The sequence below is a fragment of the Ottowia thiooxydans genome (assembly GCF_040548795.1).
In the GTDB taxonomy this organism is placed as follows: domain Bacteria; phylum Pseudomonadota; class Gammaproteobacteria; order Burkholderiales; family Burkholderiaceae_C; genus Ottowia; species Ottowia thiooxydans_A.
In genome coordinates this window covers 1-56382 of the sequence record NZ_JBEPSH010000009.1, presented here as the reverse complement: position 1 = coordinate 56382, position 56382 = coordinate 1, and the positions used below count along the sequence as shown (strand labels likewise).

The 56382-nt window shown below is 59.3% G+C and carries 52 protein-coding genes and 2 tRNA genes (1 of these 54 only partly in view); 28 read left to right on the top strand and 26 right to left on the bottom strand.

From position 1 onward, the window contains the following. The 10 genes from ABIE13_RS21515 to ABIE13_RS21470 form a co-directional block, all read right to left on the bottom strand. Positions 1–467, bottom strand: the 5' portion of a protein-coding gene (locus ABIE13_RS21515; protein ID WP_354447269.1) for a TRAP transporter substrate-binding protein. 463 nt of this gene lie to the left of the window's left edge; the window shows 467 of its 930 coding nt (coding positions 1–467); it begins with the start codon at positions 465–467; its stop codon lies beyond the left edge, outside the window. After that, positions 464–1423, bottom strand: coding sequence for an NAD(P)-dependent oxidoreductase (locus ABIE13_RS21510; RefSeq protein WP_354447267.1), 960 nt, complete (start codon positions 1421–1423; stop codon positions 464–466). Before ABIE13_RS21510 ends, ABIE13_RS21515 begins: the two co-directional genes overlap by 4 nt. After that, complete coding sequence (locus ABIE13_RS21505; protein WP_354447265.1) at positions 1420–2409, bottom strand: Bug family tripartite tricarboxylate transporter substrate binding protein; 990 nt, start codon at positions 2407–2409, stop codon at positions 1420–1422. Before ABIE13_RS21505 ends, ABIE13_RS21510 begins: the two co-directional genes overlap by 4 nt. Before the next feature lie 90 nt (positions 2410–2499). After that, positions 2500–3465 carry a Bug family tripartite tricarboxylate transporter substrate binding protein gene (locus tag ABIE13_RS21500; RefSeq protein WP_354447263.1) on the bottom strand — a complete coding sequence of 322 codons (966 nt, stop codon included), beginning with the start codon at positions 3463–3465 and terminating at the stop codon, positions 2500–2502. A 45-nt stretch (positions 3466–3510) separates the two neighbouring features. Further along, on the bottom strand, positions 3511–4275 hold the full coding sequence (locus ABIE13_RS21495) for an SDR family NAD(P)-dependent oxidoreductase (RefSeq protein WP_354447261.1): 765 nt from the start codon (positions 4273–4275) through the stop codon (positions 3511–3513). A 34-nt stretch (positions 4276–4309) separates the two neighbouring features. Further along, positions 4310–4864, bottom strand: coding sequence for a VOC family protein (locus tag ABIE13_RS21490; protein ID WP_354447259.1), 555 nt, complete (start codon positions 4862–4864; stop codon positions 4310–4312). 28 nt (positions 4865–4892) lie between these two features. Next, the gene (locus tag ABIE13_RS21485; RefSeq protein ID WP_354447257.1) at positions 4893–5324 is read right to left on the bottom strand and encodes a cupin domain-containing protein; all 432 of its coding nucleotides are present in this window, start codon (positions 5322–5324) and stop codon (positions 4893–4895) included. A 19-nt stretch (positions 5325–5343) separates the two neighbouring features. Continuing rightward, positions 5344–6720: an NAD-dependent succinate-semialdehyde dehydrogenase gene (locus ABIE13_RS21480; protein WP_354447255.1), complete on the bottom strand. Its 1377-nt coding sequence runs from the start codon at positions 6718–6720 to the stop codon at positions 5344–5346. Then, positions 6717–7784 (bottom strand): Ldh family oxidoreductase, encoded by a 1068-nt coding sequence (locus ABIE13_RS21475; protein WP_354447253.1) that lies wholly within the window; start codon positions 7782–7784, stop codon positions 6717–6719. The genes ABIE13_RS21480 and ABIE13_RS21475 overlap by 4 nt, the downstream gene beginning before the upstream one ends. Positions 7785–7833: 49 nt before the next feature. Then, positions 7834–8811: a Bug family tripartite tricarboxylate transporter substrate binding protein gene (locus tag ABIE13_RS21470; protein ID WP_354447251.1), complete on the bottom strand. Its 978-nt coding sequence runs from the start codon at positions 8809–8811 to the stop codon at positions 7834–7836. Between the two features lie 134 nt (positions 8812–8945). On the opposite strand from ABIE13_RS21470, the gene ABIE13_RS21465 reads away from it, so the two are divergent. Continuing rightward, positions 8946–9869 carry a LysR family transcriptional regulator gene (locus tag ABIE13_RS21465; RefSeq protein ID WP_354447249.1) on the top strand — a complete coding sequence of 308 codons (924 nt, stop codon included), beginning with the start codon at positions 8946–8948 and terminating at the stop codon, positions 9867–9869. A 158-nt stretch (positions 9870–10027) separates the two neighbouring features. Here the strand turns inward: ABIE13_RS21465 and ABIE13_RS21460 are convergent, their stop codons facing one another. The 5 genes from ABIE13_RS21460 to ABIE13_RS21440 all read right to left on the bottom strand — a co-directional run bounded on the left by ABIE13_RS21460 (position 10028) and on the right by ABIE13_RS21440 (position 17160). Further along, a complete protein-coding gene (locus ABIE13_RS21460) occupies positions 10028–10909 on the bottom strand; it encodes an SMP-30/gluconolactonase/LRE family protein (RefSeq protein WP_354447247.1) in 882 nt (293 codons plus the stop codon). Continuing rightward, positions 10906–12060: an NADH:flavin oxidoreductase/NADH oxidase gene (locus tag ABIE13_RS21455; RefSeq protein ID WP_354447245.1), complete on the bottom strand. Its 1155-nt coding sequence runs from the start codon at positions 12058–12060 to the stop codon at positions 10906–10908. Before ABIE13_RS21455 ends, ABIE13_RS21460 begins: the two co-directional genes overlap by 4 nt. An 82-nt stretch (positions 12061–12142) precedes the next feature. Beyond that, positions 12143–13129: a Bug family tripartite tricarboxylate transporter substrate binding protein gene (locus tag ABIE13_RS21450; protein WP_354447243.1), complete on the bottom strand. Its 987-nt coding sequence runs from the start codon at positions 13127–13129 to the stop codon at positions 12143–12145. 65 nt (positions 13130–13194) lie between these two features. Next, positions 13195–15534: an acyl-CoA dehydrogenase gene (locus ABIE13_RS21445; RefSeq protein ID WP_354447241.1), complete on the bottom strand. Its 2340-nt coding sequence runs from the start codon at positions 15532–15534 to the stop codon at positions 13195–13197. 627 nt (positions 15535–16161) lie between these two features. Next, positions 16162–17160 carry a bile acid:sodium symporter family protein gene (locus ABIE13_RS21440; RefSeq protein WP_354447239.1) on the bottom strand — a complete coding sequence of 333 codons (999 nt, stop codon included), beginning with the start codon at positions 17158–17160 and terminating at the stop codon, positions 16162–16164. Positions 17161–17229: 69 nt separating this feature from the next. Here ABIE13_RS21440 and ABIE13_RS21435 point away from each other — a divergent pair, with 69 nt between their 5' ends. Both ABIE13_RS21435 and ABIE13_RS21430 read left to right on the top strand, forming a co-directional pair. Beyond that, complete coding sequence (locus tag ABIE13_RS21435; RefSeq protein ID WP_354447237.1) at positions 17230–18129, top strand: LysR family transcriptional regulator; 900 nt, start codon at positions 17230–17232, stop codon at positions 18127–18129. A 139-nt stretch (positions 18130–18268) separates the two neighbouring features. Beyond that, a complete protein-coding gene (locus tag ABIE13_RS21430) occupies positions 18269–18967 on the top strand; it encodes a GntR family transcriptional regulator (RefSeq protein ID WP_354447235.1) in 699 nt (232 codons plus the stop codon). A 35-nt stretch (positions 18968–19002) separates the two neighbouring features. Here the strand turns inward: ABIE13_RS21430 and ABIE13_RS21425 are convergent, their stop codons facing one another. Beyond that, entirely contained in the window at positions 19003–20253 is a 1251-nt protein-coding gene (locus tag ABIE13_RS21425; protein WP_354447233.1) for a CaiB/BaiF CoA transferase family protein, read from the bottom strand. Between the two features lie 338 nt (positions 20254–20591). Between ABIE13_RS21425 and ABIE13_RS21420 the strand changes: the two genes are divergently transcribed. Both ABIE13_RS21420 and ABIE13_RS21415 read left to right on the top strand, forming a co-directional pair. Then, positions 20592–21572 carry a Bug family tripartite tricarboxylate transporter substrate binding protein gene (locus tag ABIE13_RS21420; protein ID WP_354447231.1) on the top strand — a complete coding sequence of 327 codons (981 nt, stop codon included), beginning with the start codon at positions 20592–20594 and terminating at the stop codon, positions 21570–21572. A gap of 62 nt (positions 21573–21634) precedes the next feature. Continuing rightward, complete coding sequence (locus ABIE13_RS21415; RefSeq protein WP_354447229.1) at positions 21635–23239, top strand: acyl-CoA carboxylase subunit beta; 1605 nt, start codon at positions 21635–21637, stop codon at positions 23237–23239. Between the two features lie 56 nt (positions 23240–23295). Here ABIE13_RS21415 and ABIE13_RS21410 read toward each other — a convergent pair whose 3' ends face one another. Together ABIE13_RS21410 and ABIE13_RS21405 are read right to left on the bottom strand one after the other, a co-directional pair. Next, the gene (locus tag ABIE13_RS21410; RefSeq protein ID WP_354447227.1) at positions 23296–24060 is read right to left on the bottom strand and encodes a GntR family transcriptional regulator; all 765 of its coding nucleotides are present in this window, start codon (positions 24058–24060) and stop codon (positions 23296–23298) included. 56 nt (positions 24061–24116) lie between these two features. Next, a complete protein-coding gene (locus tag ABIE13_RS21405) occupies positions 24117–24338 on the bottom strand; it encodes a biotin/lipoyl-binding carrier protein (RefSeq protein ID WP_354447225.1) in 222 nt (73 codons plus the stop codon). 93 nt (positions 24339–24431) lie between these two features. On the opposite strand from ABIE13_RS21405, the gene ABIE13_RS21400 reads away from it, so the two are divergent. From ABIE13_RS21400 to ABIE13_RS21340, 13 genes are all read left to right on the top strand, one after another. Beyond that, entirely contained in the window at positions 24432–25400 is a 969-nt protein-coding gene (locus tag ABIE13_RS21400) for a Bug family tripartite tricarboxylate transporter substrate binding protein (protein ID WP_354447223.1), read from the top strand. An 8-nt stretch (positions 25401–25408) separates the two neighbouring features. Further along, on the top strand, positions 25409–26860 hold the full coding sequence (gene accC / locus ABIE13_RS21395) for an acetyl-CoA carboxylase biotin carboxylase subunit (RefSeq protein ID WP_354447221.1): 1452 nt from the start codon (positions 25409–25411) through the stop codon (positions 26858–26860). Between the two features lie 77 nt (positions 26861–26937). Beyond that, positions 26938–28485, top strand: a complete 1548-nt coding sequence (locus ABIE13_RS21390; RefSeq protein ID WP_354447219.1) for an acyl-CoA carboxylase subunit beta — start codon at positions 26938–26940, stop codon at positions 28483–28485. A gap of 17 nt (positions 28486–28502) precedes the next feature. Beyond that, positions 28503–29249: a sulfite exporter TauE/SafE family protein gene (locus tag ABIE13_RS21385; protein ID WP_354447217.1), complete on the top strand. Its 747-nt coding sequence runs from the start codon at positions 28503–28505 to the stop codon at positions 29247–29249. 174 nt (positions 29250–29423) lie between these two features. Further along, the gene (locus ABIE13_RS21380; RefSeq protein ID WP_354447215.1) at positions 29424–30152 is read left to right on the top strand and encodes a GntR family transcriptional regulator; all 729 of its coding nucleotides are present in this window, start codon (positions 29424–29426) and stop codon (positions 30150–30152) included. 657 nt (positions 30153–30809) lie between these two features. Beyond that, complete coding sequence (locus ABIE13_RS21375) at positions 30810–32000, top strand: ABC transporter substrate-binding protein (RefSeq protein ID WP_354447595.1); 1191 nt, start codon at positions 30810–30812, stop codon at positions 31998–32000. An 8-nt stretch (positions 32001–32008) separates the two neighbouring features. Then, positions 32009–33952, top strand: coding sequence for an ABC transporter permease (locus tag ABIE13_RS21370; protein ID WP_354447213.1), 1944 nt, complete (start codon positions 32009–32011; stop codon positions 33950–33952). After that, the gene (locus tag ABIE13_RS21365; protein WP_354447211.1) at positions 33949–34728 is read left to right on the top strand and encodes an ABC transporter ATP-binding protein; all 780 of its coding nucleotides are present in this window, start codon (positions 33949–33951) and stop codon (positions 34726–34728) included. Before ABIE13_RS21370 ends, ABIE13_RS21365 begins: the two co-directional genes overlap by 4 nt. Further along, complete coding sequence (locus tag ABIE13_RS21360) at positions 34725–35441, top strand: ABC transporter ATP-binding protein (RefSeq protein ID WP_354447209.1); 717 nt, start codon at positions 34725–34727, stop codon at positions 35439–35441. Before ABIE13_RS21365 ends, ABIE13_RS21360 begins: the two co-directional genes overlap by 4 nt. A 5-nt stretch (positions 35442–35446) precedes the next feature. Continuing rightward, positions 35447–36634, top strand: a complete 1188-nt coding sequence (locus tag ABIE13_RS21355; protein ID WP_354447207.1) for an amidohydrolase family protein — start codon at positions 35447–35449, stop codon at positions 36632–36634. A 34-nt stretch (positions 36635–36668) separates the two neighbouring features. Next, positions 36669–37112, top strand: a complete 444-nt coding sequence (locus tag ABIE13_RS21350) for a cupin domain-containing protein (RefSeq protein WP_354447205.1) — start codon at positions 36669–36671, stop codon at positions 37110–37112. Between the two features lie 273 nt (positions 37113–37385). Continuing rightward, positions 37386–38348: a tripartite tricarboxylate transporter substrate binding protein gene (locus ABIE13_RS21345; RefSeq protein ID WP_354447203.1), complete on the top strand. Its 963-nt coding sequence runs from the start codon at positions 37386–37388 to the stop codon at positions 38346–38348. A gap of 97 nt (positions 38349–38445) precedes the next feature. Continuing rightward, the gene (locus ABIE13_RS21340) at positions 38446–40077 is read left to right on the top strand and encodes a multicopper oxidase family protein (protein ID WP_354447201.1); all 1632 of its coding nucleotides are present in this window, start codon (positions 38446–38448) and stop codon (positions 40075–40077) included. 119 nt (positions 40078–40196) lie between these two features. On the opposite strand, the gene msuE is transcribed toward ABIE13_RS21340, so the two are convergent. Further along, the gene (msuE, locus tag ABIE13_RS21335) at positions 40197–40763 is read right to left on the bottom strand and encodes an FMN reductase (protein ID WP_354447199.1); all 567 of its coding nucleotides are present in this window, start codon (positions 40761–40763) and stop codon (positions 40197–40199) included. A 268-nt stretch (positions 40764–41031) separates the two neighbouring features. Between msuE and ABIE13_RS21330 the strand changes: the two genes are divergently transcribed. Continuing rightward, positions 41032–41226 carry a hypothetical protein gene (locus ABIE13_RS21330; RefSeq protein ID WP_354447197.1) on the top strand — a complete coding sequence of 65 codons (195 nt, stop codon included), beginning with the start codon at positions 41032–41034 and terminating at the stop codon, positions 41224–41226. After that, complete coding sequence (locus tag ABIE13_RS21325) at positions 41204–41779, top strand: hypothetical protein (RefSeq protein WP_354447195.1); 576 nt, start codon at positions 41204–41206, stop codon at positions 41777–41779. Before ABIE13_RS21330 ends, ABIE13_RS21325 begins: the two co-directional genes overlap by 23 nt. A gap of 35 nt (positions 41780–41814) precedes the next feature. Here the strand turns inward: ABIE13_RS21325 and ABIE13_RS21320 are convergent, their stop codons facing one another. After that, positions 41815–43014, bottom strand: coding sequence for a CaiB/BaiF CoA transferase family protein (locus ABIE13_RS21320; RefSeq protein WP_354447193.1), 1200 nt, complete (start codon positions 43012–43014; stop codon positions 41815–41817). A gap of 188 nt (positions 43015–43202) precedes the next feature. Between ABIE13_RS21320 and ABIE13_RS21315 the strand changes: the two genes are divergently transcribed. Both ABIE13_RS21315 and ABIE13_RS21310 read left to right on the top strand, forming a co-directional pair. After that, on the top strand, positions 43203–43775 hold the full coding sequence (locus ABIE13_RS21315) for an NADPH-dependent FMN reductase (protein WP_354447191.1): 573 nt from the start codon (positions 43203–43205) through the stop codon (positions 43773–43775). A 47-nt stretch (positions 43776–43822) separates the two neighbouring features. Then, positions 43823–44917: an endonuclease/exonuclease/phosphatase family protein gene (locus tag ABIE13_RS21310; RefSeq protein WP_354447189.1), complete on the top strand. Its 1095-nt coding sequence runs from the start codon at positions 43823–43825 to the stop codon at positions 44915–44917. Between the two features lie 122 nt (positions 44918–45039). Here ABIE13_RS21310 and ABIE13_RS21305 read toward each other — a convergent pair. The 3 genes from ABIE13_RS21305 to ABIE13_RS21295 all read right to left on the bottom strand — a co-directional run bounded on the left by ABIE13_RS21305 (position 45040) and on the right by ABIE13_RS21295 (position 47184). Further along, a tRNA-Cys gene (locus ABIE13_RS21305) sits at positions 45040–45113 on the bottom strand. 474 nt (positions 45114–45587) lie between these two features. Further along, on the bottom strand, positions 45588–46214 hold the full coding sequence (locus tag ABIE13_RS21300) for a 2-hydroxychromene-2-carboxylate isomerase (protein WP_354447187.1): 627 nt from the start codon (positions 46212–46214) through the stop codon (positions 45588–45590). A 4-nt stretch (positions 46215–46218) separates the two neighbouring features. Further along, positions 46219–47184, bottom strand: coding sequence for a Bug family tripartite tricarboxylate transporter substrate binding protein (locus tag ABIE13_RS21295; RefSeq protein WP_354447185.1), 966 nt, complete (start codon positions 47182–47184; stop codon positions 46219–46221). Between the two features lie 262 nt (positions 47185–47446). Between ABIE13_RS21295 and ABIE13_RS21290 the strand changes: the two genes are divergently transcribed. Beyond that, a tRNA-Leu gene (locus ABIE13_RS21290) sits at positions 47447–47533 on the top strand. Positions 47534–47650: 117 nt separating this feature from the next. On the opposite strand, the gene ABIE13_RS21285 is transcribed toward ABIE13_RS21290, so the two are convergent. Beyond that, positions 47651–48400 carry a DUF333 domain-containing protein gene (locus ABIE13_RS21285; RefSeq protein ID WP_354447183.1) on the bottom strand — a complete coding sequence of 250 codons (750 nt, stop codon included), beginning with the start codon at positions 48398–48400 and terminating at the stop codon, positions 47651–47653. Between the two features lie 317 nt (positions 48401–48717). Here ABIE13_RS21285 and ABIE13_RS21280 point away from each other — a divergent pair, with 317 nt between their 5' ends. The 4 genes from ABIE13_RS21280 (at position 48718) to ABIE13_RS21265 (ending at position 52065) form a co-directional block, all read left to right on the top strand. Further along, positions 48718–49179, top strand: coding sequence for a hypothetical protein (locus ABIE13_RS21280; RefSeq protein ID WP_354447181.1), 462 nt, complete (start codon positions 48718–48720; stop codon positions 49177–49179). A gap of 159 nt (positions 49180–49338) precedes the next feature. Beyond that, positions 49339–49965, top strand: a complete 627-nt coding sequence (locus ABIE13_RS21275; protein ID WP_354447179.1) for a DUF6806 family protein — start codon at positions 49339–49341, stop codon at positions 49963–49965. Between the two features lie 130 nt (positions 49966–50095). After that, positions 50096–51406, top strand: a complete 1311-nt coding sequence (locus ABIE13_RS21270; RefSeq protein WP_354447177.1) for an MFS transporter — start codon at positions 50096–50098, stop codon at positions 51404–51406. Continuing rightward, the gene (locus ABIE13_RS21265) at positions 51403–52065 is read left to right on the top strand and encodes an NUDIX hydrolase (protein WP_354447175.1); all 663 of its coding nucleotides are present in this window, start codon (positions 51403–51405) and stop codon (positions 52063–52065) included. The genes ABIE13_RS21270 and ABIE13_RS21265 overlap by 4 nt, the downstream gene beginning before the upstream one ends. 66 nt (positions 52066–52131) lie before the next feature. Here ABIE13_RS21265 and murI read toward each other — a convergent pair whose 3' ends face one another. Both murI and ABIE13_RS21255 read right to left on the bottom strand, forming a co-directional pair. Further along, entirely contained in the window at positions 52132–52965 is an 834-nt protein-coding gene (murI, locus tag ABIE13_RS21260; protein WP_354447173.1) for a glutamate racemase, read from the bottom strand. 21 nt (positions 52966–52986) lie between these two features. Next, positions 52987–54537, bottom strand: coding sequence for a fumarate hydratase (locus ABIE13_RS21255; RefSeq protein ID WP_354447171.1), 1551 nt, complete (start codon positions 54535–54537; stop codon positions 52987–52989). A gap of 265 nt (positions 54538–54802) precedes the next feature. Here ABIE13_RS21255 and fumC point away from each other — a divergent pair, with 265 nt between their 5' ends. Then, positions 54803–56194: a class II fumarate hydratase gene (gene fumC / locus ABIE13_RS21250; RefSeq protein WP_354447169.1), complete on the top strand. Its 1392-nt coding sequence runs from the start codon at positions 54803–54805 to the stop codon at positions 56192–56194. The last annotated feature ends 188 nt before the right edge of the window (positions 56195–56382 follow it).

Here is a 56382-nt window from a genome sequence, read left to right as displayed (position 1 = left end):
CGGCGGTACAGGTCGCTGTCGAGCGTGCGGATCACCAGGCCTTGGCAGTCTTCGGGTGTCGCTATGGGGCGCACCGCGTTGGAAATGTGGCGAAACCCGTTGTCCCAGAATGCGAGCACATGAAACCCGCTTTGTTGCGCCACTGCGCGTCGCAGCAGGTTGCCAGCCTCCCCGTCGAGCGCGGCCAGGGCGGTTTGGCGGTCTTGAACCGAAAAGGGGAGATCGAGAACAGCCAGTTCGGGCACGCGCGCCGACAGGTAGCCTGAGGCCATGTAGCCGATATGACGCTCTCCGTTTTCGAGAGAGGCGAACAGCGAGGCGGCACTTTCTCCCAGGGCGGTCACGTCGGGTTGAAGGTGGGGCGTACCCACTAGGGAACCATCGAGCCGGCGCGCGAGCGTGGTGAGGGCTGCGGTGAGAATGGAGGCATTTCCTTGGTAGCCAGCCAGGTAGAAGGTGGATTTCATGCTGGATTCTCGGATGGACTGGTGGTACGGCAGCGGGCAATGGCTTCTACGATAAACGCATTATCCCGGGCTGATTCGCCCCGGGCGACACAGCCCTCGAGTAGCTCTGCATAGAGGCTAGAAAAAGGCAGGCCCTGCCCTCGGGCTGAGGCCTGTTCCAGGATAAGGCGGAAATCCTTGAGACTCTGGTCGAGCTTGCCCTGCAGTGGCTCGAACTTGCGCGTGGCCATCATCTTGCCCTTGACTTGCATGACTCTCGAATACGCAGCCGAGCCGATCAGCACGTCGAGAAAGCGCTCGGGGTCCAATCCCAGCTCGCTGGCGAAGACCAGACCTTCTGCCAGCGCACTCCGGTTCAGCCCGAGCACCAGGTTGACGGCAAGCTTGGCGCGGCTGCCATTGCCTGCACTGCCAAGGAAGTGTCTCGAAGGGCACAGTGCTTCCAGAACCGGCGCAGCGCGGCGCAGGTCGTCCTCGGCGCCGGCCACCAACCCGACGGCTTCGCCCCGCGCCAGCGTGCCGCTGGTACCTGAAATGGGCATTTCGCAAAAGGCCAGGTTGCTTGCGGCGCAACGCTGAGCCAAGGCAGCTATGCGGTCTGGATCGCACGTACTCACGCACAGTATGACCGGCTTGCTGCCGCTCTTGCGCGTGGCGTTCAACAGTCCGCCTTCGCCTTCTATCACCTGTTCGACCTGCGTGGTGTCGAACACCGCCAGCACGATCACGTCGCATGCGGTCAGATCAGTCAGTTCTGTAGCGGCGACGCGACCAGTGCCGACAAAGGCCGCTTTCCGCGCGGGATCGACGTCATAGCCAACCAGCTCCAGGCCAGCATCTCCGAGACGGGTAGCACAGGCGGCGCCCATCAGGCCCAGGCCAACGATGCCGACTCGCAGGGCGACGTCTGGCGTCTTCGCAGGCTCAGTCGATGAAGCGGGAGCGTTGTTCATCATTCGGCCTTGATACCTGCATCTCGGATCGCTTTGCCGATGCGGGCATGGCCTGAGCGAGTGAGTTCGTCCAGTTGCGCCGGTGTGGAAGACACTGGGTCCAGGCCCAGCCCGAGCAAACGATCACGCACACCAGGGTCTGTCAACGCACGTGCCACCTCGGCATTGAGCTTGTCGACAATGGCCTTGGGCGTTCCCTTGGGCGCATACAGGCCTAGCCAGGTCGAGAAGTTGAATGCAGGCATGCCGGCTTCAGTGAAGGTGGGGACGTCCGGCAGGAGGCTGGAGCGACGCTCCGCAGGTTGGGCCAGCGGGCGCAGCTTACCGTCCTTGATCAAGGGCAGCGCTACCGAAATTGCCGAAAACATCAACGGCACCTGCCCGCCAGCGACATCTACAGTGGCCTGGGTGGCGCCCTTATAGGGCACATGCGTCAGCTGCAATTTGTTGGCAGAGGAAAACAGCTCCATCGCGACGTGATGCGGGCTGCCATTGCCACCGGAGGCGTAGTCCAGCTTGCGCGGTTGTGCCTGCGCTTGGGCCACCAGTTCCGTCATGCTCTTGGCTGAGTTGTTGTTGGCCACCAGCACCCATCCGATGTTGGCCATGCGGGTGATCGGCTCGAAACCGTTCAGGGGGTCGAAGCTCGTCTTGGCGGCCAGGTTGACGGCGTAGTTCAGTACGCTGTCGGTGATGCCGCCCAGTACGTAGCCATCCGGCGCGGCGCGGGCCACGCGATCGGCACCGACCAGCCCGGATGCTCCGGGCTGATTTTCGATGGCGAAGCTGGCACCCATGTTTTCACCGACCTTGCCCAGGACGACGCGGGTGCCGACGTCAGCTGCGCTGCCGGCCTGTAATGGCACGATGACCTGGATAGGTTTGCTTGGGTAGCGGGCCTGAGCCAGGACTGCGGCTGGCGTGGCCAGTACCGCCAGCAGGGAAGCTATCAATGTTGCGCGGCGCGATGGAGCGAAAGGAATATGCATGTTTGTCTCTATGGAATAGTTTTATTGAATCGTTGGAGCGAAGGCTTTTTCAGGTGACCCAGCGGTTGGCCACTATCAAGCTCATAGGTGTCATTCCTTCATCCCCGCGTCCGCCACCACCTTGGCCATGCGGGCATGGTCTTTGGCCATGTAGTCACGCATTTGGGTGGGCGTCATCACGGACGGATCAATGCCGTTGTCGGCGAGGCGTTTGACCGTGTCGGGGTTGCGCAGCACTTTGGTCAGTTCACCGGCAATGCGGTTGACCACATCATCCGGCGTTGCGGCTGGCGCGACGAGGCCTATCCACGATGCATAGTCGTAGCCTGGCACGCCCTGCTCGGCCACGGTGGGGGTATCTGCCATCGCGGGCGTGCGCTGGGCGCCGGCCACTGCAATCGCGCGCAGCTTGCCTGCCTTGACCAGAGGCAGTACGGTGCCAATGGCGTTGAACATGACCTGCACCTCGCCTCCCGCCACACCGACGGCTGCCGGGCTGGCACCTTTGTAGGGCACGTGCAGCATCTTTGTGCCCGTGGCGACTTCGAGCATGCTCATGGCGATGTGCTGGGCGCTGCCGACGCCGCCACTGGCGTAGCTCACCTTGCCGGGGTTGGCCTTGACGTAGGCGATCAGTTCCTGCACGTTGTTCACGGGTAAAGAGGGGTTGACTACCAGTGCGGTAGGCAGCACCGCCACCATGCCGACCGGTTTGAAGCTTTTCGCCGGATCAAAGGGGACCTTTCGCAGATGGGGCAGCACACCCAGGATGGCGTTGTTGCAGCCGCACAGGGTGTTGCCGTCGGGCGTTGCGCGGGCCACCTTCTCTGCACCGATGGCGCCTGAGGCACCGGTCTGGTTGTCAATCACGATCGGCTGGCTCAGCGCGGCAGACAGCTTGTCGGTGACGATGCGCAGGGCGACATCGGAGCCGCTTCCGACGGCCAGTGGCGTGACGACCGTTACCGTCTCGCCCGCAGCCCACGCGGTGGACAAGGCGGCCACGGTAAAGCACAGGGTTGTAGCGCGCGCAATGCGCGTCAGCAAAGATGCCATGAAAATGTCTCCTTCATTTATTGTTGGGCGGGGCGTGAGGTCTTCTCAGAGCATCACGCGGCCACCATTCGTATCCAGGTTGACGCCGGTCACGAAGCCGGCGCCGTCGGATGCCAGGTACAGCATCGCGGCGACGTGGTCCCCTACCTCCGCCAGCCTGCGCAGAGGTACCTGGGAGGCGATTCGCTCGACGTCTTCTGCGGTGCGCAGCGCCGCCACACGCGGCGTCAGGGTGGTGAGCGGGGCGATGGTGTTGGCCGTCACCCCATGCGGGCCCAGCTCGTACGCGAGAAAGCGCGTCAGCTGGGTGACGCCCGCCTTGGCCGCACCGTACGCTGGTGAAGAGGCGGCATGCACTGTCCGGCCCGAGATAGAAGTCACGTTCACGATGCGCCCCGCCTTGGAGGCCTTCAGCGCCGGGATGGCAGCGCGGCAGCACAGGAACACGCTGCGCAGGTTGAGCGCCACAGTGGCGTCCCATTCGGCGATGTCCATCTGCTCGACAGTGAGCAACTTTTTGTAGCCACCGGCGCAGTTGACCAGCACGTCGAGGCCGTGGCCGGCTGCGGCAATCTCAGCGAATGCTGCGATGACCGCCGCCTCGTCCGTGATGTCCACTGCCAAGCCTGTGGCGCTGGCCCCATGCTGAAGCCCGGCAGCGATCTCCCGCACGCGCGCGCCGTCAATGTCCAGTAAAAAGACGTGCGCGCCTTGTGCCGCGAAGGCTTCTGCCGCAGCGGCACCGATCCCCCCGGCGGCGCCTGTGATCACGACGCTGCGGCCGGATAGTTCAGGGTAGTGCGGCATCATGCAGCCCGGGGTGCAGATGAGATGTCTGTGCAGTTCATCGGGGCACGGTGCTTGTAGTGTCCGACGGCTGTTGCGTGCTGCTGCCGGTCTCGGTTTCCTTGAACTCCGAATTGGCACCGGAATCAGTCCACTCGGGTACACGACCGATGCGCGCCGCTTCGTGCCAGGCGAAGTTGAGCTCGATCTTCAAGCCATTGATGGGCTCGCGCATGAAAAGCTGGTAGAGGTTGGAGTTGTGCGCTTTGCGTTCGCTGAAATCCACGCCATTACGAGTGAGGCGTTCGATGAACTCTTCTATACCGTCGCAGTTGAAGCAAAGGTGATCGATTCGGCCTGAGCCGAGCGCGCCCGCAGCGGAAAAGTCGCGGTCACCATCTGTGGGCGTTTTCAGGTACGTGTCCTGGTGCTCGGAATGGCGAGCCTTGCCGATGTGAACCACGTCCTGCTCGCCGATATAGAGCCAGTACACGGGAAAGCCGAACTCGGGGTGGTAGCCGTTGCGAAAACCGAGGTTCTCTACGAACCAGTCGCGGGTGGCCTCGGGGTCGTGCGTGAGAATGAGCGCGTGCTCCAGAAATCGAAGTCCCATGGCGATGTCTCCAGCTTGTGATGATTTTTTATTTGGCGTGCTCGGACGAGACCGGGTTCGTTACCCCGGTTTCGATCACAGTTCGCGTGGCGTTGACCGACGCATAGATCCAGAGGATCTTCATGGGCTCGGTCTCCGACATGTTTCGAAAGCGGTGCGGCACGTTCGGGGGAATGAAGGTCGTGTCCAGGGGTTTGAGTTCCTGTACATCTCCATCGATGTCGAGATAGGCGTGGCCACTTAACAGCATCACGCTTTCTTCGCAGTTGTGGCTGTGAAAGGGAATGGCGGTGCCGCCACTGAACTCGGTGATGCCGTTGATGAAGCTTGTGGCGCCGATGGACGGCAGCACAAGAGGCGTGGTGCGGGCGCCGCCGCCCCGGTCGTGGCTCTTGATCTGATCGGGGCGCAGTACAGCGTATTTGGTGAGGGAGGCGGTGGCAGGGGCGTTGGTGGTCATGGGATTGCTCGTGTTGTGGTCAGGTGCGTGCGGGTCCGGTCCACACGGTTTTGGTATTGGTGAACTCGTGCAAGCCCAGCTTGCCCAGTTCGCGGCCGTAACCGGATTCCTTGATGCCGCCAAATGGCAGGCGGGGGTCAGAGGCCACCAGTCCGTTGATGAACACGGCGCCGGCCTCGATGCGACGAGAGAGCTTTCTTGCGCGGTCCAGGTCGTTGGTCCAGAGCGCCGCGCCCAGACCGAAGTTGGTCGCGTTGGCGATCCGAACGGCCTCGTCGGCATCGCTCACTCGCAGTATCGCGGCCGCAGGCCCGAAGGTTTCCTCCTGCGCTGCCACCATGTCGGGCGTGACGTGGTCCAACACCGTAGGTTGGTAGAACGCGCCTGGGCGGTCTACTGGCGATCCTCCCAGCAGCAAACGTGCGCCTTGCTGAACGCTCGCCTGCACCTGCGCGTGCAATTCATCGCGCAGGTGGCGTTTGGCCATGGAACCCTGTGTGCTGTGCTCCTGCATGGGGTCATCGACGTGCAGTTTGCGCGCTCCCTCGCAGAAAGCATCTACAAAGCGATCGGCCGCAGCCTGTTCCACGATGAAGCGTTTGGCTGCAATGCAGCTTTGACCAGTGTTTTGAAAGCGGGCCTTCACTGCCACCGCAGCGGCCGCTTCAATGTCCGCGTCAGCCAGCACAATGAACGGGTCGGAACCACCCAACTCCAGCACTTGCTTTTTCAGCGCTGTGCCCGCCTGTGAGGCGATCTTGCGACCCGCAGGCGTCGAGCCGGTGAAGGTCACAGCAGAAATGCGCGGATCGGCGATAAGGCCTGCCACCTCGCCCGCACCTACCAGCAAGGTGGTGAAGAGTCCGGCAGGCGCGCCCGCGCGTTTGAAAATGTCCTCTAGCGCCAGCGCGCATTGCGGCACATTGCTCGCGTGCTTGAGCACCATGGCGTTGCCGCCTGCCAGCACAGGCGCCGCTGCGCGCATGACCTGCCAGTACGGATAGTTCCATGGCATGACGGCAAGCACGGTACCCAGTGGGTCATACGCAATTCGGCTGTCGGTCGCGTTGCTGCTCACCACCTCGTCTGCCAGGAAGCCGGGCGCGGCGTCCGCGTAGAAGTCGAAGTTCCAGGCGCATTTCTCTACTTCACCGACCGCTTCGCTGAGCGGCTTCCCCATCTCCAGGGTGGCCAGGGGGGCCAGGTCGGACTTTTGCGCGCGCAGCGTTTGTGCCACGCGGCGCAGCAGGTCCATGCGCTCGGCGATCGGAGTTCTCGCCCATTCGCGTTGCGCCTTCGACGTCTCCGATAGTTTGCGGTCAATGGTGGCCGCATCGTGTTCGTCGAATTGCGCCAGGACGCCGTCGGTGGCGGGATTGGTGGAATGGATGCTCATGCGAAGGCCGTTTCTTTCAAGGCTGGGATGCCGAGTTGGCTGGCCAGGGTGTGCAGCTCGCTCATGACTCCGGCTGAGACGGGAATGCCCCCGTCGCGGTACCGCGCGCGCTTTTCATGGCTTTGCTCGCCGGGCAACCAGATGCGCTCCACGCCAGGCAGGCGCGCGCTGTCGCGGATGTCGCGGACCAGTCGATCGACGTTGTGTTTGAATAGCTGGGGATCGCCGAACGCGGACAGATCGATCACGAGAATGGCCTGACCCGTGTTGGTGACCGTCTTGAAATCAGAGTTGAAGTCGATCACATCGCGACCCATGGCTGCGCCACCCAGCGTGCCTGCCAACAGACCGACGATGAGCGCGAGGCCATAGCCCTTGTGTGCGCCGATGGGCAGCAGAAAGCCTTCGTTCGAACGGTTGGGATCAAGCAAGGGTTTGCCTTCCCGATCGATCATCCAGCCTTCTGGCATGGGTTCGCCCCGTTTGGCCTTGGCCTTGACCTTGCCATACGCGGCCACGGTGGTGGCCATGTCCAGCACCACAGGGGGTTCTTCGTCCGTGGGGATGCCTGCGGCAATCGGGTTGGTGGACAGCAGCATGTCCATGCCGCCCCATGGTGGCAGGTGGTTGGCGTTGCCTACCGCAAAGTACAGGCCGAGCATGTCGTGCTCAAGCGGACGGCGCGCATAGAGCGAGGCAGGACCCGCGTGGTTGCTGTAGCGCGTACTCACCCAGGCTACGCCACAGGTGCGGGCTTTTTCAATGGCAATATCCACCGCTTTGCTGACCACCAGGTGGCCCATGCCGTTGTCGCCATCCACCACGGCCATGGCTGGGCGCTCTTCAACGATGCGGATGTCAGGTTGCTTGTTGATGCCGCCTGCTTGAATGCGCTTGATGTATTGGGGCAGCCGGATCACGCCATGGCCGTCGGAGCCTTGCAGGTCGGCTTCGGTCATGAGCCGTGCCACCTGCGCAGCGTCGGCGTCCGGCAGGCCTTGCTGGGCAAAGGCTGAGTGTATGAATTCCTGCAACGCTTGTGCAGTGACGATGGAGGGGGTCATGTGGACGGAGGTGTTGGGAAGAGGTTGAGAAGCGTGGGTATGTTGGTCATCAGTCCGCTGAGATGCCCTTGGCCTGAATCAGTTTTCGATACAGCTCGTACTGGGTTTTCGTGGCGGCACCGAAATCTGCGGCGCTGGTGCCGCGGGGTGTTACGCCTATGGCCAGCAGCTTGTCGCGGGTGACGGGGTCGTTCACCGCGGAGACCACTTCGCGGTTGAGCCGGTCGATGACCCCCGGGGGGGTACCCGCAGGCGCCACCATCGCAAACCATGAATTGAATGTGAAGTTCGCCATGCCCGCTTCATGGAAGGTGGGCACGTTGGGAAATTGGGGCAGGCGCTGTGGCGTGGACACCGCCAGCAACCTGAGCTTTCCGCCCTGAATCAGGGAGGCCACCGTGCCCAGGCCCTGCATGGATACATCCACTTCCCCAGCCGCGACGGCCACAGCTGCCGGCGTGGCGCCTTTGTAAGGCACGTGCATGAGGTTGATCTGTGCGCGATCCAGAACGAGTGCCATGCCGATATGCTGTGGGCTGCCGTTGCCGCCACTGCCGTAGTTCAGCTTGCCTGGCGCTGCCTTGGCGGCTGCGGTGAAATCTGCCAGGCTTCGGTAGGGCGAATCGGTTTTGACCACCAGGCCCCATTCGATGGTGCCCACCAGCGACACTGGTATGAAGTCAGTGAGCGCATTCCACGGCATCTTGGCCATCATGTGCGGCACCATGGTAAGGACACTGTCGTTGAAACCACCAATGGTGTAGCCGTCAGGTGTGGAACGCGCCAAGCGTTCTGCACCGATCACGCCGGAGGAGCCGGCGATGTTCTCAATCGCAAAACCCTGGCCCATGGATTCGCCCATCTTCTGCGTGACCACGCGTGCTGCGTTGTCCACTGCACTGCCGGCGGCCAGCGGAACGATCATGCGGATGGGTTTGTTCGGGTATGTGCTTTGGGCATGAATCGCCAGGGGCAGGGAAAGCAGGGCCGTGAGGGCGGTCAGAGCAATGGGGCCGAACAATTTCATGCGGTGTCTCCGTATCTTTGTAATGTGTCCAGTGCGTGGCTGGAGAGGAGCCTGCAGATTAGGGACCTCAGCCTCGCTTGTCTAATGCTGAATTTGTGTCCTGCCATATCATCTTGATATCGGAAGGCCTCAAGATGAACCTGAAAACCCTGCGTTATTTCGTCGCCGTGGCTGATAGCGGCAGCCTGACGGCCGCTGCGGCCGCCATACCGATCGCTCAACCCGCGCTCACAAGGCAGATGCGCGAGTTGGAGAGCGAAACGGGAGTTCAGTTGCTGCAGCGCCTGCCACGCGGGGTGCGGCTGACGCAAGCGGGCGTGACGCTGTACGAGTCTGCGCAGCGCATCCTGTCCGAGGCCGCACGATTGGACCGGCGCCTGGCGCAGAGCCAGCAGCGCGATCTGGTGCCCGTGGTGGTGGGGGCATCACCGACTCTGGCGCGTTTGCTGTTGCCTGGCTTGTTCGAAAAAAGCATGACAGCGATTTCCAACTTGGAACTTCGGGCGCGGGAGGCATTCACGCCCGAACTGATCGATTGGTTGGACCGTGGAATGATAGACCTCGCGGTGTTGACCAACCCCGAGCCAGGACACCCGCTGTCCTTTCAACCCTTGCTCGGTGAGCCATTTGCCTTGGTGTCTCACGCCAAGATGGGCATTGGCCCAGTGGTCTCGGCGAGTCAACTCACCCGCATACCGCTGTTGATGACAAGCTTGCACCGTGGGTTGGTGGACCGCCAGCTCGCGAGCCTGGGTAGGTCCTTGAAGGTGCAGGCAGAGATCGATTCGGTGGACTCGATCCGGGCCATGGTCCTGCGTGGACGCTGGGCAACCATCATGCCCGTGTCGGTGTTTCGCGAGCACCTGCATCAGGAGCCCGTGGTGATGTCCGAGGTTTCAGGCGTGCAACTCAATCGCCTGCTCGTGCTGGCTACGCGTATTGATCCGCGACCAAACCCATCCCTATCGGTGGTGCATGACTTCGTGATTGCGGAGTTTGCGCGCATGGAGCGCCAGGGCATCTTCAGCTTTGGCAGCGCACACGCGGGGCTAACCTGACAAAGGCCGTCCGGACCGAGGCAGCGGTCCCGCACGAGTAATCGTCTTTTAGGCAGCCCCTGACGTTTCGCCGCTTGAAGAGCGACACATCACACGCAGCTGGGAAATCCAGGAAGGGTGTGGACAGTCCCTCTGCATCCTGACCCAAGCTGAACCGCTTATGCCAGGCGACTGTCGTCAAAGAGCACCTCAGGCAGACCGCGCACACCCAGGCCATGGAAGGCGAAGACGGCGCCAGCATCAGGGTGTTCGCTGCGCAAGAGGTTGCCGCTGTTGCTGATGCTTGTGACGTAGAGCACGTCCAGGTTCTCGCCGCCAAAACACGGGCAGGTGGGGTAGGGCGTTGGTACATCCAGCAGTTGGACCAGGGTGCCATCGGGGCGGAAGCAACCCACCTTGCCTGCCTGTACCAGTGCGACCCACAAGTTGCCGTCAGCATCCACGGTGGTACCGTCAGGCGCTGAGCCGTGGGGGCGGGTATTGAACAATGCCCGGCGGGGCCCGACCGCGCCGGTGGCGGGATCGTAGTCCACGCAACTCACGGTGTCGCTGAAACTGTCGGCGTGATAGAGGGTGCGGCCGTCGGGGCTGAAGCAGGTGGCGTTGGCCAGGGCGATGCCATCGAAGAGTTTCGTGACGCTGCCGTCGGTGTCCAGGCGGTAGTACGCGCCATCCGTATCATGGCGGCCCATCACCAGGGAGCCTGCCACGAAGCGGCCTTGTCGATCGGTACGGCCATCGTTCATGCGCATGGAAGGGCCCTTGTGCTGAACTTCGGCCAGTTGACGAGTGCTGCCTGTGCCCAGATCGAGGAGGTGAAAACCATCTTCGAGGGAGAGTACCAGGCGACCACCCTGCGTCAATGCAATGGAGCCTACATCGCTGGGAGTGTTCCATTCGCGGTAGTCGCTGCCCTGCAGGCGGCGTACCAGGCGCGCTTTGGAGTCAATCCAGTACAGCGATTGGTCACGCACGTCCCAGAGAGGGCATTCACCCAGGCGGTCGCGGGTGGTGCCCACGATCTCAATTGTTGTCGTCATGCGTTGCTCCTGGAGGCGTTAGGACTGCGCAACGCATCGGCGGCTGCGGCTCGGCGGATGAGGTAGCTGCGATACTGCTGGGGCCAGGTGGCGTATTCCTTGTTGGCACCCAGGGACACTTCAGCGTGGACGGCCCAATTGGGGTTGTACAGGGCCTCGCGGCCCACACCGATCAGGTCGGCCTGCCCGGCTTGCAAATGGGCTTCTGCCTGCTGCGGTTCTATGATCAGGCCCACACCCATGACTTGCAGGCCGGTGGCAGCGCGCAACGTACCGGCCAGTTCAGCGCGGAACTGCAGGCTGTTGGACACGGAACGACCCTGTGTGGGGTAGCTGGCGATGCCGCCTCCCGAAGAGCAGTCGACTACGTCTACGCCACGCTCTTTGAGCGCGCGCAGCAGGCCCACCATTTCGTCGAAATCCAGGCCACCATCAATGACATCAGCGAGTGAGACGCGCCAGAAAAGGGGCCTGTCTTCGGGCCATTCACGGCGCACCGCCTCTGCCACTTCCAGCGCAAAGGTCCAGCGGTCTTGACCATAGCGATCGCTGCGCTGGTTGGCCACGGGTGAGAGGAACTGGTGGACCAGATAGCCGTGGGCACCGTGGACCTCCAGGGCACCAAAGCCAGCTTCGCGCGCACGGCGTGCTGCATTGGCCCAGGCTTGCACGATGGCTTCCACCTCAGTCGTTGAAAGCGTCTGTGGCGTAGGCCAGCCGTTACCCACTGGAATGGGGCTGGGACCTACCACCGGCCACGGCGGCTCGCCGCGTGCAGCGTCGGCTTCGCCCAGCGGCCCGTGGCCATGCCACCAGGTCTGCGTAGAGGCTTTGCGGCCGGTGTGACCGAGTTGGATGGCAGCCACTGCACCGTTGTCGCGCAATGCTTTCGCCACGCGCGCTAGTGGAGCGATTTGCTCATCTTCCCAAAGCCCGATGTCTCCGTGAGTGCTGCGGCCGCGCTTCTCCACCGCGGTTGACTCGACGAAGACGATTCCTGCACCACCTAGCGCGAAGCGGGTCAGGTGGGCCAGGTGCCAGTCGGTTGCGCGTCCTGATTCGTCGCCTGAGTACTGCTGCATAGGCGAGATCACCACGCGGTTGCGTGCCTGCATGCCGCGTATCTTGAGTGGACTGAAGAGTTGGGTCATGGTCTTTTGTTTTGCCAATAGATCGATGCGAATGGTCGCGACGCAAGTGGCGACGCAGTTAGCGAGGCAGGTAGAGAGTCGGTTACCGCGGCTGGATGCCGGCGTCGCTGGCCACCTTGCGGAATCGCTCAATCTCAGTGGTCTGGAACTTGCGCATGTCTGCGGGCGACAGCGTGAGCGGGTCCGAACCGAACTTCTCTACGAAGGCGATGGCCGCCGGCGTCGACAAAAGCTTGCCCATGGTCTGAGCCAACTTGTCCGTAATGGGCGTTGGGGTTTCAGCACGAACATACATCCCACCCCAGCTGTAGTTGACGAAGCTTGGAAAGCCACTCTCCTTGACCGTGGGTACATCGGGCAAATCAGGGTGACGTGTATCGCCGGTCACTGCAAGCGCGCGCAATTTTCCGGCCTTGATCTGCGCCAGTGTCGCCAGCGGGTCGCTGATCGCCCAATCAAGCTGGTCACCCATCAGCCCCACGACGATATCGCCGATTCCTTTGTAGCTGACGTATACCTGCTGCGTCTGGGTGACATTGGCGAACCAGGCAGCAGAAAGCTCGAAGCCCCCTGTATAGCCTCCGACGTTGAGCGATTTTCCAGATTGGCGTGCGCCTTGCGTAATGTCGGCCACGCTCTTGAGAGGGGAGTTGGCACCCGTCACCAGAACCATCATCTGGCGAGAGAGTCCGCTGATGGGTTTGAAATCATTCTGCGCGTCGTAAGGGACACCTTTCATCAGCACCGGATTCACTGCCATGTGGGTGTTGGTGCCAAGAAAGATGGTGTGACCATCGGCTGGTGCGTTCTTGACGGCCATGGCAGCTATAGCGCCATTGGCGCCGGGACGGTTCTCGACAATGACGGATTGGCCCAAGGCCTTGCTGAGTTGCTCGCTGAAGAAGCGAGCAGTCATGTCGGAGCCGCCCCCTGCGGCAGTTGGAACGACGATACGCAATGTACGCGCTGGAAAAGTCTCCTGCGCCGACGCAGCGGGGACCAAGCTGACGCTGCATGCAAGGGCCCAGGAAATGGAGATGATCTTTGAGATGTGTCCGATGTTCTTCACGTTTGTCTCCTCAGTTATTAGTATGTTTTTTGAAGTGCCCACGAGCTAGATTGACGGTCGGCAAATCAACGGCGCGGATTCCCGGAGGGCAATTCAAGGATTTGTTTCGCCAGAATGTTGCGCTGGATCTCGTTGGAGCCACCGAATATGGCCGGCATGCGCGAGTCCAGGTACTGCCCCATCACATCGGTAGCGATGCCGTCAATGACCACATCGTCCATCTGGCCGCCGTAGTCGCCCGCCAGTTGCACCAGCTCGTCTGTGATGCGCTGGTACGTCTCCGTGCCCCAGATCTTGAGGTACGAGACTTCCGGGCCCAGCTCTTCGCCACCTCTCAGGCGGCCCATGAAGATCTCAAAAGCAGCCTTGAGGTCGCGCACATCCAGAACGATCTGGGCATAACGGTCGCGGAACCCTCCGTCCTCCAGCGCCTTCGTAGCTTCCACCAGGCGATCCAGTTGAGCCAACGCGTACTCGCACTGCCTGGGGGTGCCAAAGAAGATGCGCTCTTCGCGAAGGAATGAGTTGGCGACGTTCCAGCCGTCGTCTATGCGGCCCACCACGTTGGAGACCGGAACGCGCACATTGTCGAAGAACACTTCGCTGAACTCTCCCTCGCCCTTGAGGTTGACGATGGGGCGCACTTTCACGCCGGGCGTTTTGAGGTCAATCAGCAAGAAGGTGATGCCGCGCTGCTTGGCCACGCCTTCGGCTTTGCTCGTGCGCACCAAGGCGAACATCCAGTCTGCGCCGGGGCCCAGGGTGGTCCAGATTTTCTGGCCGTTGACTATCAGGTCATCACCGTCGCGGTCGGCACTGGTGCGCAGGCTGGCCAAGTCGGAGCCTGCATTGGGTTCGGAATACCCTTGGCACCACATGATCTCACCACTTAGCACGCGGGGCAGGTGGTAGTCGATCTGCTCGGGGGTGCCGTGCATCAGCAGCAGCTTGCCAATGGCCAGGCCATGGTCGGGGATGCGGGCGCAGCCGTAGCGTGCGATTTCTTCCGCGTAGATTACTTGCTTGGTAGCTGACAGGCCCATGCCGCCTGCCGACTTGGGCCAGGCCGGTGCAAGCCAACCCTTCTTGGAGAGCGATTGATACCAGTCAGAGATGTCTGAATAGAACGCACGCTTTTTCATGAAGCGCTTTTCAGGCGGATAGTTGGCGGCGATCCAGGTCGCCAGAACGCGGCGAAATTCCTCGTCGGGCAACTCGGCCACGTCTACGTCGTCTGCTACCACGACCGGCGTCGAATCTCCCTGTCGCACGCGACCGCTTTTAATCAGCTCGTTGATGAACTGGCCGCGCTGCCACAACGGGTTGCCTAACCACGCAGAGAGCGTCAGTCCGCGCTTGAGACACAAGCCGATGTCCGTTTCGTCGGCGATGCCCATGCCGCCGTGCAGATGAATGGCGGCCTTGCCTACCAGCAGCGCCGTGGCGCCCGCGCGGGCACGTGCAGCACGCAGAGACTGTATGCGGGTTACCGCGTCTGCCGTATGGGTCCAGTCCAGCAAAGCATTCTCGGCCGAGGCACGCGCCAGTTGGCAATGCATCCACATGTCCACCATGCGGTGTTGCAAGGCCTGAAAGGATGCAATGGGCTTGCCGAACTGAATGCGCTGCGAGGTATAGGCCACCGTCGTTTCCAGCGCGCTTTCGGCAACGCCCACGAGTTCGAAGGCGGAGACCAAACGAGCAAGCTCGATCGCCTGAGCGACCGCTTCCCGTACGGCAGTACCTCGGGCCAGTAGCGCTTCGGCGGGCAGACTGACGCCATCGAAAGAGACCGAGCCGAAGTTCAGGCCATCCACCGTGCGGCTGTTGTGCACGCGCAGGCCAGCTTGGTCGGACCTGACCCAGACCAGCGCGGGAGCACCGGCTTCGAGGGCATAGACCACAAAACCGTCGGCGGCACTGGCCAGGGGCACAAAACGCTTCTCGGCGCCTTGCAATTGCCAGCCCTCGCCACGTTTCAGGACTTGCAGCTGGGTGTTCTCCAGGTCCAGCGCACCGGCCGACTCTTGCCACGCCAGTGCGGCGACGGTCTCACCCCCCATGACGGCCTCGAGCAGCGCTTGTACCGCAGCGGATTGGGGGGCCAGGGGTACCAGGGCTTGCACCACCATCACGCTGCTGGCTACGAACGGCTCAGGCGCCAGGCCGCGGCCGAGTTCGCTGGCAATCAGAGCGGCTTCGGCTGCTCCGAGGCCGAAGCCACCCAGCGCCTCGGGCACCAACACGCCGTGCCAACCGGCTTCACCCATCTCGCGCCACACGGCGCGATCGAAGGGCACTTCAGTGTCACGAATACGGCGCACGCGTGATGGCGCGGGTTGTCTGGATAGGAACGCTTGCACACTGTCGCGCAGCATCGTCTGGGTTTCGTCGATCGTCGTCATGGTGTCTGTGAGTCCGTTTCCGCCCTCTGGAGGGTGGCGTTGGCGATGGGTTGAAGGGTTGGCCTGGCCGGGCGAAGCTTGAGCGTCAGATGTATGCCAGTGCAAGCTCTGGCCGGGGAGCGTCAATAGCCTTGCGCGCCGTCAGCGAACAAGGCGTTCTTGCTCTTCAATGCTTTCTTAATGACATATCATTCATGCCGGGAAGTCTACTTGCCGACCGGTAAAAATGAAAGCCATTCAATGGCCGCAAATACTCGGTAAAACCCTAGGTTTGCCCTGGGTCCTTTCCTTTGGGTCAAAAATCACCAATATCCGTTCGCGCTGAGCCTGTCGAAGCGTTGCGCAAGGCCACTTCGACAGACTCAGGACAGGCTTCGACAGGCTCAGCCCGAACGGTGTTTTTTGGTCCAAGCGCCACTTTCCGCTTGACCTGAACCATAGAACCTCAGCCCGAACGGTGTGGTTTGTTCAAACGACACTTGCCGCTTGAATAAAACCATAGATCCTCAGCGTCAACGGTCATAGGTTGCCTGTCTTGAAGTCCAAAAACGTCAATAGAAGACGGGCTATGACTTCGCCATCTAGCCAGGCCCGCCGCGGTGCAACCTCGGACAGCAGGGGATGGCGTCAGCGGCCCTGTGCCTGGATGTTTCCCACAGGCTCGCTCGCCCGACGTGAGTAGCGATGCGCCAGCGCTGCGCAGACCATCAACTGCATCTGATGGAAAAGCATCAGCGGCAGCACAATGGCTCCCACCGATGCCGCCGGGAAGAGCACCTTGGCCATGGGTACGCCACTGGCCAGGCTTTTCTTGGAGCCGCAGAACACAATGGTGATTTCATCGGCCTTGTCAAAGCCCAGCTTGCGCGCTGCCAAGGCCGTGAGCACGAGCGCAAGCGTCAACAGCACGGCGCACACAACGAGTAGGCCGGCCAGAGCCGACAGTGGCACCTGCTTCCACAAGCCTTCCATCACGGCGGCGCTGAAAGCGGTGTAGACCACGAGCAAGATCGAGCCCTGGTCAACCAATTTGAGTGTGGACGCGTGGCGCTTGACAAAGTTGCCAATCCAGGGGCGCAGTAGATGGCCAGCCACGAAGGGCACCATCAATTGCAGCAGAATGCGGCCAATGGCGTCAAGAGATCCGCCGCTCTGGTGGTGCGGCACCACCAGAGCGTTGACCAGCAGCGGCGTGATGAAGACGCCCAGCAGCGTGGAAGCGGAAGCACTGCACACCGCTGCAGGAACGTTGCCCCGCGCGAGCGAAGTGAAAGCAATGGCCGACTGCACCGTCGCTGGCAGCACGCAAAGATACAAAACGCCCACATACAGCGCAGGCGTGACCAGAGGCGCCAGAACCGGCTTGAGGACCATCCCCAACAACGGAAAAAGCACAAAGGTGCTGCAAAGAACGAGTAGATGTAGCCGCCAATGGGTTACCCCGGCAAAGATCGCCTCTCTGGAGAGCTTGGCGCCATGGAGGAAGAAGAGCATGCCAATGGCAATGCTGGTCGCCATCTCAAAAAAATAAACCCATTGCCCGCGGGCAGGCAGCAGGCTGGCTGCTGCCACCGTAGCCAGCAGGGCCAGTGTGAAGTTATCAGGAAGGTAGCGCGGGCGTGTCATGCCGGGATTGGACAGCCCCCGGATTAAAAAGAGAAATGGATTTATCTGATGGATATATGATTCTGAATCATGAATGTCACCTTGCGTCAGCTCCGCGTTTTCCGGGCGCTTGCCACAGAGCGCAATTTCAGCCGCGTGGGGGAGCGCATCGGCCTGACGCAACCTGCGGTGAGCCGGTCCATTCATGAACTGGAGGGTCAGCTCGGTCTCAAATTGCTTGACCGGACTACGCGTGAAGTGGCTTTGACCCAGGCAGGCCTATCACTTGCCACGCGGCTGGACAGGCTTCTTGATGAGTTGGATCAAACGCTGCGTGATGTAGGCGACATGGCGGGCGCCCTGCGCGGAATAGTGCGAGTCGCCAGTAGTCCGACACTGTCTGCCAATCTCATGCCCGACTGCATTGCGGCCTGTTTGCTGCAGGAGCCGGATATTCAATTGGTCCTGCTTGACCGCATTCAGCAGGACGTTCTGGGCAGCGTTCGGGCGGGTGAGGTGGATTTCGGCGTAGTGATCGAGCCTTCGCCCACCCATGACCTGCATTGTGAAACCGTCATGCAGGACCCCTTTGTGCTGGTGGCCCCCCAAGCCCATCCTCTGATGCGCCATCGCTCTCTGCCTTGGTCTGCTTTGAGTGGCTATGCGCTGGTGCTGCTTGACCATGCATCAGGCAGCAGGCGCTTGATCGACGCCGCCCTGGATCAGCATGGCGCTCGTTGTGAGGTGGTCCAATCGCTGGGGCATCCCACGACGGTGTTTCGGATGGTTGAGGCGGGGATTGGCATCAGCGTGATGCCCGCTTTGGCCGTTCCCCCAGATGGATTGGGCCGACTCGCTACGCGCCCGCTCATTCCCGTTGTTCAGCGAGACATCGTACTGGTGCACCGCCGCAACCGCTCGCCGTCGCCGGTCGCCCAGCGCGTGTGGGAGCTGGTCCGTGACACCGCTATTGGCCGTCTGCTTCGTTGACTTTCTGATTAATGCGGTCACGGCGGTGGCGCACAAGCGCGGTTTGAAAGCCATCGTCACGCTATGACGGAGGGCCTGCGGCATGTTTTAACGCAGGTCCCACCGGTCATAATTGACCCCATCGTAAAAGGATCGTTCTGTGAGTCTATCTGAGCAGCAAGGCGACATGCTTCGCCGTGAAAGTCGTCTACGGACATTGCCCGAGCAAATAGCAGAGCGTCTCTATGAATCTATTGTCTCCGAGCGTGTTCAACCCGGTGAGCGCCTGAGAGAAGACGCCCTGGCGACTTCTTTTAACGTGAGCCGCGGCCCCATACGTGAAGCACTTCGTATTCTTGAAAACGATGGTGTGATCCAGATGCTGCCTAACCGCGGTGCCTATGTCAGCAAGCTTTCCGTGGCTGAGGTCAACAGCGTATTTGAAGTCCGCATACTGCTGGCCGGCGCCATGATCCGGGGCCTGGTGAATGCGGACGCTGCGGTTTTTGCGGACTTTGAAAAACGGGTCCAGAAGCTCGAGGCACTCGCCAGGGAGCCAGGCGAGCAAGCCAGCACCTACGCCGCTTGCAGCGTTGATCTCTCGTTGACCTTGGCAGATTCTTGTGGGAATCCGGTGCTGGCGCAGTTCATGGGTTCTTTGGCGCGGCGCAGCTGGCGCTACACCAAACTCAGTTTGCGGACCATAGAGCGCCGTCAATCGTCAGCGCAGAACTGGCGAAAAATCTACAGTTTTGTCATGAAGGGCAAGTTTCATGAAGCTGGCGACATCATGGAGAAACTGGTCAACGCGACTCGAGTCGACGCGGTCAACTACCTGTCCGAGATGGAATCTGCCTGACCAGCCTTTGGGGCGCGGTGGCGCAAGACCTGCCGTCAGCTAGTCTGCGCTTGCTTCGAGTGGCGGTCTTCGGATTGAAAAACGATTCCCTGGCTGCCCAGGCGATCTATTTCGTCCTTCGACATTCCTGCAATCTCGCTGAGCACGCGGGTGGTGTCTCTTCCCACAGCCCCGCCGCTTGAGTAGACACGCCCTGGCGTCACAGAGAGTTTGGGAACAACGCCCGCCACCGTCACCGTCCCCAGTGTGTCGTGGGGGACTTCAAGCAGCATGTCACGCGCCTTGAAGTGAGCATCATGGAAGATATCTTCCATCGTGAAAATGCGGGTTGCAGGCACGCCTGCCGATTCCAGGCGCTGTTCCAGTTCAGTCAACGGGAGCGATTGCGTCCAGTCAGAAATCAGTTTGTCCAGTGCGTCACTGTTCAGAGACCGTGCCCTCGCTTCAGCGTAGTCCGGATGCGTGGCCAGATGCGCCTGCCCCATCGCTTCTGCCAGGCGCTGGAAGACGGCGTTGCCCATGGCCGTGATGTGAATGTGTGACCCGTCACCCGAAGAATACAGATTGTTCGGCGTGCTGTCTGGGAGCTTGGAGCCCGCACGGTTGGCAATGAATCCCAGCTTCTCGTAGGCAGGCACGTGGGGTTCCATGAAACTGAAGGCAGATTCATACAGGCTGGCATCAATCAACTGCCCCACACCGGATTTCTTCTGGTGCAAAAGCGCCATGACGGCACCGAATGCTGCGTACAGGCCGGTCACGCAATCCGTCAGGGACACCGCCGCGCGAGAAGGGGGCCGGTCAGGATCGCCCGTGACGTGCCGAAGGCCACTCACGGCCTCACCGATCACGCCATAACCTGCGCGTTCACTGTACGGCCCGTTCTGACCGAAGCCGCTGATGCGCACCATGATCAGCGAGGGGTTGATTTCCGAGAGAGCGTCGTAGCCCAAGCCCCATTTTTCCAAGGCACCAGGGCGGAAGTTCTCAATCACCACATCGCACTCTTTGACCAGTCGGCGAACGATTTCTCGCCCTTCTTCGGAGCGAAGATTCAGTGACACAAGCGACTTGTTTCGCAGGATGCTGGCTGCGTAGAGGGACTGGCCTTCGTAGCTCTTGCCCATCATGCGAACTGCGTCACCCTCTGCCGGCTCCACCTTGATGACTTCAGCTCCGAAATCTGCAAATAACCGACCGCAGAACGGACCGGCAACGGTAGACCCCAGTTCAAGAACTCGATAACCGGAGAGCGGGCCGGAAGCGTTTGGGGGGGCGTGGTTCATAGCAATAGTCCAGACATCTGAGAAAGCGCCGCAGGCAGTCGGCTTTAGATCTATGCTGATATTATTATTGTCAACAAGTTGAATGTCTACTACAATTTCTTCGACGGGCATTTGTCACTGGTGCAATTTGCAACTGTTGCCTGCGGAATCTGCCTCAAGCGGCTATCACGTCGCCAGGTGCGAGATTGATCTGAAGGCCAAGTGAGCGTGTGGCCTGTCGGCGTGAGCTCGGTCATTCGAGTGGCCAGAAGTCGCCACTCCATCCAGGCAACATCCGCCACACGGCGGCGTTGTGTCTGGGTTATTGCGTGAAAAACATAACGAATGGAGACAAAGACATGATCAAGCGCAGAGAAGTCGTTAAACAGATAGCTGCCGTCTCGTTGGCAGGCGCATCAGGCACGGTGCTCGCCCAAGGTGGTTACCCCACCAAACCTATCAACATGGTGTGTGGCTTTGCCGCAGGCAGCGCCACCGACGTCGTGGCAAGGGTCATCTCGCAAAAGCTCGGCCAGCGCATGGGGCAGTCGGTGGTGGTATCCAACGTGACCGGGGCTGCTTCCACCATTGCTGCAGACTCCGTGGTCAGATCGGCCCCCGACGGCTACACCTTGATGACGGTATCCAGCGCCATTACCATCGTGCCTGCGGTCTACAAGAACCTGAAGTTCGATGTGGAGAAGGACCTGGTCGCCATTGCCAACATAGGCTTCATTCCTACCGTGCTCATGGTGGCTGATTCGCTGCCTGTGAAGACCTTGGCAGAGTTTGTGGAGTACGCCAAAGCCCACCCTGACAAACTGAACTACGGCTCCTCAGGCACGGGTGGGTCCACGCATTTGGCAGCCGCGCTCCTGGCCCAGACCCTGGGTCTGCGGATGACCCACGTGCCCTACCGTGGAAACGGACCGGCAGGACAGGCCTTGATGGCCGGCGAAATTCAAATGCTGGTAGACACCACCGTGCTGGCCGCGCAATCGGTTCGCACGGGCCGAGTTCGAGCGCTTGCCGTGACGGGTAATGCACGCTCACAGGCCTTGCCCGATGTTCCAACGTTTGCAGAAGCGGGTGTCAAGAATTTTGATGCGTCTGTGATGTTCGGAATCATGGGCCCCAGGAAACTGCCGCAAGCTGTTGTCGAGCGAATCAACAAGGAAGTCGCGGAGGTCCTGGCCGATCCGGCTGTGCAGGAACAGCTGGGCAAAACTGGCGGGCTTCAATTGGCCGCCAATTCGCAGGAGCAGTACGCCAAATTCATTTCGGATGAAATTTCCAAATGGAAGAAGCTGGCGGCCCAGATGGACATTCGGGCTGAATGACTTCAGGCCCGCACACCAGCACACCCGCACCCAATCACGCACACTCGGGAGTACACAGAACGATGGAAACTTTGACAAAAGGAGCCAGTCAGCAGGAGGCGCTGGACACTTGGCAAGACGAACTGCAGGAATTGCAAAAGCGCCATGAGTTTGCAGAAAAAATGGGTGGCCAAGAGGCTATCGCCAAACAGCACGGAGCCAATCGCCTCACTGTTCGTGAACGCATCACACAGCTCGCTGATCAAGCCAGCTTCCAGGAAGTCGGAAAGCTGACCGGCCAGGGCCACTATGTAGATGGAAAACTGCAAAGCGTCACACCTGCACCTTATGTCATGGGGCTGGCCACCATAGACGGTCGGCCCGTGGCCATCGGCGGTGAGGACTTCACCATCCGTGGTGGCTCCAGTTGGAGTGGTGACCGAAAGAAGGGCGGGCAGGGCGGCTTCGTCGAAGACCTGGCACTCGATTACCGTATTCCCCTGGTCAATCTGATAGATGGCGCAGGTGGCAGCGTCACTTCTCACAAGCGCCGCGGCCACGCGGTTTTCCCAGGCGTGCATGGGTTTGAGACTTCGGTCGAGCTGATGAGTGTGGCCCCGGTGGTCAGTGCGGTACTGGGCACAGCAGCCGGGGGGCCTGCCGGACGGGCCATCCTTTCACACTGGTCAGTGATGACGCGTGACACCAGCCAGATCTTTGCCGCAGGACCTCCCGTCGTGGAGCGCTCTCTCGGGCAAAAGATCAGCAAGGAAGAGCTCGGTGGGCACAAGGCCGCATCGGACATGGCGGGGCTGGTGCACAACGTCGCGGCGGATGAGGCAGAGTGCTTTGAAATGATCCGGCGATATCTTTCCTACATGCCCAATAACGTGTGGGAACTGCCTCCAACGGTGGACATGCAGGATCCGCCCGAGCGCGCGGAAGAGGCGTTGCGGACCATCGTCCCCAAGGACAGGCGCAAGCCCTACAACATGCGCAAGCTGATCAGCCTGGTAGTGGACAAGGAATCGATATTCGAAATTCAACCCACCTATGGCAAGGCCGTCATCACCAGCCTGGCGCGAATGAATGGCAAAGTCGTGGGGGTGGTCGCCAACAATCCAATGGTCCATGGCGGCGCCCTGGACGTCAAATCATCGCGCAAGCAGACCCACTTCATCCAGCTTTGCGACACCTTTCATATCCCTCTCATCTTCCTGGTCGATGTGCCGGGATTCATGGTCGGGAAAGATGCAGAACTGGCAGGAACCTTGCGCGAAGGCATGCGCAGTGTGTATGTGGCGATGCAAGCGACGGTGCCTATCCTCACCGTGGTGGTGCGCAAGTGCTACGGCATGGCCGGCATGGCGGCGACGGACAAGAATGGCATTGGCCTGAAGCTGGCCTGGCCTTCTGCAGAGTGGGGGTCACTGCCGGTAGAAGGTGGAGTGGCTGCCGCCTATAAGAGGGAAATTGCAGCGGCGGCTGACCCCAAGCAGAGAGAACGTGAGCTGGAGGCAGAGCTGCGAGAGCTCACTTCGCCTTTTCGCACGGCTGAAGCCTTTGGTGTGGAAGACATCATCGACCCCAGCGAGACCCGACGTTATCTTTGCCGCTTCATCGATGCCGCTCAGGGTCGGCTCAAGTCAACGCTGGGTCCCAAGTTGAGGTCGGGTGTTCTGCCGTGAGGTAGGGAGCCTCTGCAAAGAGGCGTGCCTGTAGTTTCCTGAATTCGCCCCGGAGCTCAAAGATGGGTAATGACAGATGAAGCGCTTGAAGCGTCATGGATTGCATCGCCTTGCAGAAGACGTGTTGCTTCACGGCGCGAATCGTCCACCAGCTTTTCCATGGCGTCTCCGGCGCTCTGACCATCGCCTATCAGCAGCGCTTGCACAAGCACGCGCCAGGTTCTTGCGGACTCCTGGCGTCGCAGGGTGCTGCTGAGGCCAAGCTTGGTATATCGCCAGCTCTGGCGCGCGAGGGAATGCATGATCTCGGCCAGGCGTGCATTGCCGGAAGCATTGGCCATAGCCAAGGTCAACTCGACGCTGGCTGCCAGGTAGCCGCTGGCGTCATCCTGCGTGGCGGCAAGTTGCTCCAGATGCTCTACTCCGGCCACAAATGGAACAAGCGCTGCCCGAGGCATGGCCGCGAGTCTGCGCGCCATGGTGCCTCCCAGGACTTTTCGAACTTCGAATATGTCGTTGACTTCCTTGGTGGTGAGTTTGGTCACGTGCGCGCCTTTGTTGGCGAGCACCCTCACAACAGAGTCGCGCTCCAGAATTCGGAGCGCTTCCCGTACCGGGCCCCGGCTGATGCCGAAGGCCTCTGCCACAGCGTCTTCCCGGATACGTTCACCTGGCTGGTACTGCCCGGCCACGATAGCGGAGTAGATGCGCTCAGCTATCTGCTCCGGCATGGTGCGTAACGCAGCCACGCCGTTACGCATGCCTTCGGTGCGACCCAATGCTTCTTGCGCATGCTCGACGGAGCCGGAGATCGAGTTCATAAGCCCTCTGGCGTCGGCTGTGAGGCGCCGTGCGTGTTGCGTCGTGCGTGTGTGGGTCAGATCTCGATGATCGCCAACTCCTGGCCCTCTTTGATGGCCTGGCCTTCTGTGACGAGGATCTGAATGATCTTGCCGCTTTCAGGTGCCAGCACCGGAATTTCCATTTTCATGGACTCGAGCACCATGATGGTGTCTTCTGCCTCCACGGATGCGCCTACTGCCGCGCCAATCTTCCAGACGCTTCCGGTCACTTCAGAGCAAATTGTTTCGGTGGCCATGACTTTTCCTTGTTGAATTGAACTAAGTTGAGTATAGTGGACATTCAGTTTGTCAACAATCTTAATGTATAACGACATCGAAGGAGACATCGGATGAACAAATTCTCGCGTCGGCTTTTGGCTCAGTGCCTGGCAGCCGCCACCCTGGGTATGACGACCCTTGCCGCCCTCGCGCAGGATTGGCCGTCCCAACCCGTCAAATTGGTGGTGCCCTACGCGGCCGGGGGCACTACAGACCTCATTGCGAGAAAGCTGAGTGAGCGTCTCACGCGCGAACTGGGGCAGACTTTCGTGGTGGAAAACAAACCCGGTGCAGCCACCAACATTGGCGCGCAGTTTGTGGCGCAAGCCAAACCAGATGGCAACACGATTCTTTTCGGGAGCGTATTTCAGGTGTTGAACCATGTGTTCGGTCCTGATCCGGGCTTTGACATGTTCAAGGCGCTTGAGCCAGTGAGCCTGGTGGCGGAAATGCCTTTCGTCCTGGCTGCCAACCCCCGCACGCCTTATCAGAATGGCCGTGAACTCATCGCAGCCGCGAAGGCGGAGCCCAAAAAGCTTTCAGTCTCACACGCCCAACTGGACATCTCGCTGGAATTGCTCAACAACAAGGCCGGTATGGAGCTGCTGCTGGTCCCCTACAAAGGCGGCGGTCCCGCCACCACCGACGCCATGGCAGGCCAGGTCAACATGGTCTATGCACTGGTTCCGGTTCTCCTGCCGCACATTCAGGCTGGCAAGCTCAAGCCCCTGGCAGTCACATCCGGCACCCGCTTTGAAGGCTTACCCAATGTGCCCACCTTTGTAGAGAGTGGCGCCGACTTCGACATGACCATGTGGTACGGCCTGTTTCTGCCCGCCGGCACACCCAAGCCCGTCGTTGACAAACTGGCCCGAGTGACCCAGCAGGTCATGACCAGCAAGGACATGGTGGAAGCCATCCGCGCAGCCGGAGCAAATCCAAGGTTCAGTGCACCTGCCGACATGCGTTCTCAATTGACCAAGGAGCTCGCAAGCTGGCAAGGCGTTGCTAAGGCCATTCCAAAACTCATGCAGAAGTGAAACCCGCGATGTTGTCTTCTCAGTCATCTTCCGAGCGCGCCATTGGACGCCTCTTCGTGGCCAACCGTGGAGAAATTGCGGTTCGCATCATCCGCGCCTGCAAGGCACTTCAGATCGAATCGGTCGCAGGGGTCTCCGAGGCTGATCGAGAGTCCCTGGCGGCCAAGCTCGCTGATTCGGTGGAAGTCATCGGGCCGGCGCCTTCGGCAGAGAGTTATCTGCGTATTGACCGCGTCATCGATGCCGCTAAGAGAAGCGGATGTGATGCGCTTCATCCAGGCTATGGATTCCTGTCGGAACGTCCTGCCCTGGCACGCGCCTGCAAAGAGGCCGGCATCGTCTTCGTAGGTCCTTCGGCAGAGGCCATTGAACAAATGGGCGACAAGATCACGGCAGTCAGGCTGGCTGAAGCGGCAGGCGTGCCGCGCGTACCCGGTTCTGGTGCATTGGAAAGCATGGATCAGGCCCTGGAGCTGGCGCGCGGCATCGGCTATCCGGTACTGATGAAGGCCACGGCGGGCGGCGGTGGGCGCGGCATGCGCATTGTCAGAGACGAGTCAGAGCTGCCTGGGGCTATGGAGTCCGCAGCGAATGAAGCCAAGGCGGCCTTCGGTGATGGAACGCTGTACCTGGAGAAATTCATCGAGTTCGCCCGGCACATCGAGATCCAGGTCATGGGCGATCAATTCGGCAACGTTGTACACCTGGGTGAGCGCGAGTGCTCGACTCAGCGCCGGCATCAGAAGTTGATAGAGGAATCGCCTTCACCCGTGATCACTGCAGTGATGCGAAAGGAAATGGGGCAATGCGCCGTTCAATTGGCGCGCAATGTCCACTACGCTGGCGCCGGCACGGTTGAATTTGTCCTGGACGAGACCGACGGGCGCTTTTATTTTCTGGAGATGAACACGCGTATCCAGGTAGAGCACCCGGTCACTGAAATGGTGACCGGCATCGATCTGGTGGCGGAGCAAATCCAGATTGCGCAAGGGCGTCCCCTGTCTTTCACTCAAGAAAGCGTGAGCTTGCAGGGCCATGCCATCGAATGCCGGATCAATGCGGAAGATTTCAACAAGAACTTCCTGCCAAAGCCTGGGCAGATCGTCCGTTGGGTTCCCCCCGAAGGTGCAGGCGTTCGTCTCGATTCACATTGCTACAGCGGCTACGAGGTGCCTTCCAACTACGACTCGCTTTTGGGCAAGCTGATTGTCCATGCCGAGAACCGTGAGCAAGCCATCCAACGCATGAGGGACGCGCTGGGCGCATTTGTGATTGAAGGCATTCCCAGCACCATCGCCTTTCATCGTGAGGTGCTGCAAGACGAGGCGTTCGTTGAGGGGCGTGTCACCACCCGTTGGGTGGAGCAGAGCTTCATTCCTGATCGCAAAGCCAGGTTGCGGGCGCAAGCAGAGGCCGCGAAGGCCGCCATGCCCGCACAAGCCACGACTGCAAGCCTGTGAACGCCACCGCCGTCTGCGCGCGATGACTTCCCCATCACAGCGCTGCCGGACCCAAGTAAAAATATAGGAGAGCGAAGTTGAACCAGAAGACAAGTGCGGCGCAGGAGCTGCAAGCTGAATTTGAACGGCGCGAGGTCCAGGCGCTGGGTATGGGGGGGGAAGCGAAGCTGGCCGCTCGCAAAGCGTCAGGCATCTTGAACGCCAGAGAGCGAATCGAAAAGCTGGTGGACCCAGGCAGCTTCATGGAATCTGGCTTGTTTGCGACTTCCGTAGTTGAAAGCATGCGAGATCGATCCGCAGGGGACGGCAAGGTGGTCGGCTACGCACGTATTGCCCAGCGGGATGTCGCTGTAGTTTCAAATGACTTCACAGTGATGGGGGCCTCCAGCAGCTCCACCAATTCCAAGAAGATCAGTCACATGAAACGGACCGCGACCTCGCGCGGCATTCCGCTGATTTTTCTGGGCGAATCCTCAGGGGCGCGCATGCCCGACACCATGGGTGCCAGAGGCATGGGCACCATGCTCGGCAACGACCCTACACAATACATGCGCATGCGCGAGACCCCTTGGGCGGGTGCCGTGCTCGGTTTCTGTTATGGGTCTTCGACCTGGTACACGGGCTTTTGCGATTTCAGCGTCATGCGCAAAGGCGCCATCATGGCGGTCTCCAGCCCGAGGCTGGTTTCCATGGCCGTCAAGGAGCAGATCGACCCTGAGGAGATCGGTGGGTGGAAGTTGCACTCTGATGTGACTGGCTTGGTCGACATGGTGGTCGATACAGATGACGAAGCCCTTGAAGCCATCAAGCGATATCTGGCCTACATGCCAGGCCACCACAACGAAGCACCGCCGGTGGCGTCAGTGCGAGAGGGCGCAGGCGGTGACATGAGCCAGATTCTGGATCTCGTGCCCATCAGCCGCACGCAGGTCTATGACGTGCGCAAAGTAGTGAAGACCATTTTTGACAAAGACAGCGTCTTCGAGATGAAGCCGCGCTTTGGCAAGGTGGCTGTGACCGCACTCGCACGTCTGGACGGGCACACGGTGGGCGTCATAGCCAACAACCCTCTGCACAAGGGGGGAGCTCTGGATACGGATGCCTGCGAAAAAATCACGAGCTTCATCGTGATGTGCGACTCTTTCAACATACCGTTGGTGATGCTGGTCGACACGCCCGGTTTCATGATTGGTGTGGACGCAGAAAGAAAGCGCGCGCCTGGAAAGATCATGAACTTCATGACCGCGCTGCAGTTGGTCACTGTGCCCAAGATCTCCATCATCTTGCGAAAGAGCTATGGCCAGGCCTACCTGAACATGGGTGGCGGCCGCAACTCAGATGAAGTCGCAGCATGGCCTACGGCCGAGGTGAGTTTCATGACCCCCAGCTTTGCCGTGAACATTGTCCATGGCCTGAGCCCGGGCGACGAAGGCTATGAAGAAAGGCTGGCCGAAATGGAAAAGGGCAATAACGTCTACGACATCGCCTCCATCTATGCTGTTCAAAATGTGATTCTTCCGCATCAGACGCGTGACTATCTGATCAGGACCTTGCAAGTGCACCGGCTTCGACTGACCGGTGGTGTGGGCAAGCATTTGATGCAGACCTGGCCTTCCACTTACTGAACCAAAGGCAGCCTGCCGTGTTGATACAGGTGCTCTTGATCGGCGCGGTTTCGGGGTTTATTCAAGGGCTTTCGGGGTTCGCGTTTGGCCTGATCGCGACGTCTTTATGGGCCTGGATACTGGCTCCGCAAAAGGTCGTTCCCCTGGTTGTCATGGGATCGTTGATCGGCCAGTGCATATCCATCCTGGCAGTGCGCAGGCACATCAATGTGACACGCGTGCGCCCTTTTGCCCTGGGCAGTCTCGTGGGGGTGCCGTTGGGGACACTGCTGCTCCAGGCGCTGGATATGACCGTGTTTCGCCTCATCATCGGATTGGGACTGGTCATCTATTGCTCAGTGATGCTCTGCTCCATGAGACTGCCCAAGGCGCATGATGCCTCGCCCGCTGCGGATGGTGGCGTGGGCGTGGTAGCCGGCGTGTTGGGCGGCGCCTGCGGCCTGGCCGGTCCCCCCATGATTTTGTGGTGCTCCATGCGGGGCTGGGACGTTCTGACCCAGCGCGCCACCTACCAGCCCTTTTTCATGTTTGTCCAGGTTCAGGTGCTTGTTTTCTACATCTGGCAGGGATTGATAGATGCCGAGTTGATGAAGCTTTTTCTGTGGCTCGCTCCGGTCATCATGCTGTCGTCCTGGGCTGGGTTTCGAGCCAGCCTGAAGGTGGGGGACGTCCACTTTCAGAAAATCATATTTGGCTTCCTGCTCATTTCCGGCTTGGCCCTCTTGACGCCGGGGCTGCGGCTGGCATGGCGCGCCTTGGGCTAAGGAGCCTCTGCAAACCCCTCACGGCCGAATGGCCCGCCCCGTCAGATCATCTGACATGAAAGGGCTAAGGTTTAGTTTTAATACATTTTCTTCCTGTCGGGAGACGAAATAGGCAATCCTGGATCCACGCTTGAATAGAATGTAGGGAATAACTCAAACCAATCCATAACCTACATGGCACTTTCAACCGACGAGAAGCTGGTCAATCAACTTGCGGACCAAATTCAACAAAAAATCGTGACGGGTGAGTATCGTCCGGGCGAGAAGCTGAAGCAGGTTGCCCTTGCCAACACCTTCCAGGTAAGCCGTACGCCAATACGGCAAGCGCTATCTCAGCTGGCCGCTCGCGGAATCGTCGATCAGAGCCAGACGGGTGCGGTCGTCAAATCACAGAGTTCCAAAGACGTCAGGGATATCTATCGGGTTCGCTCCGAGGTTGAGGGGCTGGCGGCTCAACTGGCCGCTCAGTGGATTACAGATCAACAGCTCCTTGAGCTTCGGAAGATCCATACGAGGTTCGTGCACGCGGTTACCGAGTTGAGCCGTCTACGCGCGGAGAACCCAAGTGGCCATACTGAAAGCGCTGGCTATCAAGCTGCCCGGCAGGAGTGGGTGTCTTCCAACAGCGAGTTCCACGCGATCATTTTTCAGGCTTCGTGCAATGCGTTTCTGGGAAAGATCATTGCTGATCTTCAGCTGGGTTCCGCGCGGGGCAGGATCGCATCATCCGCATTGGGCATGTATAAGCACCGAATGGAGCGGAACATTGCACATCATGAGGCCATCCTCTCAGCGCTGGAAGCGCATGACGAAATAGCTGCACGCAGAGCTATGGCTGCCCACGTGGATGAGTCGGGGGAGTTCGTGGCCACTTGGATGGAGAACCAGTCCCAGACTCAATGACACGGTTTCCGTGCCATCTGTGGCGAACGCCGGTAACAACCCGGGCGTGCCACTGCACATAGCATCTCGTTGCGCAGCGAAAGATGCGAGCATGACGCGAGGCTTTTGATCGGCTTTTGACCGGCTTCTGATCGAATGCTCTGATCCGTGCGATCAGTTCCATAAGGGCGTTGACTGCACGAGTGGCGGATTGGCCAGGCAGCAGCCTTCCCAAGTTTCCTCGGGCCTGCGGCACGCGGTGCTGTAAGTACGCAGATTCACCTTTCTGCCAAGACCTGCTCACGAGGCTCCGTACCTCCATCCCCCCCGATCTCCCCGTCTACAACTTACAGGCTTGTGTGAGCGTGGCCAAACGCCCCGCAGGCGGAGCTTGGGACGGTCTCCGAAGCATCTAGCCGTCGACTTGTCTGGATGCCACTGCACGGGTCAGTAGGGCCTCCCCAGGCGCGCGCCACGTCATGCGGTCATCGCATAAAAATCTATTTTCTGGATCCAGGAAAATGAATCAAGGCGAAAAAAATTGAAGTAATGGTCTATTTTTAGGGAAAACCCGATATTTTTCACCTGATCTAGTACATAGAATACGCAAAAATCCAGTTTATGGATCCAAAAAAGTGTTTTGTGTACAAATCCATCAGGAGACTTGAAATGAGCCAAATGTTCTTGCGGCGCTGGTTGCCCGCACTTGTGGTGGCGGTGGCTGGCGCATGCCATGCGCAGGGCGTTATCAAGATCGGTGAGGTCAATAGCTACAAGGTGACCCCGTCCTATCTCGACCACTACAAGCGCGGTTGGCAAATGGCTCAGGACGAGATCAATGCAGGCGGTGGGGTCCTTGGTCGCAAGCTGGAAGTCATTTCGCGCGACGACAACGGTAACCCTGGAGACGCTGTGCGCGTGGCAGAGGAGTTGTACTCCCGTGAAGGAGTTCGCCTGTACTTTGGAGGATTTCTCTCCAATGTGGCTGTTGCGCTGGCGGACTTCTCCAAGAACCGCCAAGTGTTTTATCTCTTTGGAGAGCCAGGAACGGATCGCGTCATCTGGTCAGAGGGCAATCGCTACGTTCACAGATTAGGTCCTTCCACTTATATGTCGGTGGCCATGCTTGCCGATGAAGCAGCCAAGCACAAAAAAAAGCGGTGGGCACTGGTCTACCCCAACTACGAACTCGGGCAGTCAGCGGCTGCGACCTTCAAAAAGCTCTTGAAGAGCAAGCAGCCTGATGTGGAGTTCGTCGCGGAACAGGCACCCCCTCTCGGCAAGGTCGATGCGGGGGCGATCACTCAAGCGCTGCTTGATGCCAAACCAGATGCCATCTTCAACGTTCTCTTCGGTGCGGACTTGGGTCGGTTCGTTCGAGAGGGCAATAGCCGCAAGCTTTTCGACTCTGTCCAGGTCTATTCCATGTTGACCGGGCGCCCGGAATATCTGGACCCTCTGGGCGCCGAGGCACCCAAAGGCTGGATCGTGACAGGCTACCCGTGGTATTCCATCGACACACCAGAGAACAAGAAATTCGTTGAGGCGTACAGGAAGAAGTTCAACGACCATCCGAGGTTGGGCTCGCTGGTCGGTTACTCGACGCTGCACTCGCTCGCGCAAGGCTTGCGCAAGGCCGGCTCGCCTGAACCGGAAGCGCTCATCGGCGCGTTCAAGGGGCTACAGGTCGCAACGCCCATGGGGTCGGTCGTTTTTCGTCCTCAGGACAACCAGTCGACCATGGGCGCTTATCTCGGAAAGGTGGCGCTCAAAGACGGTAAAGGCTACATGGTGGACTACCGCTACGTGGACGGTGCCAGTGTCGTGCCGCCTGACGGCGAAGTCTCGAAGCTGCGACCATTGAAATAGGCCGAACCATGACTTTGCAAAGCCTAATTCCCCAGCTGATCAATGGTCTGGCGGATGCATCGGTGGTGTTTCTTATCGCGTCGGGACTGTCACTGATCTTCGGTGTCACCCGTATCGTGAATTTTGCTCATGGCTCATTTTTCATGGTCGGCATCTACCTGGCTTACAGCCTGGTGACCGCCATCGGGGGCGGTGCGTTGGGATTCTGGACGAGCACCCTCTTGGCCGCACTGCTGGTGGGTCTCCTGGGTGCGGTGGTTGAGATGACCGTACTGCGACGAATCTACAGCGCTCCCGAACTGTTCCAACTGCTGGCGACTTTTGCTCTCGTTCTTATCATCAAGGACGCTACGCTGTGGCTTTGGGGAGCGGACGAACTGTTCGCTCCGAGAGCTGCGGGTCTGGAAGGTTCCGTTTCCATTATGGGAACGCTCTTTCCCTCGTATGACATCGTCATGATCGTACTGGGTCCGTTGCTTTTGGGCGCGCTTTGGCTGTTGTTCAAACGAACTCGGTGGGGCGTACTCGTGCGGGCCGCTACGCAGGATAGGGAGATGGTGGGCGCCCTCGGCGTCAACCAAGGGCGCCTGTTCACTGCGGTTTTTGCGCTGGGATGCCTGCTGGCTGGTCTGGGTGGTGCTTTGCAAGGCCCGCGCATGCCTGCCAACCTGGCGCTCGACATGGACTCCATCGGCACGGCGTTCGCCGTGGTGGTCGTTGGCGGCATGGGATCCATTCCTGGTGCTTTCATTGCGGCGTTGATCATCTGCGAGTTAAAGGCACTTTGCATCGCACTCGGCACCATCACCGTCTTCGGAATCGCACTACCGGTGTTCAAGTTCACTCTGGTGGTGGAATTTGTTGTGATGGCTGTGGTTCTTGTGTTCCGCCCTTTTGGATTGTTGGGCCGGCCGACCAGTACGAACTCAGCAGCCGTTGCGCAGGAGCCGGTCTTGCGGTCCGCCTCCAATCGCACGCGTCAGATGGCCATCATTGCGGCGGTGGTCTTGCTGGCATTGCCGATTCTTGAACGCAGTTTCCCCTACATGATGGTTCTGGGCGTCGATGTCCTGGTTGCTGTGTTGTTCGCGGCCAGTCTGCACTTCATCATGGGCCCAGGCGGCATGCACTCCTTTGGCCATGCGGCCTACTTCGGACTGAGCGCCTACGTCTCTGCGGTGCTAGTGAAGTCGACGGGTCTGGACATGATGACCGCACTGCCTCTGGGCGTACTGGGTGCGACGGTCGGGGCTGCTGTTTTCGGGTGGTTCAGTGTTCGCCTGTCAGGCGTGTATCTGGCCATGCTGACGCTGGCTTTCGGACAATTGGTGTGGGCCATCATCTACCAATGGGATGCCGTAACGGGCGGGAGCAATGGCCTGATTGGCCTGCGGCCACCGGAGTGGCTGCGATCGACCACGGCCTACTACTACTTCTCGCTCTTGCTTGTCTTGGCTGGTCTCTGGTACATGCGCCGGGCCTTGTTCTCTCCGTTTGGCTTTGCCATGCGAGCTGTGCGGGATTCTGAGCTGCGGGCAGGGGCCATCGGGATCGATTGCAAACGCGTTCAGTGGGCAGCCTTTGTTCTTGCAGGCGCATTCGGTGGCTTGGCTGGATCACTTTTTGCGTTTGCCAAAGGCAGCATCTCACCTGAGGCCATCCACGTGGCGAAGTCCATCGACGGCTTGGTCATGGTGCTGCTCGGCGGTGTTCAAACCATCGCTGGACCTATTGTGGGTGCGACCGTGTTTGTCTGGCTACAAGACACTGTGGCTCGCAGTACGGACTATTGGCGTGCGCTGCTCGGGCTGATCATTTTGACCTTGGTCATAGTGTTCCCGGCCGGTATTGTCGGCTCACTGCAGTCCATGGTCGCTTCATTGAAATCGTCCCGCAGCTCGCGGCAAACGAATGTCACGAATCCAGTGCCCGCCATGGAGGCCAAGGCATGAGCTTGCTATCAGTACGCCATATAAGTAAGCGCTTTGCCGGAGTAGCTGCGGTAAGCGATGTGTCCTTTGATGTGCAGGCAGGTGAACTGCTGGCCTTGATCGGACCCAATGGAGCAGGAAAGTCCACCTGCTTCAACATGCTCAACGGTCAGCTCAAGCCTGACAGTGGCCAGGTCATATTGGATGGTGTGGATGTCGTGGGCAAATCTCCCAGGCAAGTCTGGAAGCACGGTGTTGGCCGCACCTTTCAGATCGCCGCGACGTTCGGTTCGATGACAGTGCTGGAAAACGTGCAGTTGGCCCTTCACTCCTACCGCTCTGGCGTGTTTGCTGTGTGGCAAGCGATGTCGCATTCTCATCGGCAGGATGCTCTATCGCTGCTGGAGCAGGTCGGTATGCACGAGCATGCGGACAGACCTTGCAGCGTGCTGGCTTATGGAGATGTCAAACGCGTGGAGTTGGCTGTTGCCCTTTCCAATCAGCCCAAGCTGCTGTTGATGGACGAGCCTACGGCTGGAATGGCGCCCAAGGAACGCAACGAACTGATCGCCTTGACCAAGCGCCTGGTGATTGAACGGCAGATCGGCGCGCTCTTTACCGAACACAGCATGGACGTGGTGTTCGGATATGCGGACAGGATGATTGTTCTCGCACGCGGCAAGCTCATTGCAGAAGGGGAACCCAACGCTGTCAGAGCCGACCCAAAAGTGCAAGAAGCCTACTTCGGCACCGGAAAGACATTTACCAACGAACAGTTGGAGGGGGCCACGGCATGACAACGAAAACCCTTTTGGAGGTCAAAGCACTGAATGCCTACTACGGTCGAGCTCAGATTCTTTTCGGCATCGACTTGCAGGTCCGCGCCGGCGAGGTCGTAGCCCTTATGGGGCGCAACGGAGCCGGCAAATCGACCACCATGAAAAGCATCATGGCCATGGTGCGCAGGCGCAGTGGTTCAGTAGTGTTCCGCGGGCAAGAGGTCTCCAAGCTGCAGTCGCACCAAATCTCGCGCCTGGGCCTGGGGTTTGTACCGGAGGAGCGACGGATCTTCAGTGATCTGACGGTCATGGAGAACTTGTCGGTGGGTGTTCAACCGGCACGTGAGGGCATGCGCACTTGGACTACAGAGGCGCTCTTTCGCATGTTTCCGAACCTGGGGCAAATGCAACAGCGTCCCGGGGGACAGATGAGCGGTGGCGAGCAGCAGATGCTCACGGTGGCCAGAACCCTGATGGGCAATCCATACCTGGTCATGCTCGATGAACCGTCCGAGGGCGTTGCTCCCGTCATCGTCGAACAGATGGCGCACATGATCCACCAGCTCAAGAGTCAAGGCCTTTGCGTGCTTCTATCGGAGCAAAACATCCATTTCGCCAGCCTGGTCGCGGACCGTGCCTACGTGCTGGAGCGAGGCCAGGTTCGTTTCTCCGGTGACATGCATGAGCTGATCGCTGACAAGCACATCCGCAGCCAATACCTCTCTCTCTGAAGACTATGCACGATCAACCTTCACTAACTCCCACGGGAAGCCTGCTCATCAAGAACGTCGGTCTCATGCTGACGGGCGATCTTAAAAATCCGATCAAGGATGCCGATGCCGTCTTGTGTCAGGACGGCTTAATTACCGCCATCGGCAAGCTATGCGACCTCGACGCCGAACAGGCAGATATGGTCATTGATGCCCACGGTTGTGCGTTGGCTCCCGGATTGATTGACAGCCATGTTCATCCAGTTTTTGGTGATTGGACCCCTCGGCAGAACCAGATCGGATGGATAGAGTCATTCATGAATGGCGGCGTCACTTCGATGATCTCCGCTGGTGAGGTGCACCTTCCCGGCAGGCCGCGCGACATAGTGGGTATCAAGGCGCTGGCCATCACGGCCCAACGTGCCTATGCAAACAGTCGGCCGGGCGGCGTGAAGTTGCTCGCGGGCGCTCCTGTCATTGAGCAGGGCATGGTAGAGGAAGACTTCAAAGAGCTGGCGGCGGCCGGTGTCACCCTGCTCGGCGAGATCGGCTTGGGGTCTGTCAAAGACGGGCCCACGGCACGAAAGATGGTCGAGTGGTCGCGCAAGTACGGAATTCAGTCCACCATACACACAGGTGGGCCTTCCGTGCCCGGGTCCGGCTACGTTGATGCCGAGATGGTGCTGGAAGCGGATGCTGACATCATCGGTCACATCAACGGAGGTCACACAGCCTTGTCGACCAGGCAGATTCGATGTCTGTGCGAGGGGTGTGGCAGGGCCATCGAGATTGTTCACAACGGCAACGAGTTCGCGGCGCTGTTTGCCCTGCGAACGGCCAGGGAATTGCAGCAACTGGACAGGGTCATTCTCGGCACAGATTCACCGGCGGGATCCGGTGTGCAGCCCACGGGCATTCTGCGGTTGATAGCCATGCTCTCCAGCATTGGCGAAGTTCCCGCCGAGCAGGCTATCTGTTTTGCCACCGGCAACACCGCTCGAATCAGAAATCTGAACTGCGGCCTCGTCGAATCCGGGCGAGCTGCCGACTTTGTGTTTCTTGATACCGCGCAGCACTCTTCCAAGTCCAATCTGCTTGAAAGCATCGCCGCCGGCGACTTGCCGGGTGTGGGCATGGTGGTGATTGATGGCCAAGTCCGGTGTGGACGCTCGCGGAACACGCCGCCTGCTACACGCATTCCCCAAGTTTTGTAACGCGCCTGAAGGCGCTTTTCCCAAGGAGATGGCAATGTCCAATGATGTCCAGCTTGACCTCAGCAAGCACAACCCCCCCGAGTACCGCACTCCGGATTCCATGGAGTGGGAAATGGGACGCTTCAAGAACAAGACGAAGTTTCTCTTTCACACGAATCCGGCGAGGCCGACAGAGCCGAATGCAGGTTTTCTGCACTATGAACCTGGCGCCGGCTTTCGGTTGCACAAGCACGACTTTTCACAAGTCTGGTATGTGATCGATGGAGAGTTCAATATGGGCGGCAAGGTCTACGGTCCTGGCACCGTCGTATATCACGCTGATCCGCACTACGAGGACGCCATGACCACAGAGACTGGGGGCACCTTGTTCTTCGTCCAATATCAGGGCCCAACTACCGGTGGGCGTCCGGTGTACGAAGGTCGTATGAACATCAAGGGCGAAGTCAAGGATGTGACAGCGGCGGACCTCGAGCACTGATTGACTAATGAACCGTGCGCCGAACGCTTCTAAGCACCTTCAACGGTGCCTGGTACACACAGAGTGTCACGGCGCGCGAGCGCTTGCGCAAGACATTGTTCAAGCGCTTCTGCCGGGCATCTTCTCGTCCAGACCAGGTGGCGTCGGACGTTTAACGCTGCTCAGTCATTCCGGTTCGGTGCATAGGTCGGGATCCCGATCGCATGAATGAATGTGCCACTTCAGGCGCACCAAGAACTACAACAAATTATTCCAATCTATAGAGGGAAAATCATGATCAGAGTCTTGTCCCAAAAGGTGCTCGTCAGCTTGTTTCTGGCGATTGGCTTTTTGAGCACGTCCTTTGCATCAGAGGGTTGGCCGTCGCGAGCTTTGACTTTGGTCGTCCCGTTCGGTGCCGGCGGCATCACAGACGTCACGGCCCGCACGGTTGCGAAGCTGCTGCAAGAGGAGCTCGGGCAGCCGGTGGTGGTGGACAACAAGCCCGGTGCAGGTGGAAACATCGCCGCAAGCGCAGTGGCGCGCGCGAAAGCCGATGGGTACACGTTGATGGTCATCACCAACGGCATGGTGGCGGTGAACCCTTTGATCAACAAATCGCTCAGTTACGACGCTGTCAAGGACTTCACCTACATCTCGATGATTGCCAACACTCCGCTTGTATTGGTGGTCTCGGAGAAGTCACCCATTCAGGATCTGCGCTCTCTGGTGGCAAAGGCCAAACAGGAAAAAGAAGGCGTTGCCTTCGCTAGTTCTGGGCTGGGCACTTCAATACACCAGGTAATGGGCTCGCTTTCGCAGGCCACGGACTCCACTTTCCTGCATGTCCCTTATAAGAGTGGTGCAGAGGCCGTCAATGGATTGTTATCGGGCGGCGTTGAGAGCACCGCTGTCGAGACCGTAGTGGTCGGGCCATTCATCGAGTCCGGCAAGATGCGACCACTTGGCGTGACGTCGAGCCAACGCGTGCCGAGACTTCCGAAAATCCCCACGGTATCCGAGCAGCTTGGCGTGGAGTTTGACGTGGGGTCGATCTCTGGCGTGGTGGTGCCTCGCGGTACTCCTGCCTCAGTCGTCAAGCGGCTCGAGGATGCGCTTGCCAAGGTACTCAAGAGCGAAGGCATGAAGAGCCTGTTCGCGCAAGGTAGTCAGTCCATGCCAGTGGGTTCCGAGCCCTTTCGAGATCGTATGCGCAAGGAAATTGAAAAGTGGAAGGGGGTCTTTGGGGCTCCGTGACTGCAATTGATGTGATTTGAATCAGTAGTTACTTTTACTTAGAATTGATCTTGCATCAACGGATGCATCCAAAAATAGATCGTCTAAGGGGAGCTCTGTGCAGCAAGGTCCGGAAGATAGCCATGCCATCCTCACCACCGCAGTTGAGAAAAAGCTGTCGCGACGCCAGTTGTTTGACGGAGGCGTCGGGCTTGGCGCGCTTTTGCTGAGCGGGAGGGCAGCTGGCGCGGACCACTCGCATCATTCCACGCATGGGCAGCACGCCCCTCATGCCCATACGGGTCATGGTCACATGGACATGTCCCCCACGCTCGGCAAGGTGCAAGACAAACGAGCACCCGCCATGGACCAGCCGCTGCTTGAGCCAGAAGTCCGCCGCTCGGTCAATGGTGTGCTTGATACCTCCTTGCGTATGGCCTATGCCTACCGGTATGTAGGTGGGGTCAGGCTTTATGTGCGCTCTTATGAAGGCACGAGTCCGGGACCCACTTTCCGCGTGAAGCCGGGCGACACCATGCGCCTCAAGCTTATCAATGACTTGCCACCTAACCGCGATGCCATGCCCGCGGACATGAGCCGCCCGCATCAATTCAACAACACGAATTTTCACTTCCATGGTGCGCATGTCAGCCCAAGTGGCATTGCGGACAATGTCATGCGCTCCATGGCACCTGGCAACACCTACAACGTCGAAATCAAAATTCCGCCAGATCACACCAGAGGCACTTACTGGTACCACCCCCATCACCACGGAAGTGCCGATGTCCAGATGTCGAGTGGCATGCTGGGCGCCATTGTGGTGGAGGGTGACTTTGCAGATGTCCCGGAGATCGCTGCGGCTAAAGAGCGCCTATTGGTGCTGACCCAAGTGGTGCATGACGCCCACGGCATGATCGAGAACTTCGAGACCTTGTTCCCTGAAACGGCCACGCGTTTCCTGGCCGTGAACGGACAAAGAAGGCCGATGATTTCCATGCGCCCTGGTGAGGTGCAGCGCTGGCGCATACTGAATGCGGGCTACCAGGACGACATGCTGCTTGTACTGGACAAGCATGACTTGCATGCGGTGGCCTATGACGGTATCCAGCTTGGAGCCGTGGAGCCGCTCAAGCAGATCCTGATTGCGCCTGGCCAACGCGTCGACGTCTTGGTTCGTGCAGGGGCGGCAGGCACCTATGAGTTGAATGCCGCGCCTTACGATCAGGGGCATCCGTCTCCCACCGGCACTCTGGCCCGGGTGGTGGTGTCTGGTGCACCCCTGGATATGAACCTGCCCAGGGCGTTGCCGCGACCCCCCTTGGAGTCCATCAAGGCTTCGGAGATCACCCACCGCCGCACGGTGGTGTTCTCCGCGACAGCGCCAGAAGCAGACGCTGCGGGCCATTGGCAAGAGTTCGGGTTTTTTATTGATGGAAAAAAGTTCGACCCGCGCCGTATTGACCACCGCGTCAAGCTGGGCGCTGTGGAAGAGTGGAAGATCATCAACACGCATGAACATGACGACCACGTCTTTCACATCCACACCAATCCCTTCGAGGTCGTGTCCGTCAACGGCAAACCACTGGCTGTTCCTCAATGGCGGGACACCGTGATCGTCGAGCGCCAAGGCGGTGAAGTCGTTTTCCGTTCACGTTTCCTGGACTTTACGGGCATCTTCATGTTGCATTGCCACATGATGAACCATGAGGAAATGGGCATGATGCAAACGGTAGAGGTCTACAAGCCTTAAGCCACAAAAAAAAGCAGCCCCGGTGGCCTGGGCCACGCAGGGCTGCAACTGCCTTCGATCTCGCTACAAAGGCACGGGAGACACTCTTTTGGGCAGACTGCTTGAGAACGTCATGGCGTTCAAGCAGCTCGCCTCAGCAATGGCCGCTGGTGGGCGGAAAATAGAGGCGCGGCGCGCTCTGCGGCCAGCTCGATACGCGCTTGCAAGGCCGGGCTCGTGACCTGGTAATTCTCAAAGTCAGCGTTGGTGCCATAGACGCCAATAGGCAGCGTAAGCGACTGAAAAAACGCGAACAACGGGCGCAATTGATGGTCCAGAACAAGCGCGTGGCGGTCGGATCCACCCGTGGACGCCAGCAGGACCGGCTTGTCCACCAGCGCGTCCTGGCCCACCAGATCGAACAGATGCTTGAAATGCCCTGGATAGCTGCCGCGGTAAACCGGCGCAGCGACGATCAAGAGATCGGATGACTCTATGGCCTGTAGCTGATCTTCAATCTCTGCAGGCAGCTCATTTCGCGCCAAGGCCTGCCCCAGAGGGCGAGCGATCTCATTGAGTTGTATGACGCGGGTGCGGATCACCAAACGCTCTTCAAGTGCACCTAGGAGCGCATCGATCAGCGCCCGCGTGCGGGAAGGCAGGGTGACACTGCCGACCACGGCAACGACGTCAAGAGGAGTAGGCATAGGGCAGTTGCTTGTGCGTTTTGCGAATGGAAGTTCACTCTACGGCGCGAGCGACCAAAGTCCAACGAAAGAAAACCGATGTGCTTAGAAGAAAAACAACTGCCAAAGCGTGTAAAAAAAAATGCTCTGGACTTCGTGCGCGAGTTGCTTGAGTTTCTCGATAGCTGGAATACGCATATGGACTACCTGAAAAATTAGTTTGCACAGTCAATGTCCGAAAGCAAACTAAGGGTGTCGCGCACTTTGCGCTTGGTCCAAGCTCCCCACCATGCAAACAAATCGCCATACGATTGCCCCCGAACCGGCGCCCCGACTGAGAGTGGTCGATGGTGCGCTTCATCCGTTTGACGCGGCATCCATCGACATTCTGCGAACTCAGACGCTGCGCATGTCTGTAGTCCGCGTGTGTGCCAATGATTCAACGGTAAAGGACAGTAGATATGGTGGCGTTGGTTCGATTTGATGCAGATGGACGCTGGAGCGAAACCTGGGTCTGTGATCAACTTGTGAAACAGCACCTTGAGCCGGCCGGTGTCCGCTGGGGGCGTTGGCCACTGCGGCCTTTGGACAACGGTGGGCTAGATGAATTGCGTTCTGTCTACAAACAAGAGCTGAACGCCTTGGCGGACCATTTTTCGCTGCAGAGCGCGGACAGAGTCACCATGGCCCCGGGGCACCCCCGCTGGCCTGAATTGAGAGGCCAGTTTTTGACAGAACACCGGCACGCGGATGCAGAAATAAGGTTCTTCCTTGGAGGCGCAGGCCTTTTCTATATCCGCGATGCAGACGGATTTCTGGGTCTCTTGTGCGAAGCAGGTGATTGGGCCGCACTGCCTGCGGGCTTGGCTCACAGCTTTGATGCAGGAGAAGAACCGCAGTTCGATGCAATCCGGCTATTTGGCGCGGCGAACGGCTGGGTGGCTGAGGCCACTGGCGCACCCGTAGCGGAGTTGCCGCTGTTCGATGATTTTGTCGGCGAGCTACTGGAGCGCATGGGAGAAGCCCTGGAAGAGTAGGGCAGTCCGATAGGAGCAGCACTCCAAAGCAACTGCTAGCCTGCCAGAGTACCCTGCTCGCGGAGTTGCTCGATTTGATCCTGACTGTATCCCGCCTCACGGAGAATTGCCTGCGTGTGCTGGCCGAGCCGAGGCGCGCAAGCGTCGATGGTCGGTGCCTTGTCTGACCACTGAAATCCAGCAACTGCCATCGAAACTTCGCCTTTGGGTGTCTGGACTTTCTGCAACACGGCGCGGTGTTTGAGTTGCGGGTGCTGGATGATCTGATCGATCCGGCGAATCGCCCCGCAGGGTACGTCAGCGGCAGTGAGCGTCTCTTCCCAGAGCTCGGCGCTTTGAGTCGACATGGCGGTTTCTATCAGTTCCCTCAATGCGGGTTCATGCTCGATCCGTGTCGACCAGTTGGCAAACCGGGGGTCGTTCAGGGCTTCGCCCAGTCCCAGCGTCCGCATCAGATTGATGAACTGCTTTTCCTTCATCACTGCCAGTACGATGTCGCCGCCGCCGGTTTTAAACCTGTTGCCTGTAGGCTTGCGGCTGACCGATTGATTTCCTATCTGAGTGTGCTTGACACCGGTCATCGTGGTCTCGCTCACCTGCGAAGACAGGAACGCCAGGGCTGAATCCAGCATGGCGACGTCGAGGAAAGCACCTTTTCCCGTGCGCTCGCGCTCGAACAGGGCGCTTGCAATGGCGAACGCGCCGGTGGACCCCGCCATCAGATCGCAAGCCGCAAAGCCGATGCGCATGGGGCCTCCTGCCGGGTCACCGTTCATGGACATCACGCCAGACATCGCCTGGATCTTGCCGTCGAAAGCTGCTGTGTATTGTTCCGGTCCGGATTGGCCGAACCCTGAAATCGAGCAATAAATCAGGCGCGGATTTAATTCCTTCAAAGTTTCGTAGTCGAGGCCCATGTCCTTCATCACGCCCGGGCGGAAATTCTCGCAAACGACATCCACGTCCTTGACCAGGGTACGAAGAATGGAAATGCTCTCTGGCGACCGCAAATCCAGCGCCAGGCTGCGCTTGTTCAGGTTCATTGACAGGAACATGGGCGACATCTTGGCGTCAGCGAGTGCCTTGTCTGCTGTCACCTCGCGAGTAGGGTCACCCTCCAAAGGCTCTACCTTGATGACCTCTGCGCCCAGGACTGCGAACTGAAAACTTGCAAACGGCCCGGAGATATACCGCGTGAAGTCCAGGATCTTGATCTGACTGAATGGCAAACTCATTTTGTCTCTTTCATCTTTTTTGGTGGTGAACCGGGGAGTGGGCGGGATGGATCTCCAAACCCTGCCGCTAGCAGAAACTCCAGCCGTTTGCATAGGCTCTCGTAAGCCAAGGATTCCAAAAGGTGGCTACTATCCGAATCGCTGGAGCACAAGCCTCCTCGATTTTTCATTCTTCATCAAGCACATTCATGACACGTCCTGTCCTTCATACCCTCATCTGCAGCACACGTCCCGTTCGTGTGGGACCCGCGGTGGCCGAGTGGGCGCACGGCGTGGCGCAGAGCCACGGCGGGTTCGACGCGAAGCTTGTCGACCTGGCATCTTTCAATCTTCCGGTTTTCGACGAACCAGAGCATCCCCGCTTTGGCCGCTACGTGCATGAACATACGCGCGCCTGGAGCGCCAGCGTCTCTGAGGCCGATGCGTTCGTATTCGTGGTGCCTGAATACAACTATGCACCACCGTCCTCCCTGTTGAATGCATTGACCTACCTGGCACGTGAGTGGAATTACAAGCCCGTGGGCTTTGTCGGCTACGCCGGTATTTCCGGCGGCATGAGGTCTGTGCAGGTCGCCAAGGGCCTGGTGAACACATTCAAGATGGTGCCTATGTTCGAAGGTGTCTCGGTGGTGAACGTCGCGCAGCAACTTCAAGCAGAAGGTGGTCTGGCCGCCAACCCGATCAACCAGCAGTCCGCCACAGCCATGCTTGACGAATTGCTCCGCTGGACCAACGCCCTTCAGACCCTGCGCGCCAAATAGGCATCGGCAAGAGCTGCCAAGGGTTTGTTTGCGATGAAATTTTTCCCATGAGCTATTTGCTCTGGACCCTGTCGGCACTGGCTGGGTTCCTGATCATCGCCACCTTATTGCCGTGGCTGAAAAGCCCGGCATGGTGGGTGCGTATATGGGATTTTCCGCGCTTGCAGTTGGCGCTGCTGTCTCTGTTGGGCAGCATAGTCACTGCCATTTCAGCGGTGACAGGGCACTGGGAATGGGGGCTGCAGCTGGTGTTTTTCATCACCTTGCTCTATCAAGCATGGTGGATCTTGCCCTACACACCGTTCTATAAGCGCGAGGTCATGAGTGCGTCGCCGGGTGCAGACAGGCCGCACCTGCGCGTGATCGCCTGCAATGTCCTCACGTCCAACCGCAATACACGCGCTCTGATCGATCTGGTCCAGGAGCACCGCCCTGACGTGCTGGTCACCTTGGAAACGGACGCATGGTGGCAGCAGCAACTGCTGCCGCTGGAGAAAGACTATCCCTACCGCATTGCGTGTCCACTGGACAACCTTTACGGTATGCACGTCTACTCGCGCCTCAAACTGAGCGATGAGGAAATCACCTACCTGGTGGAGCCCGATGTGCCAAGCATTCATGCGAGTGTGCATGTCACTGATTCATTGGTGGTGCGAATGCATTTTTTGCATCCAGCCCCGCCTAGCCCCACAGAAAACGAAGAATCCACCGAGCGTGACGTAGAGCTTCTGCTGATTGCCAAGAGCCTGCAAGAAGAAAAAGGGCCCGTGATTGTCACGGGAGACTTGAACGACGTCGCCTGGTCGCCCACGACACGCATGTTCCGCAAGATCAGTCGCCTGCTTGATCCGCGTGTGGGCCGTGGGATGTACAACAGCTTCCACGCCAATTACTTTTTTGCCCGCTGGCCGCTGGATCACTTTTTTCACAGTGACCACTTCCAGGTCGTGGAGGTAGCGCGCCTGCCATCGATTGACTCAGACCATTTTCCTGTTCTGCTGGAAGTGCAATACCACCCCGCCAACGCAGATTTGCAGGAGGGCTTGGAAGTCAAAGCCGAGGACCAACGCGAGACGGCCGAAATGCTGGCGGAAGAGGGCGCAGACGTCGGTGAGGTGCCGCGTCCAAAAAGCAAAGGCTGAGAAGAATGGTGTGGCTTGGTTTCACCAAGTCAGACTAAGCGCCCGGCGTTCCCGGTGAGCTCTGGCGTGCCAAACGTCAAAACGCCCCAGAACCCGAAAGGGTGCTGAGGCGTATGAAACCTTGGAGGCGCGATCCGGAGTCGAACCGGACTAGACGGATTTGCAATCCGTTGCATAACCGCTTTGCTATCGCGCCATGCTGAACAACTGACGTTAAAGAGACCTTATAGCCGCCCAGACGTCCGTTATAGCTGAGCTCTAAATTATAGCCTTGTTTCCTTGCCCGTCTTCTAGAAACCAATCAGCTCGTCCGATCTGCTGAAATCGCCACCCGGGGCGGCACAGAGAACCTCTGGGGCAGGCGCTCGCAATAGTGGCGCGATTTCGTCCATGGTCCCCGTGAGCCATAGAGCCATGTCCCCGGGTTCTATGGCGAACGCTGTACCCGGAATCGTCTCTTGCGCGACGGATATATACGCCTCGTCCGCGCGGGAACACATTCCGATCCCAGTGGGGCAGGTGACGGCCGCCGATGTGCCAAAGGGCTTCAATCTCTCGCTCTTCGGGGGCGACATATCTGATGCACATGCGTAAAGTCTAGGAGGGACCGGCAAGCTCCGCCAATAGGGGCCTTCCCGTGGCTGGTGCCTTCTGGCATTGCAGCGACCACCTAGAAGCCAGTCTCCAAGGACAACTGGCGTTCCACAAACATCAACCTGTCTTGCCCAAAAAACAGTTCATCGCCTACGACATAGGTGGGTGAGCCTGGCACACCTTCTGCTATCGCTTTATCAGTGCACTGCTGAAATTGATTCTGAATTTGGTCCGAATGCGCCAGATCCAGCATGGTCTTGGGTGAGATGCTGCAATCTTCAGCCAGCGAGCTCAATACATCCTCGTGGCCAATGTCGCGGTCGTCCCGCCATAGTGCGGTAAGCAGTGCGAGGGAGAACCCATCGACGTCCAGGCTTAAAGCTTGGACCGCCAGTGCGCACGACGATGGCAGCAGCCTATCCCCGTGGTGATGCACGGGGTGCAGAATCACTGGAATCTGCAGCCACTCGCTCCACCTCTTGACCTCAACTTCAAACTGATGCGCGCGCCGAATTGCACTGCGCTCTGCAAAGGGCGTACTGCCGTAGGCCGGCACGACTTGCGACAGGTCTATGGGCAGATGCCGCAACTTGCGGCCACTGCGTTGAGCGAGATCGGTTATGCGCGCGGCTCCCAGGTACGCATAGACCGATCGTACCGAGTAGTAGTAGTCGATCGGCGTGAGATCCTCCGGGCGGTCCATGGTCTCAATCGTTCTTCAGACCGGCCTTGCGTATCACTGGGCCCCACTTTTCGTAATCCGCCTGCAGGACATCGGTGAACTCCTTGGGCGTGCTGCCTACGGGCTCGAGGCCTTGGGCAATGAGGTTGGCTCGGATGGCAGGGTCACGCATGGCGCGTGCATAGGCTCGGGAAATTCGTTCCTTCTCAGCGGCGGGAGTACCTGCCCGTACCGCCACACCTTGCCAGGACGCCGTTGAGTAGCCGGGCAGCGTGTCCGAGATGGGCGGAAGGTCTGGTGCAAATTCTTGCCTGCGGGGGCTGGAGACGCCGAGCAGGGTGAGGCGGCCGGATTCAGCATGCGGCCGCAATGTCTGATAGGCATCCAGCATCAAGGCAACCCTTCCGGCCAGCAAATCGGGCAGGGCCGCCGCGCCGCCTTTGTAGGGCACCACGGTGACATCGAAGCCACCAGACATGGAGAGCAGCAGGCCACCCAAATGCGACCCGCCACCCAGGCCCGAGGCCGCAATGGTGAGTTTGCCTGGGTTCGCACGGCCCCAGGCGACCAGTTCGCTCATGGTCTTCACGGGCACTGCCGGCCCGACCGCCAGAACCAACGGAATATTCACCAGGAGAGAAACCATCTCCAGATCCTTGAAGGTGTCATAAGACAGCTTCGAATAAGTCCAAGGGTTGAAGGCCAGCGAGGTATAGACGCCAATGACGGTGCTGCCGTCTGCGGGGCTGCCAAGGCCAGTCTGGATCGCCGCAATGCCGGCTGCTCCAGGTTTGTAATCCAGCACCACGGTCTGGCCCAACTCCTTTTCGACCACCGGCAGCGCGGCGCGTTGCATGGTGTCAGTGATGCCACCCGGGCCAGTGGGAACCAGCACGCGCAGATTGCGGGCGGGTGTCTGGGCCGATACAAGTCCGCTTGTCAAAGCCAGGGCGCCTAGCGCTGCGGAGTTAAGAAGGTCTCGACGTTGCATGTAGGCACCAATGAGTGGTTTTTAACAAGGAATTGTTCAGCTTATCAGAGCCTAACTGCCTCAGCTTCATATGCTTATTCCGCAGTCTGGCATGCCTTCATGAGTGGCTCCGTGCAACAGGCATTTCAGTTTGTCTTGGCTCTTCTTTCGTTCGCGTGACGAATTGGCGGGCACATCTGACTTAAAATCCCGGCCTGCTGATTTCTTTCTGCCACTCCCCTAGGGAGCCAGAAAGAGGTGGTGTTGACGCCTTGCGCGTTAAGCCCGAGTGGTGAAATCGGTAGACACAAGGGACTTAAAATCCCTCGACTTCGCGGTCGTGCCGGTTCGATTCCGGCCTCGGGCACCAGAATGGAAACCGCTCCTGTGTAAGCAGGGGCGGTTTTTTTGTTGGAGTTGAACCACCCTGAATCGCTGGATTCCTTTTCTATGTTGAAAAGCAGAGGGCTCTTCTTGCTTTGAGAACCTAGCGCTTTTCCAAGCAGTCCGCGAAGCTTGTTTTTCCGCCCTCTTGAATGAAAGCAGTTCGGCCCTTGGTCCAGAACACCAGGGTTTCCGATGCACTTGCGTAACGCGCGCCATCAGCCGATACGACTTGCGGGAGGGTGAACGTACGCCCGTCGGAGAGGGCCAGCCTCACTTGAGCGGGGGTGCTGTCGTTGAAGAAAGAGGCCGCGATCGTGCTCGATCCTGAACAGGAATATTTCACTTCCAAGGGTTGAGGTGGCTTGGCGCCCTGAGCGCCTGTACTGGCGGCTGGCGGTTTGGGATCTGCTGTACAGGTGCCTCTGAAATAGGCGTCAGCAGAGCAAGTCTTGCCACTGGTAAGTTTGCAGGTGCCCAACTCGGCGGGTGTGTTCGTGGCGCTGGTTACCTTGTAGGTTCCACCCGTGATGGCACAAAATCGGGACGCGGGCGTGACGTAACCCGAAACCCTCAAACCGCCCACTGGGCAGTGGCCGCGCAGCATGGCCCATTCCTCGCACATGCGGTTGCCCCCGAACACACAGATGCCGTACTGGCCACCAGCGGGGTTCTTTTCGATTTGCGACTTTCCGCCTTGGCCGACGCAGTGCTGTGACGCCGGATTGGCGAGTTGCACGGCAGGTGTTTGGGCGAATACGCTATTCGCCCCCGCAAAGGCGATCAGCGCCATGGCGAAAGCAAGAAGGTAGTGGCGCAAAGAGAAAATTGATGACGATTGGGCTGTGTGCATCTTGAGCTTCGTGGACGCAGTTTTGAGGTCAGGCTTTGAAAACGGTCACTAAGCATAAAAACAGTGCAATGGGGCACAAAGCATTATTTCCGCACTTAGGGGCGAAGCGGTAATCTACCCCCAAAATGGGCCAAGTGTTGCTGGTTTCTCATTCCGTAAGCACGTCGTGTCACACCGTACCAGCGGCATGTCAAGGCGATGACGCGCCTACCCTATAGCCCAACAAGTCCAGCCAGCGCACAATGGTGCGTACCAGGTAGATAGTGTCGGTTTCGGCTGGCCGTATCCCCAACAGAAGACGAGACCGAATTATTCGTATGCCGAACAGCTCGCCCGTGAATGCGTCTGCCACTCCTGCAGAGCCCTTGCCAGGGCTTCGCAGGGAAGGTGTCATCTATGAGCTTCATCACATTGGCATACCGACTACCGAGGTACGTCCTGGCGAGCGTTACGCTTCGCGTGTCGGCATGTACACCACTGATGACCTTTCAGGGCCTGTTCCTATCCAGTGGCACCGCTCTGAGGCCGATTCGCCGCTCCATAGCCTTCTCAAGGAGCAGCCTCATGTGGCTTACAAGGTCAATGATCTTTCGGCGGCGCTGGTGGGCCATGCTGTCATTTTGGGACCGTACGAGCCTATAGATTCGTTTCTGGTAGCGGTGGTGAGCAACGCTGGAATGCCCATAGAGCTCATTCAGACGTCGCTTAGCGATGATGAAATATGGGGGCGAGCCCGAGCGGGAATTCATTCCAACCTATACCGGTCGGAGATGAGCTAAAGCAAGCCTTGCCCTGGAAAAAATTCCTACCCGCCCCAATGCAGGACAATATGGCCTAGCTATATAAATGAATTCTGCCTCGGACGTGAAGTCCGCCGCTTTCCTGAGAAGGAGCGTGCCGGTTGACCCCGGTCAGGCGCACCAAGAGAGTAATAGGCCATGAATCATCAAGACGCACCTTTCGAAATCCACGTGCATGGCGACGTGAAACTGCGCGCCGATGTCGACTTCGACACCCTTCAAGAGGCGCTCAAGCCCCTGTGGAAGTACGCTGGCGCAAGATCGCTCGCCGATGGGGCGACCAGTCTGTATGAGGATGAGCCAGGAATTCGCTTCAATCCGCGCGAACATTTACTGCAAATGTGCTGGACTTTGCAGGGCGAAGAGGACTTTCGCCACCAACTGGACGAGCTCTGCATGAACCTCAACGAGCTTTCCGAAGCGGGCGCCCAGATCGAAATCACTTTCTACGACGCTCAGTTCGACGAGGAAGACGAAAGTGCCGGCAGAGAATCGCGGGACGATTTCGTGCTGCTGTTCGTGGGTCCTACCCCGGAGGCCATCATGCAGGCGCAGCGCGATCTTCTGGTGGAAGATGTCGTGCACCTGATGGAGCGCCATTTTGATGGGGCCGAACTGGGCGGCGTGGTGCAAGAGATAGACAAGCTCTTTACCGACCGCTTCACGGCACTCACCAGTTCGCTGGATCTTGGCAAACCGCCACGCAGTCCTGGCGGCGGTGGCGCAGGTCACGGTGGTGGCCGTCGCCCTCGGCACCTCCATTGACCCCGTAACCCCTCGGACATGATGCCTTGGTAGCCATGGTGGCTTCGAAGGTCTTCCAACCCGGGGAGTCATTTGCTGCCGCTATGCTGTGCAGATGGTTGGCGGTCCGTTCAGCCTGAAATCCAATCGCATGAGCATTTTTTCCTCCGAGGTGCTGAATCCTGGCGTCAAGAAGCGCGAGGTATTTGGCTGGGCGATGTACGACTTCGCCAATTCTGGCTATACCACGGTGGTCATTACCGCGGTGTTTGCGGCCTACTTTGCAGGCGCGGTTACCGAAGGTGCGCCTTGGGGGCCCTTGGCGTGGACGGCGGCGCTCAGCACGTCCTACGCCATTGTCATGCTGACCATGCCGAGCCTGGGGGCCTGGGCCGATCTGCGCGGAGCCAAAAAGCGCATGCTGGCGTTCTTCACCGTCTGCTGCGTTGTAAGCACTGCGGCATTGGCTTTTGCGCGACCGGGCGATGTGGCCATGGCCATGCTGTTGATCATCGTATCCAACACCTTCTATTCCTACGGCGAATCGCTCACGGCCGCTTTTTTGCCGGAACTGGCGCGGCCAGAAGGCATGGGAAAGGTCAGTGGATGGGGGTGGGCCTTGGGCTATGTGGGCGGTATGTCTGCTCTGGGCATTTGTCTGGCCTATGTTCTTTCTGCCCAGGCTCGTGGGGAGACTGCTGCGCAGTTCGTGCCGATCACCATGCTCATCACGGCAGGCTTGTACGGTTTGGCGGCCCTGGTGACCTTCACCTTGCTGCGCGAGCGCGCCCGGCCTGTGGTCGCCAAGCCGGGGCAGGGCGGTGGCTTGAAAGCGGCGGTGCAGCAATTGCGCCAAACCTGGCGGGAAGCCCGCCGCTACCGTGATTTCGTGTGGTTGCTGGTGTGTACGGTCGCCTACCAGGGGGGTGTGGCCGTGGCGATCACCCTGGCCGCTATCTACGCTGAGCGAGTGATCGGTTTCCAACCCCAGGAAACCATGGTGCTCATCTTTGTGCTTAACCTTGCGGCGGCCATTGGGGCTTTCAGTTGCGGGTATCTACAAGATCGCATAGGCCACAAACTGGCGCTTGGATTGACCTTGCTGGGGTGGGTTGCGGTCTGCATCATTGCGGCGTGGGCGCAAACCAAGGGGCAGTTCTGGTGGGCAGCAGCACTTGCCGGACTTTGCATGGGTTCAAGCCAATCCGCCGGCCGAGCCATGGTAGGCCTGTTTGCCCCAGAGCGGCAGCTGGCGGAATTCTTCGGTCTCTGGACCGTCGCTATGCGCCTGGCCAGCATCATCGGGCCATTGAGCTATGGGCTGATCACCTGGATGACTGGCGGCAACCAACGTGTAGCCATCGCTTCCACCACGGTTTTGTTCGCCCTGGGGTTACTGGCACTTCTGCCCATCAATGTGCGGCGTGGCCGAGAGTCTGCCCTGAAGGCGCAAACGGCATGAGAGTTGACGCTGCTTTCAAAGCGCAGATCAGCTCTGCCCTGATGCACTGGGAGCGAAGCGTCGCTGAAGACGCGCGGTCCCGGAAACGGGCAGCCGTGGCGCTGACCATCCTGGACGAAGGATGGGGTGCTGACCTGGGGGGCATCAAGAATCCGACCCAGCAAAGCGAGAGCCCCGCCATGCTTTTGACACGGCGCGCTGCAGGCCTTCGCAAGCACGCCGGACAATGGGCTTTACCGGGTGGTGCCATTGATCCTGGCGAATCGGCGGAGGAGGCTGCGCTCAGGGAACTCGGAGAAGAGGTCGGCCTGGTGCTTAATCCAGACCGAATTGTGGGAAAGCTCGACGATTTCGTCTCCCATTCTGGCTTTTGCATCACGCCCGTTGTGGTCTGGGCTGGAATCACAGAAGGCTTTACGCTCAATCCGGCAGAGGTGGCCAGCGCTCATCGAATTCCGCTCACGGAGTTTCTGCGCCCGGATGCACCTTTACTTGACTCCATAGAAGACAGCACTCACCCTGTGCTTCGCATGCCTGTGGGAGACGGCTGGATCGCCGCACCCACGGGGGCGATCATTTATCAGTTCGTTGAAGCTTGCCTGAGAGGGCGCACCACTCGGGTTGGGCACTTTGCGCAGCCGCTGTTTGCACGGAGCTAGTGTTAGGAGCATGGGCCTCTCGAGCTTGGCCCCATCCTGACGACGTTCTAGCGTGCGGTGAGCGATTCAGGCCGTCGCGAAAGGCTGCACCTTGGTAAGACCTGCCGCGCCCGTCAGCCAGCGCGAGGCGGCGGCACTCAGTGCTTGGCCGTCACCGCTGTCGAGCAGCTCAAGCGACAGGGAGGAATCTTCTTCTGAAGCGAGCAGTCCCTGGGAAGTCAGCAGGTCCTTCGTATGCCGAGCGACGGCCTCACCGGGGTCAATCAATTGAACTGAGGTGCCGGTTCGTTGCTGAAGGCGGGCAGCGATCAAGGGGTAGTGGGTGCATCCCAGCACCACGGTGTCAATCTGGCCTGGGCCCTTGCCCAAGGCACCCAAGGCAGCCACGTGCTCGTCGAGCAGGGCGTCCGTTGGCGCTTCGATTCCGCTGTAAGCTTCTTTTTCTATCGCTGCGGCAAGGCCCGTACAAGCGTGTGGGACAAACTCAACTGGTCCCGACAAGCGCTCGCGCAGCAGCCGGAATTTCTCGCTGGAGAGCGTTCCGTGCGTTGCCAACACGCCGACGCGGCCAGTGCGTGTGGCCAGCGCGCCGGGTTTCAAGGCGGGCTCAATTCCCACGATCGGAAAGCCCGCATGCTGCTCGCGCAAGATGCGTCCCGCAGCTGCGGTGGCCGTATTGCAGGCGATCACGTAGGCCTTGATGCCATGCGAACGACGCATGCCTTCCAGAACCGCCTGTGATCGTGCAATCACGTAGGGATCACCCCGCTCTCCATAAGGTGCGTGCGCGCTGTCGCCGGCATAGACGAAGCGCTCCCGGGGCAGGGCAGCAAGCAGCGCACTGAGCACTGAGATGCCGCCGATGCCGCTATCAAACACACCTATGGGCGCAGAGTTCATGACAGGATTATCAGGCTGTGTTTATGCCGTAGCCAGCTCAATGCCTTTGAATTCGCCGGAAGCGATTCGCTTTTCCCACTCGGCAGGGCCGGTGTTGTGCACGCTGATGCCTGAGGCGTCCACGGCGACGGTGACGGGCATATCCACTACGTCGAATTCGTAGATGGCTTCCATGCCGAGGTCTTCGAAGCCCACTACCTTGGCTTTCTTGATAGCTTTGCTCACCAGGTAAGCCGCACCACCCACTGCCATCAGGTAGGCACTCTTGTGCTTCTTGATGGCTTCGATGGCAGTTGGCCCGCGCTCGGACTTGCCAATCATGGCAATCAGACCGGTTTCCGCCAGCATCATGTCGGTGAATTTGTCCATGCGCGTTGCAGTGGTGGGGCCCGCCGGACCCACAGCTTCGTCGCCGACCGGGTCGACCGGGCCGACGTAGTAGATGACTCGGTTGGCAAAGTCCACAGGCAGCTTTTCTCCCTTGGCCAGCATGTCTTGAATGCGCTTGTGGGCGGCATCGCGACCGGTGAGCATTTTCCCGTTCAGCAGCAAGGTGTCGCCTGGTTTCCAACTGGCGACTTCTTCCTTGGTCAGCTGGTTCAGGTCCACACGCTTGCTCTTTTGGGTGTCAGGGACCCAGTCGACCTTGGGCCAGAGGTCCAGTGACGGCGCTTCCAGGTACGTCGGCCCACTGCCGTCCATCACGAAATGGGCGTGGCGCGTGGCGGCGCAATTGGGGATCATGGCCACAGGCTTGCTGGCAGCATGCGTGGGGTACATGGCGATCTTGACGTCCAGCACGGTGGTCAGGCCACCCAGGCCTTGAGCGCCAATGCCTAAGGCATTGACTTTTTCGAACAGCTCCAGGCGCAGTTCTTCGACCTGCGTAAGCTTCTCGCGCTTGGAAGCCTTGGCTTGCAGTTCGTACATGTCCAGGTCGTCCATCAGGCTTTGCTTGGCCAGCAGGACGGCTTTTTCCGCTGTGCCGCCAATACCAATGCCCAGCATGCCTGGAGGGCACCAGCCCGCGCCCATGGTGGGAACAGTTTTCAGAACCCAGTCCACGATGCTGTCACTGGGGTTGAGCATGACCATCTTGCTCTTGTTCTCGGAGCCGCCGCCTTTGGCTGCGACCGTGACATCGACCGTATTGCCAGGCACGATCTCAATGTAGATGACCGCAGGCGTGTTGTCCTTGGTGTTCTTGCGCGCAAAGTGCGGGTCGGCCACGACGCTGGCACGCAGGCTGTTGTCGGGGTGGTTGTAGCCGCGGCGCACGCCTTCGTTGATGGCGTCTTCCAGGGAGCCCGTGAAGCCTTCCCAGCGCACATTCATGCCCACTTTCAGGAACACGTTGACGATGCCGGTGTCCTGGCAGATAGGCCGGTGCCCAATGGCGCTCATCTTGCTGTTGGTAAGAATCTGAGCCATGGCGTCCTTGGCGGCAGGACTCTGCTCGCGCTCATACGCGCGTGCAAGATGGGCAATATAGTCAGACGGGTGGTAGTAGCTGATGAACTGTAGTGCGGCGGCGACGGATTCAATCAGGTCTTCCTGCTTGATGGCGGTCATGGCGTGGGTTCCTTGTTTTTTCGTGGGATATGAAGGACGAACGTAGGGGCATCACTCATCTGCTAACGTTACGGCCAACTCGCTATTTTGACAGGCTGGATTGTCCCCTGAGCCGCTTACGTGCCCTCCACCCGGAGAAGGTGCCGCCAGTGGCCTGGAAAAGCCTGCTCCACGATGACCTTGGCAGGGGCTTGACCGCTGATCACCCGTAGTGAAAGAGTGAGCGCGCACGAGCCTTTGGTGAATTGGTAACTGGTAATTTCAGATGACAAAACCTAAGCAAACCCGAACCGAACTGGATACTTTCGGTCCCATTGAGGTGTCCGCCGACCAACTGTGGGGCGCCCAGACGCAGCGCTCCCTTCAGAACTTCGATATCTCCGGAGAGCAGCAACCCCGAGAGATCATTTACGCACTCGCGCTGGTCAAACGGGCCTCGGCCGCCGTCAACCAGCGCCTGGGCCTGCTCAAGGAAGAAAAAGCCAAGGCCATCATTGCTGCTGCAGATGAAGTGCTGGCAGGCCAGCACCCGCGCGAATTTCCGCTCGTCGTCTGGCAGACCGGCTCTGGCACGCAGACCAATATGAACCTCAATGAGGTTCTGGCCAACCGGGCCAGTGAAATCATGGGCGGCGAGCGGGGCGAGGCGCGCCTGGTCCACCCGAACGATGACGTCAACAAGAGCCAGTCCAGCAACGACGTATTTCCGACCGCCATGCACGTGGCGGCGGTGCAAGCGCTCACCGGCAAATTGCTGCCCGCCATTGCCAAGCTGCGCACCACGCTCGAGGCGAAGTCGCGCGAATTCGCAGATATCGTCAAGATTGGCCGCACCCACCTGCAAGATGCCACGCCGCTTACGCTGGGCCAGGAATTTTCGGCTTACGTGGCTCAGCTGGGACACGCTGAAACGCATGTGCGTGCAGCCCTGCCTCATCTGTGCGAACTGGCGCTGGGTGGAACTGCCGTGGGTACCGGCTTGAATGCACCCAAGGGCTACGCTGAAGGCGCCGCTGCGGAATTGGCCAGGCTTTCAAATCTACCTTTCGTCACCTCGCCGAATAAATTTGAGGCTCTGGCCAGCTGCGATGCGCTGGTGTATGCCCATGGCACCCTCAAGGGCCTGGCCGCCAGCCTGAACAAGATTGCCAACGATGTGCGTTGGCTCTCCAGCGGACCGCGCAGTGGCATTGGCGAGCTCAGTATTCCGGAAAATGAGCCTGGCTCTTCCATCATGCCGGGCAAGGTCAACCCCACGCAGAGCGAAGCACTCACCATGCTGTGTGCTCAGGTCATGGGCAATGACGTTGCGATCAACATCGGCGGCGCCAGTGGCAATTTCGAGCTGAATGTTTTCCGCCCCATGATTGCTCACAACTTCCTCCAGAGCGTGCGCCTTCTGGCCGACGGCATGGTGAGCTTCAACGATCATTGTGCTGTGGGCATTGAACCCAATCGCGAACGCATTGAGGAGCTGGTCAGCCGATCGCTGATGCTGGTCACGGCACTCAATCCGCATATCGGCTACGACAAGGCAGCTCAGATCGCGAAGAAAGCTCACAAGGAGGGCACCAGCCTGCGGGAATCCGCGCTGGCCACGGGTTACGTCAACGCAGATCAGTTTGATGCGTGGGTCAAGCCAGGCGATATGGTGTGAGTGCAGGGCGACGTCGGTGAGTGCATGAAGTGTGCATGAATTTCTACGGACAGGGCTAGGGCGTGTCATCAATTAAACCCCCCACGCGCTGACTCGCCCTGAGGATGGATACGCGAAGGCAGGCGCAGGCCGTAGTGATCTACGGTCAAGGCTGGCGACAAAGTAGACGCCGCAGGGCGAGCCAGCCC

Excerpts from the sequence above, each read along its gene's own strand:
- ABIE13_RS21510 (WP_354447267.1), bottom strand. The coding sequence starts at position 1,423 with ATGATGAACAACGCTCCCGCTTCATCGACTGAGCCTGCGAAGACGCCA.
- ABIE13_RS21505 (WP_354447265.1), bottom strand. The coding sequence starts at position 2,409 with ATGCATATTCCTTTCGCTCCATCGCGCCGCGCAACATTGATAGCTTCC.
- ABIE13_RS21500 (WP_354447263.1), bottom strand. The coding sequence starts at position 3,465 with ATGGCATCTTTGCTGACGCGCATTGCGCGCGCTACAACCCTGTGCTTT.
- ABIE13_RS21495 (WP_354447261.1), bottom strand. The coding sequence starts at position 4,275 with ATGATGCCGCACTACCCTGAACTATCCGGCCGCAGCGTCGTGATCACA.
- ABIE13_RS21490 (WP_354447259.1), bottom strand. The coding sequence starts at position 4,864 with ATGGGACTTCGATTTCTGGAGCACGCGCTCATTCTCACGCACGACCCC.
- ABIE13_RS21485 (WP_354447257.1), bottom strand. The coding sequence starts at position 5,324 with ATGACCACCAACGCCCCTGCCACCGCCTCCCTCACCAAATACGCTGTA.
- ABIE13_RS21480 (WP_354447255.1), bottom strand. The coding sequence starts at position 6,720 with ATGAGCATCCATTCCACCAATCCCGCCACCGACGGCGTCCTGGCGCAA.
- ABIE13_RS21475 (WP_354447253.1), bottom strand. The coding sequence starts at position 7,784 with ATGACCCCCTCCATCGTCACTGCACAAGCGTTGCAGGAATTCATACAC.
- ABIE13_RS21470 (WP_354447251.1), bottom strand. The coding sequence starts at position 8,811 with ATGAAATTGTTCGGCCCCATTGCTCTGACCGCCCTCACGGCCCTGCTT.
- ABIE13_RS21465 (WP_354447249.1), top strand. The coding sequence starts at position 8,946 with ATGAACCTGAAAACCCTGCGTTATTTCGTCGCCGTGGCTGATAGCGGC.
- ABIE13_RS21460 (WP_354447247.1), bottom strand. The coding sequence starts at position 10,909 with ATGACGACAACAATTGAGATCGTGGGCACCACCCGCGACCGCCTGGGT.
- ABIE13_RS21455 (WP_354447245.1), bottom strand. The coding sequence starts at position 12,060 with ATGACCCAACTCTTCAGTCCACTCAAGATACGCGGCATGCAGGCACGC.
- ABIE13_RS21445 (WP_354447241.1), bottom strand. The coding sequence starts at position 15,534 with ATGACGACGATCGACGAAACCCAGACGATGCTGCGCGACAGTGTGCAA.
- ABIE13_RS21440 (WP_354447239.1), bottom strand. The coding sequence starts at position 17,160 with ATGACACGCCCGCGCTACCTTCCTGATAACTTCACACTGGCCCTGCTG.
- ABIE13_RS21435 (WP_354447237.1), top strand. The coding sequence starts at position 17,230 with ATGAATGTCACCTTGCGTCAGCTCCGCGTTTTCCGGGCGCTTGCCACA.
- ABIE13_RS21425 (WP_354447233.1), bottom strand. The coding sequence starts at position 20,253 with ATGAACCACGCCCCCCCAAACGCTTCCGGCCCGCTCTCCGGTTATCGA.
- ABIE13_RS21420 (WP_354447231.1), top strand. The coding sequence starts at position 20,592 with ATGATCAAGCGCAGAGAAGTCGTTAAACAGATAGCTGCCGTCTCGTTG.
- ABIE13_RS21415 (WP_354447229.1), top strand. The coding sequence starts at position 21,635 with ATGGAAACTTTGACAAAAGGAGCCAGTCAGCAGGAGGCGCTGGACACT.
- ABIE13_RS21410 (WP_354447227.1), bottom strand. The coding sequence starts at position 24,060 with ATGAACTCGATCTCCGGCTCCGTCGAGCATGCGCAAGAAGCATTGGGT.
- ABIE13_RS21405 (WP_354447225.1), bottom strand. The coding sequence starts at position 24,338 with ATGGCCACCGAAACAATTTGCTCTGAAGTGACCGGAAGCGTCTGGAAG.
- ABIE13_RS21400 (WP_354447223.1), top strand. The coding sequence starts at position 24,432 with ATGAACAAATTCTCGCGTCGGCTTTTGGCTCAGTGCCTGGCAGCCGCC.
- accC (WP_354447221.1), top strand. The coding sequence starts at position 25,409 with ATGTTGTCTTCTCAGTCATCTTCCGAGCGCGCCATTGGACGCCTCTTC.
- ABIE13_RS21380 (WP_354447215.1), top strand. The coding sequence starts at position 29,424 with ATGGCACTTTCAACCGACGAGAAGCTGGTCAATCAACTTGCGGACCAA.
- ABIE13_RS21375 (WP_354447595.1), top strand. The coding sequence starts at position 30,810 with ATGTTCTTGCGGCGCTGGTTGCCCGCACTTGTGGTGGCGGTGGCTGGC.
- ABIE13_RS21370 (WP_354447213.1), top strand. The coding sequence starts at position 32,009 with ATGACTTTGCAAAGCCTAATTCCCCAGCTGATCAATGGTCTGGCGGAT.
- ABIE13_RS21365 (WP_354447211.1), top strand. The coding sequence starts at position 33,949 with ATGAGCTTGCTATCAGTACGCCATATAAGTAAGCGCTTTGCCGGAGTA.
- ABIE13_RS21360 (WP_354447209.1), top strand. The coding sequence starts at position 34,725 with ATGACAACGAAAACCCTTTTGGAGGTCAAAGCACTGAATGCCTACTAC.
- ABIE13_RS21355 (WP_354447207.1), top strand. The coding sequence starts at position 35,447 with ATGCACGATCAACCTTCACTAACTCCCACGGGAAGCCTGCTCATCAAG.
- ABIE13_RS21350 (WP_354447205.1), top strand. The coding sequence starts at position 36,669 with ATGTCCAATGATGTCCAGCTTGACCTCAGCAAGCACAACCCCCCCGAG.
- ABIE13_RS21345 (WP_354447203.1), top strand. The coding sequence starts at position 37,386 with ATGATCAGAGTCTTGTCCCAAAAGGTGCTCGTCAGCTTGTTTCTGGCG.
- msuE (WP_354447199.1), bottom strand. The coding sequence starts at position 40,763 with ATGCCTACTCCTCTTGACGTCGTTGCCGTGGTCGGCAGTGTCACCCTG.
- ABIE13_RS21330 (WP_354447197.1), top strand. The coding sequence starts at position 41,032 with ATGCAAACAAATCGCCATACGATTGCCCCCGAACCGGCGCCCCGACTG.
- ABIE13_RS21325 (WP_354447195.1), top strand. The coding sequence starts at position 41,204 with ATGGTGGCGTTGGTTCGATTTGATGCAGATGGACGCTGGAGCGAAACC.
- ABIE13_RS21320 (WP_354447193.1), bottom strand. The coding sequence starts at position 43,014 with ATGAGTTTGCCATTCAGTCAGATCAAGATCCTGGACTTCACGCGGTAT.
- ABIE13_RS21315 (WP_354447191.1), top strand. The coding sequence starts at position 43,203 with ATGACACGTCCTGTCCTTCATACCCTCATCTGCAGCACACGTCCCGTT.
- ABIE13_RS21310 (WP_354447189.1), top strand. The coding sequence starts at position 43,823 with ATGAGCTATTTGCTCTGGACCCTGTCGGCACTGGCTGGGTTCCTGATC.
- ABIE13_RS21300 (WP_354447187.1), bottom strand. The coding sequence starts at position 46,214 with ATGGACCGCCCGGAGGATCTCACGCCGATCGACTACTACTACTCGGTA.
- ABIE13_RS21295 (WP_354447185.1), bottom strand. The coding sequence starts at position 47,184 with ATGCAACGTCGAGACCTTCTTAACTCCGCAGCGCTAGGCGCCCTGGCT.
- ABIE13_RS21285 (WP_354447183.1), bottom strand. The coding sequence starts at position 48,400 with ATGCACACAGCCCAATCGTCATCAATTTTCTCTTTGCGCCACTACCTT.
- ABIE13_RS21280 (WP_354447181.1), top strand. The coding sequence starts at position 48,718 with ATGCCGAACAGCTCGCCCGTGAATGCGTCTGCCACTCCTGCAGAGCCC.
- ABIE13_RS21275 (WP_354447179.1), top strand. The coding sequence starts at position 49,339 with ATGAATCATCAAGACGCACCTTTCGAAATCCACGTGCATGGCGACGTG.
- ABIE13_RS21270 (WP_354447177.1), top strand. The coding sequence starts at position 50,096 with ATGAGCATTTTTTCCTCCGAGGTGCTGAATCCTGGCGTCAAGAAGCGC.
- ABIE13_RS21265 (WP_354447175.1), top strand. The coding sequence starts at position 51,403 with ATGAGAGTTGACGCTGCTTTCAAAGCGCAGATCAGCTCTGCCCTGATG.
- murI (WP_354447173.1), bottom strand. The coding sequence starts at position 52,965 with ATGAACTCTGCGCCCATAGGTGTGTTTGATAGCGGCATCGGCGGCATC.
- ABIE13_RS21255 (WP_354447171.1), bottom strand. The coding sequence starts at position 54,537 with ATGACCGCCATCAAGCAGGAAGACCTGATTGAATCCGTCGCCGCCGCA.
- fumC (WP_354447169.1), top strand. The coding sequence starts at position 54,803 with ATGACAAAACCTAAGCAAACCCGAACCGAACTGGATACTTTCGGTCCC.